The organism is Halodesulfovibrio sp. (genome assembly GCF_025210605.1).
Lineage (GTDB): Bacteria > Desulfobacterota > Desulfovibrionia > Desulfovibrionales > Desulfovibrionaceae > Halodesulfovibrio.
Map to the genome: position 1 here is coordinate 173,015 of NZ_JAOARI010000032.1, position 41,580 is coordinate 214,594.

Below are 41,580 nucleotides of genomic sequence, written 5' to 3' on the forward strand. Positions count from 1 at the left end.
TTTTATAGCACACATTATCGGCTAACGGAATCGGTGTTCCCTTTTTGATACAATAAAACAATATTGCTACTCTTTCCTTCGCTAATTTAAAAGTTTTCTACAAAAAAAGCCCCCATTTCTGGGGGCTAATGTTTCATTTAGCAATGCAGTATTGCTTATTAAGGGTTAGATTGAGGGTTTTTCTCAAAGATACGGAACGTATTGGTTTCTCTTACATACGTACCTTTTGTGTATCTAAAGAGAATATCGGCATAGTGGTTGTTCTGTCCTGGACGCACAATAAATGGAGCATCTGCACCCAAATTAAATGGCTGTGCTTTAAATACAGCCCATACTGTTGGGATAGGTTTACCATTCGCTAATTGACCAAATGTGCCACGAGCCTGAGGAGCAGGGTTAAACGTTGCAAGAGGCACTTCTACGGTATAAGGGCCTGTGCCAAAGCCTGTTTGTACTGGGTTCTGCGGTGGATCTGGATTAACAACAACGGCTGTCCATTCATCAGGGTTAAAGACAAAGTCGTTATCACATGTGCCACCAATCGGATCAATTGTAATCAGTATTCTTGTAGGGGCATTTTCACTTGGACCTGCGCCAGGAGTACCGATTACTCCCTGACCTCTGAGGAAGTCTTCAAAGTTTTCAGGAATTGAGATTGTATCAGGAATACAAGGCTCAGGACCTGATCCTTTAGGGAGAATAACAAAATCACAACCGCAAGAATTTCCATCTGGATCATTATCAGGGTCTTCGTCACCACAACTTGCCTTCAACTCATCATCAAAGTAGATAGATGCTGCAATGTTAGAGCGCTGAACATCCTGAGGATTTTCAGTTGTGCGGAGCATTACCATACCTATTTCTGAATCCTGAATGAGTTCAAGCGGACTCAGATCAGAAACATTTTTATCGGTTTGATAAACAAATGTTGAACTGAAGGTATTACCAGATATAGGAATATCAGTGCGGTTTCTAAACGGCAAAGTAGCGCTGTCTGTGTATTTAAACACAAAGCCTTCAGGGGCAGTCACCTCAACAGTAAGTTCCTGTCCAGCACGTAATACGCCTAACCCGTCAATTTTAAATGTCAGTAATGTCTGAAGCTCAGTATCAATAACTTTTGCATACAGACCATTTACGACTTTAATAACTGTTGGGTTGCTTGTATCAAGAGTTGCACCTTGGCGTACAGGTTCTACAAAGAATTTTGTGTTTTTGCATGCTTCGAAGCGTTCAAATTCAGTAACTACAGATTCACCTCGTTTGAGGTAGCGCGCGCACACAATAAGTGGAGAAACAAAACAACCGTCTTTGGCTTTGAAAGTAAATAAAACTTTCTGACCACATGCATGTTCGTATTCCACGTCATTTAATACATATCTGAAGCGTTCTTCGCCGGTGAACTCATCACCAACTTTTACTTCTTCACCGCGGGCGAACAGTTTGCCTTCTTCAGGAAGCTCAGCAACCACAAACTGTCCTTTTTTGCCAATTTTGTTTGTAATAGGTTTTACTGTGAAGCTAAATACAGGTGGATCGCCGTAGAACGGGATAAAGCAACAATCGTCGCAACGGTTGTTTCTGCACTTTGGTCTAAAGTCTAATGCTTTCAGTTCTAATGTGTATACATTATCACAAATCACATCTTGTCTTGTCAGGCATTCAATTTCTGCTCTGTATTTTGGACCAAGAACAGGAATCATAGCGCCTTTAACTTCTTCTACAGGAATAAATCTGTAGCTTTCAAGATTTTCCCAATTTTTAATGTTGTAAACTGCTCTTCGAAGAGCACGCTGGTAGCGTGGAGAGTTGGTTGCAAGACCTTCTTCGCAGCTACCCATGCCAATTAAGAGAGCCTGTGCAATGTATTCATAGTTCACAAGCTCGCAACAAGCATTTCCAAGAGGATCTGCCATTGTCTTAATAGACATTAAGCAACAAATAAGTTTTTTAACCAAGTTGCGGGCGTCTTCAAGAGTTTCACCACACTTAACAAGGTCATGAACAATGGTGTTTGGAAGTGTTAAATATGCCTTGCATTCACCCGGGGCAAGAACAGCGCGCATTTGACCTTTAAAGCAACAATTGCGTTCACTTGCACCTTTTAATTTTACATCTTTTTCGCAACTGTATGCACAATTAAACCGCACGCCGCCCTTTGAATACAAGAAAATATTCTGACTTCGATCAAGCTTTTTGAAAGCTTCTTCATCCAGAATGATGCAACCATTTTCGTCGGTTACACCAATAAGAATATCTCTGCCTCCGCAATTAATTTTTTCGTTATCTACAACTTTGCATGTACTTTTGGCAAAGACCTGCGCTCCTTTTACTGGTGCTCCAGAAACGCAGCCAAATTTTTTAGTGATTACTTGCGAGCCGCCACCGCTGTCATCACAACTGCTGCTGCCGCTGCTGCCGCAGCCCACCAGAGCAAAAGACAAAGCGATTAACGCCACCATAAACAGTGCTTTTTTCATTGCTAGTCCTTTTGTTAAATTCAATCATTAGTCACTTGGGACTTAAAACACGCCAATTGTCTAAATGATTAATTTTATTAACTAAGAATCAACAATGATAAAGATGTTCCAACATATAATAGTAGGAAATAAACCCGCTAAAAATGCGCTATAAAGTAATTTTATTAATTAAGCTAAATTCAAAAAATAAATTCAAAATAACAAAAACTTATATTTCTATTAAAACATCATCTTAAAAATTTTATTTTATTTTTAATAAAACAAATAACCATCCAATCGTATTGGAATACTATTCAAAAACTACATTAATACTAAAAGCATTAGTAAAAATCGTGATGTCTTATTTTTATTTGAAAACAAAAAAGCCCCCAAAATGGGGGCTTTTTCAATAGTAATGGAAATATATCAGAATTAAACAGTAGTAATCCTTCAATATCACTCCATCACAAGTCTACTTTTATGCATCTTGAAGAACTTTTAATGCAACATCTTCTACAATATCTGAGACAGCGTTAACATATTCAACCATATGGGGGGCTTTTAAGTGTGCCTCAAGCGCTTCAACAGATTCCCACTTTTCAATAATTGTAACTAGTTGATTATCCACTTGCTGACTATCAAGTGAAGTTGCCACATCGACAGTCGGCACATATTCAATGCATCCATCCTCTTCTAATACGCTGGGAATGTTAGCATTAAAAATAGCTAAAAATTCCTGCAACTTTCCTTCTTTAACCTTAACGGACGCAATAACTCGTATCATTTTGTATCTCCTGATAATCTATAGCCTGAAAAACGCTATAGTATAGTAAAAGCATAGACGTCGCCCAAATCAAACAGGCACACGCTAAGCAGTAAAATCTATCTGGCAATCACCCGTAACATTGTTATTTGGGGCAACAAAAAAACATTGTAATGATAATGCGAGCAGATACAAGGGCTATTTTTCTTGTTGTGCTCCTGGTTGCAATGCATGCGAAGTGATCTCATAAATCTGAATTGAAAAATCGTCGAAGTATGCATATTCATTAGCAGACGATGAATCAAACTTCCCAATACCAAGCGTATTCATACCTACATCAATCCCCACCAGTCCCGCGTCTTCTGCAACCGTAGATACTCCGGCATTCGATAAGGCATAAATGTAGTCACCGTCATCATCGGCAGAAGGAAGCGTAATTTTCACTTGTTTCTGCGCTGGGACGCCATACAGCGCGCCTGTAACCGAATCACCAGAAATTAATTCACTTGAGTAGTTCGTAAACCTTCCCTTTGCCTGCCATATCTTTGGAGATTTATTGCGTTCTTCCCATTGTACCTGCCTGAAATAATCTCCATCTTGTGGCCAAAGAAATGACTTTTCAGATTCACGAACTGGATACGCCTTCCGTCCGATAATTTTAATACTCCCATCTGATTCTGCGTTACCATCAGGAGTCGCGAATGCTGCGGAGACAACAGCGACTTTATCTGTGCCAAGGTACTGATGATAATTCCCTTTAACCTCTGTCAGGGTCACTTGGATTGTCGTCCAGTCCTTCATCCAAAATTTATAGCTGTGATTAGCAGAAAGCCGACCGCAGTCACTCTCCGCTTTCGCATGCTCAATATACTGCACAGGTTTGTCGATTGAGAATCCCGCATCAAGAACTGGCTGCCCTGAAGTCGCATTTATCCACATTCCACCCGCATTGATAGCTCCATGCAACGGAGTCCCCTTCAAATACGGTTCGCCGATCTGACTTGCAGTGCCCCCTGCAAATGGTACAGTTACGTGATTCAGAACATTGTAGATGTCATGAATTTCATAGCCTTCATACGAACTGATATACATAGGGAGGTAATGCATAGCAGGAACTTGGATCAACGCTCCCTGAGCATTGACAGCTATCAAGGTGTCTGTTTCGGCTCCTGCAAATGTCCACACATATTCCGCAAGATAGGTACTCTCTAACTCCCAGCCTGTTGCATTGCCTTCCGAAATATAGCTGATAACTTGATTTTCATACTCTGGCTTGCGCTCATAAAAAGCTGAAATCGAACCAACGTGTTTTATATATTGAGGATACTCCACCATTTCGTCGTTTATGCGTTTATATATTGTTAAAACAACGGGCTGTAGTTCGGCTAACGGGTATTTTGCCAGCATATGCGAATCATCAGACATCCCGCTCACTACCGGCAAGGGGCTTGCCTTATCGCCTGCAAACTCATCCTTACTCCAGAGCATAAGGTACGGAACACCGTTAAACATACTTTTATCTTTCCAGAACCTGTCATCTGCCACATCATCCACGTTATGATCTTTAGCTATTTTATTTTCACCATGCTGCTGAAGAAACGTGTCTGTTATCCCATCCCAGTATAAATCAGGGCGCTTTCCACTGAAGGCTCGTGTGCTCTGCTCCGCCCCTCTATATGAGCAGATAAAGTTAAGCCTCAATGAATTTGAAGTACTGTTACCTTTTTTATTATCAGCGATGTCGAATGAAACCCCTGTTGCCCACGACCCCCAAGTAAACGACGGCGGAATGGGTTGACCAAGCATAGTAGTGTGCACCTGATCGTCATCTCGATTGAATTTTATTTTCGCTTGCATGTCATAAACAACAATATGCTCTGCGGAATCCCATTTCTCTCGAGCTTTCAATGCCTTTTTTACGCCAGCATCCTTTTTCTTTAATGAAACATTTCCCTTCGGCTCCAAGCCTTTTTTTCCTGCAACGGCTACCGTATCCAGCACCACTGCGCCTGTAACTTTCAAAGACTCATCACCATTTTCGTGGCTACCGTCTTCATCTTTAAAATCATCATCAGATGATGGATCAGAAAAATCTGAACTGAACGCTGAATGAAGGATAGAATCTATTTTCATCAATGGCTGGTTGAATACTATTGTCCTGACAACAGGTGCGTACCCCGTCTCTATCATTCCTTTTGATGTAACTTCGATGTGCGGCTGTAAAATAATATCGGTTCCGCTTCCCAGTTCAAGACCACCCGCACCAAAGTCTTCTTTTCCTGCTACAGGCTCCAAACCCGAAAGCGTGCCGGTTTTATAGTCCGCAGTGCGATATGCCACATACCGCGAAATTTTCCCAACTTTTGCAAGCACAACTCCATTCGGAGGGAAAAATTCAATCGCCCGCCCAATAGAAAAAGTCGCATTTTCTTTTCCAAGCCTTGTTATATTGTGCGTTTTAGCTGCAAATAGCAGTTGGTCTTTAGCTGCATATTGCTGTGGTGTTTGAAAATACATCACGAGCCCGCCATCTGGGGTAACACTTACGTTGCCTACTGGCGCAACTACTTCACTGCTCGGGATATACAGCGCAACGTTCCCGGACAGCAAAGCCCCCTGCGTTTTTCTTTCAGGTGGATTCCCTGACGCCGAAGGTAAAAACGATGCAGAAAATGGCGAGATTAAGCCCGAAGGGGTAAACCAGTATTTCCGGACGGAAAGCTCAAATATATTTGAGGACAACGTATCGTCAGCATTTTTAAATTTGAATTTTTTATTATGAATTTGTTCAACGGCAACATCTACCTCGTCATCACCATTGTATACTCGTGCGGCATACACATGCCCTGCATAGCGGATACCGGATTCTGCTAAAAAATATGCTTTAGGAGATAAGGTAAGAGCAAGCGTTGAAAGCGAAGCGCTATTTTGCAGCGGAACCATTCCACTCATAAGCGTCGCCACAAAAACCATTACGCCAATAATACTTACCAAAGCGCTACCTGAAGAGTTTGTGAGAACTTTTGTAGAAACAGAACGGACGATGCGGTTCGCAATAAATGCCAGAAAAGGAATAATCACCAATAACGCAGGGTTCACAGTCCAAAGGAACATGAAACCTGCAAAAGGATACAAAAGCATCTGTGCGCCAAGACATAACAGCGTATTATTGTGAATTGCTGACGCTGCTATTGGACCATAGCGATAATACCAAGTAACAAGCTGACGCCCCCATCCCCAAGGCATCAAACAAGTGTCACGAAATTTTTTCAGTAATAGAACTACGGGAGCCGTGCTATCACCAAAAGCTGCCGTGGCAACAAAACAATTTCCTCCGGTATTTTCTGAATTTTCTACACCAGACAATAGACCTTCAGCAGAAAATTGACCCGCAACGTAGGTGTTTCTAGGGACAAAAGCATTGGTGAATGTAATTGTACTGTCACCCGCTTCCATTTCCAGCGAAACAACAACTCGTGCCAAATCTTCGATAGGCGAAGCAGAACTCCACTCTGCGCCATCCCCCTGTTTGTATGCGACATTAAAGGCAGCTAAATCATCCTGAACGGGAAATCTTCCCGTAGCGAACGTACCGTCGCCAGAGGTTGTTATTGTTGTCCAAAGTTTTTTTTCTTTTGCTGAGTATGCAAGACTCTCAGTCACAATATCGCTGTCTCGCCTATATGTAACACTGAGTTCAGTTGCAGAGGCTTTTTCAAGGGTAGTCAAATTTGTAAGCATCTTGCTTAACCGTGCCATCGTCATTTGCCCTTTAAGCGTCGATGTGGCTACGTCATGAGTAAAAAAATAGCCCCGCATGGCATCAGACAGCCCGACGCCTACAACTGACGCCAGAAACCCCATTAGTGCCAGAGTTAAAATTATTTCAATCAGAGTAAAGCCATGTTGTTTTTTCATGTATGTCCTCTCACTACAGACTAGGGAGCTGCAAATAATGATCGCAGCTGTACATGGCTATTGCTGTCATACGGAAAAAGAACAACTTCCAGCAACGCAACGTCGGTACTTGACGGATGCCCGTTGCAAGATGTCAGTGGTACTTCTGTAGGAACCAGAGAAAAATAAGTACCTCCAAATGCAGGCTTCACAAATCTGACGGACGATCGATACGCACCATAATTCGTTTCAGCATCCGCATCTTCAGGGAGAATACGCACAGCAAGCTCGCAAAGAGGATTTTTTTCTTCCAGAGCCAAAGAAGCGTAGTCGAGCGTTATGTTTTCCATAACCTGACGTAACATATACATTTGCTGCGTTTGAATCACAGGAGACATACTGCTTTCCACCATTCTGCTACCAAATAAAGCCAGCATTGACCCCATAAATCCTAGAATTACCAACGTCAGCACAGCTTCAACCAACGTAAAGCCGCCTTCTTTTTTTGTATTGAGTCGAAAAAGAGAATAGCCCTTGCGTTCCAAACACATTTTTTCCCTCATTCTATAAACCCCGTTGCGGCATTAATAACAACTTTCCGGCTCTCTTCTGAATCACTCAACGTAATGGTGAACGCTGATGTAAGCGGAGAGTCCTGCCCTTCTCCCTTGTAAGGCGTCCCCCAACTATCGAAGGAAATAGAAAAGGGGGTGACGGTTATAGATTCATCAAGGAGGTATGGCATTCCCCCACCGGGAAGAGGAAGTGTCGATGCAGAAGAGGTGCGAAACATTACATAGGAGTGCCGTGAATCACTGCGAATACCGTACTGTTCACCATAGGAAAGCGAACGCATCTGTGCATAACGGATATGGCTCCGTAAAATTGAATAAGCGCTGTACAACTGCTGATGATTGGACTGTATGCGAGGGGCTGCTGTAAAAGCCAGAATTCCTATGAGAAAAAGGACAACAACAACCTCCAGCAAAGAAAATGCGCGCATCGGTTGCTCCTGTTTTTTAGACTGGATAATTGATACTGTTCAAAGCTCAAAAAAAATCTGTAACGATGCTCCCGCATTACACGGGAGCGTCGTTACAGATATACCATTACTTATTCGCTAAAAACATGATTAGCGTAATGCGCGACTAGTTACCGGAATTACCGCCACCAGAGGCATTAGTGGTGTCTTGACCTGCAAGCTCGGAAATAGTCAATTCTTTGGAAACTGGCTCTTCATTACCGTCTTTATCACGTCCAACAATTGCGGTAGAAGCGTTGCAGTTTGTGGTGCCATCTTCACAAGCGTAAACCGTGATATCGTCACCAGCAACTTTATAGCCTACTACGTAATCACCAAGATCATGACTCTTAGCCAAACCTGTTAAATCTTTTGCTGCAGGCACGTCACCTGCATTACGCAACATGTACGCCATTACTTCATGTTGTGCCATACTAACACCAGAAGCCACAGCTGCTCGTGCAGCAGAAGTTTTAGCATCTTCAGTTAAGTTCATGAATTTTGGAATCGCATATGCAGACATAATTGCTATTACAATCATTACTGCAATAAGTTCAACCATTGTAAAACCACCTTCACGAGAACCATTCTTTGCTAATATCATACTATACTCTCCCAATTTACTGCACATTCATCTTTAAACAAAATTAAGCATGTATGTAGACCATAACGCACAATTTTGTAGATAAACTATACAGCTTATATTAGTTCTGTATCATACAAACACAAGTCACATTGTAGCATGACAAACGGAAAATGAATATTTCTTTTCAAAAGAAACGTTAAAAATATATTTACCGCGAAAAGAAAGAATTAATCCAGTTCCATATTGACCATCTACGACTTGATCTATTACCATTTTCTCGTGAGTTACTTTCTGAATCGTCATTTATAGAGTCTTCTGAATCTTCTATAACAGTGTTACTACCTTCATCAGTTAAAAAGTCACTCTCACCGTAGCCAGCAAGTTCAGAAATTGTCATTTCTTTTATAGCAAATTCCGCAAGCCTCTCTGGGGTCCGATCAACAATCGCGTTGGTGTAATCACAACGGGGGACATCCTCCTCACACGCATATATAATGACGAAGTCATCTTCGACATCAAAGCCGACAATATAGTTTCCGATGTCGTGATAATCTGTAAGTCCTGATAAATCTTCAGCTGTAGGCAGCGCACCGCCATTTCGTAGCATGTGCCCCATAACTTCGTGATGTGCCATAGTGATGCCTGAAGCAATCGCCATTTTTGCCGCAGCAAATCGTGCATCATTGGTAAGGTTCATAAACTTAGGGATGGCATATGCCGATAGTACACTTACAACAATCATCACCGCTATAAGTTCAATCATCGTAAAGCCTAACTCATACTTCTTCAGAGTTATCTTTTTCATAGTGTCTCCCGCAAGTTACTGCGCCCCCATAACGGTATTCATTTCCCACATCGGAAGGAACACCGCCATGGCGAAAAAGCCGATCATACCAGCCATACATGCAATCAAAAATGGACCTAATAATTCAGTCATTCGGGAAATAGCATGGGCTACTTCATAGTCATAATGTGCTGTTATTTCATTTAACATTTTGCCGAGCTGACCTGTTTCCTCACCAATGCTAATCATGTTGACCACCATCGGAGTAAAAAATTTTGATTGTCGCAACGGCGCTGAAAGCCCACTACCCTGCTGCAATCGTTCCTTAACAATCTTTAATTCATGCGAAACCACAGCGTTATCGACAGCTTCTTCTAAAATATCTATTGCTTGCAAAACAGTTACTCCGCTGGACTGGAGAATCGCAAATATCGATGTAAATCGAGCCATTAGGTTTTTTTTGATAACAACGCCAATTGCCGGAATATGTAGCAAAAGCCAGTCCTTACAATACTGTCCATGTGCTGTGCGCAGCCACGCATACACAACCACAAAAGTACCTAACAATAAGGCTCCAACAATATACCACCATGTGGTAATCAAATGATGCAGCGTCATGCAAAATTGAGTCTGCCAAGGCAAATCGATTTTGCTTTTTTCAAACATGGATGCAAACTGCGGAATAATAAATGTTACCAGCGAAAAGAATGCTACGACCAGCGAACTGAATACAATTACAGGGTAACTGAGTGCAGATTTAACATCCTTCTTCACCTTCCCTTCATGCACAAGCACCTGCACCAACCGATCAAAAACTTCATCGAGATTACCGCTAACTTCTCCGGCATTCACCATAGATATGTACAAGCTGCTAAACATATTCGAATGCTTTGCCATCGCTGCACTTAGGGCAGCTCCTCCTCGAACATCTTCCGCCATTTGAAGAATTATTTTTTTTAACTTCTTCGATTCTGTTTGCTGCTCAAGAATTTCCAGTGACCGTAAAATAGGAATTCCTGCGCTGAACATCGTTCTGAACTGTTTTGAAAACAACACAAGCTCAGTCAGCTTAACCTTGCCCAAACGTTTTTCAACGGAGGCAATAAATACAGCAAACCCGCTTTCCGCAGGTAGCACAGAACTAACAAGCACTTTACCCTGATCGTAAATAATCGCTTGAGCTTCATCGACAGATGCAGCTGAAAGTGTCTCAGTAATTTGCTCTCCTGCTTTAGTCATGGCGGTGTATCGATAAACGGGCATAACCGACTCCAACACTTCTACAATGTTACATTAAAACTGCGAAAGCAGCCTCTTCGAGGGAGGTTATTCCGCTGCAAACTTTTTCAAAGACATCTACTTTCATTGTTCTATGTCCCATACTGGAAATCGCCATTTTTATTATATCCAGGGAGGTTCCGCCGCTCATAATAATCTCTCGAATGGGGTCGGTTATTTCAAGAACCTCAAAAAAGCCTACACGCCCTGCGTATCCCGAATGAAAACAATCTGGACATCCGACTGCTTTTTTGAAAACTGCGTCTTCGGGAACATCAAGCCCCCATCGTTCTAGAACATTTTGCGAAGGAATATATTGCTCTGCACATTTACAAAGCCTACGGGCAAGGCGTTGTCCGATGCATACTTGCAATACCGATGAAACCAAGAAAGGCTCCACTCCCATATCAACAAATCGTGTCGGAACCCCTGCGGCATCGTTGGTATGGACAGTTGAAAATACAAGGTGACCAGTTAATGCTGCCTGCATTGCGATGGAAGCAGTTTCACCATCCCTGATTTCACCAACCAGCACAGTATCAGGGTCTTGTCTCAAAATAGATCGCAGACCACTGGCAAATGTCATCCCAGCCTTTGTATTCAGCTGAATCTGGCGCAAGCCCGGTACACGATATTCAATAGGGTCTTCTAGTGTAATAATATTTGTATCGGGAGTATTAAGGATGCGAAGCATAGAATAGAGACTTGTTGACTTACCGCTACCCGTAGGTCCCGAAGATAGCACCATCCCGTATGGTAATTTGAGCAAACGTTCTATTTTAGCAAGTTCGGAAGCGGCAAAACCAAGCTGCTGTAATGTTATTCCTCCTGTGCTTTGATCGAGCAGGCGCATAACAATATTTTCACCGTAAATAGTTGGCAGAGTTGATACGCGAATACTTACTTCGCGTTCGCCCACGCGTATGGAAAACCTTCCATCCTGTGGAACAAGGCTTGAGGAAATATCCAGCCCTGCCATAATTTTTATTCGGGAAACAATAAGACCAAAGACATTCCGTGGAGGTGGTGGGACTTCACGCAATTTGCCATCAACACGAAACCGGAGCTGTATGTAATTTTTCTCCGGTCCTATGTGAATATCACTGGCTTTTTCCTGAACAGCACGAACTAAAATAGAGTTTACAAGATGGACAATCGGCGCTTCATCAGATTCTTCAACATTAAAGTTATCGGACGATTCTGCTGAAGATTCTTCCGGTTTCTCTTCATCATCAACAACCACTTCTTCAGTTAATTCCTGAATGTCTGAGGATGCCCCGTTTCCATAGTACACAGCAGAAAAAAGCTTTCTGTACTCTTCCGTACTACAAAGCACAGGTTCGACCCTGAAGCCACTGCTCAACTCCAGTGAGTCGAATTTTTCATACAACCACGGCGTGGTAGTTGCGACTGTAAGAATTCGGTGCATGTGCTGAATTTGAATTGGGACGACATTGAGAGTCTTACTCTGTTCAGAGTTAATGGTATCAGTCACTTCAATGTCTATGACATGCTTTTGCGGATTGTACCGAGGGATGGAAAATTTTTGGGAAATAAGAGCGAGAAAAGCCTCTTCGTCTATCACTTTGTCTTTAATAAGCTGATCGGATAATGGAAGATTTGTTGATTCCTGCTTTTCAATAGCAGAATCAATATCTTTCTGTGTCACAAACCCTGTCTGCACTAATGCTTTACTAAGACGTTTATCGCCTGACGACATATGCACCTCTAAACCGGTTTAAGATACCCAGTTTAGCAGGTACTAAGAGGTTATAGTATATTAGTGTAAATATTTTCTGAATTCGGGGCAGGAATAATAAACAGCTCACGCTGCAATGTGTTGGATACCTTATTCATCGCCTGCTGAGCAGCAGCGCGGGTTGGATACAATGATTGCATTGCTACGCAAAATTGCAATCCAGACTCCGAACTCCATTGGTAATACAATCTGAACTCTGGGGCTTTGTGTTTAATCTTTTTTAAAACATCCAATGCATTTTGGAGAACGACCTCTTCCGCAGCCACCACAATAAATTGTAAGGCTTCCTGTGAAGGGGGCAGTAAGTTGCGAACCGGAAATTTTATGCGAGTCCCTGCTGGAATATTGTTCGGGTCAAATAACTGAGGGTTTGCATCGAGCACGTCATGCAGCAGTTTTGCTGAATAGTCCCCATACACCAATCTAATTAAATACGAAATTGAAGCATGACGAGGAACGCTTGCCTCCCCCAATAAGGCTGGACGTTGTTTTTCAGCACTCTGCTTTTGAACATCATTCGCTATACTCTTGGCGGCGGTATGGGGAGTAATTTCAACAGGTAAAGGATTCTCGATTTTTGCGCGATATCCGAGCACAACCTCGGAAGATTTTTTTTCATCTGCCGCCAATACAGTATGTTTTTGAGAAGATACAATTATCTCAGGCGTGTTGCCGACCATTTTCGTTCTCGCAATATGTAAAATATCTTCAGAAACTTCTGAGACAAGCCTTAACCCTTTTTCTTTATATTGCTGTATTACTCCAGTAGAGAAAGCGATAGGAAATATAATAAGGAGAGAGGCGCAAGCAGCTGTAGCACTTCGCCGATTGAAAATAGACGTTATTCGCTGCCCCAAAACAGCCCGTAGCCCTTTTCTATTTTTACCTATAGCTTCGATGACTGTAGCTTTAGACACCTTCATTTCTTTTGTTATGGCGAGAAATAGCATTACCTCATGACAGATCGCTATAATTCTTCGAGGGTAGCCTTTTGAGAGCCTATGTATATAGCTTGTTGCAGCGGGTGAAAACTGTGGGTACGCTGCCGAAGAGGCTACTTTCCGCAACCTGAAATGGATACATTTATCCGTATCTTTTTTAGAAAATGGGGTTAACACGAATGCCTTATTGATCCTGTCACGCAAATTAGGCATTGAATCTAGCGTTGCTGAAAACTCAGGCTGTCCAAATAAAACAATTTGTAAAAGCTTTTTGTCATTTGTTTCATAATTCAAAAGCTCTCGCAGTACTTCTAGCTGGTCTTTGCTTAACTTCTGTGCTTCATCAATCACCAATACTAAGTTTTTATTTTCATTGATTGCTTTTGAAAACACATATCGTTTTAAAATCTCTTTCAGCTTGCGATCATCTAAAGAAGCATTTGGTTCATTGCCTATAAAAAGAACATACAACTCTCGTAGAAAGCTAGTAACGGAATCAAAACCGGGGTCAAGCATCAAGTAACTAATGATATCGGATCTACTATTTAACCCATTAAGCAACGCACGGCATAAAATAGTTTTCCCGACTCCAATACCGCCTGTCACAACATGCAAGCCACGTTGTAAGCGCACGCCTATTTGCAACCACCGCAAACAATTTTTTACTTGAGCGGAAGGGTACAGCATCCTGTGATCTGGAGATGTCGAAAAAGGCTCTGCACCAAGCTGTAACAACCGATAATATTCCATTTACAATCTCCTTAGCTCTACATCTGCCAAGTCATCCCCACCATAACAGTTCTGCAATATCATTTTTTTAGTGCTTCATCCCGCGCCCGAAGTTTCTCTTCAATCTCTTCAAGAGTTACCTGTTCTTCGCACGGGCACCACTGCGGCAGGATTGTCGGACGAATAAATATTAAATATTCTTCCATATGATCTAGATCGTCCTGACCGGCAAAAACCCGCCCAAGTCCCGGAACTTGATTCAGGTACGGGATACTTTGTCTTCTTCGCCCTTCCTTACTCTTAGAAAGACCTGTAATAACAACAGTTTCACCATTACGAACGATAAGAGTAGTTTCAGTGTGTTTACGAATAATAAACGGATTTCCGCGTACTGTTCGTGTTGTATCTACTTCGTCTTTTTTTATAAAAATTTGCAGACGCAATGTTTGGTCATCAATAATATGGGGAGTAATCTCAAGACGCAGTACCGCATCTTGGAATTGTACATTAATCCCCTCGTTTGCAGATGACGATTCATACGGTACTCGCTCACCGCTTTCGGTAAAGGCGAGCTGGTTATCCAGTGTTGTAATTGACGGACTTGATATGATGTTAATTTTACGATTGTCTTCCAGCGCCTTGAGCTGCATTTCAAGATAGTTTCCGGCAATATTACCACCAATGACAGCCAGCGATGTGTTCGGCTGTGAACTAAAGAAGCTTGTCATATCCGTAATCAGCCCTCTTCCTCCAACCCCGCGACCAAGATCAGGTTGTAATGGAGAGCCACCGCCGCCAATTTGCACATCTTTGTCCAGATAAAAACCACCCCACTGCGTACCTAATTCGCGGGCTGTATCTTTTGTTGCTTCAATAATATGTGCTTGGAGTCGTACCTGCTTGCGTGGTCTATCCAGCACATCAACAAGCTTTCTAACTCGGTCGAGATCGGAACTGATTCCCCGAACGAGCACAGTATTGGTATGCTCATTTATCTCGACAGTTCCACGACTTTTTCCGTCTTCTTCCTCTGTTAATAAGTTTTCTAAATTTTCTTTTAAATCAATCGCATTTGCGTATTTAATATGCAAAACACTTGTCTGAAGCGGCTCAACAAGCAATTCTTGCAGCGATTCTTCTCTACTTTTATTTTTGAGCGTTTTTATTGTAACGCTTTTTTGCATATCGTCGAGTGTAACAACGCGTAAAATCTTACCTTCCCATGCATAGGAAAGTGCGTTATTTTTAAGTAACCCTTTAAATACCTGATCCCAGCGTTGATTTACCACATCTACGCTGGATGTGCCCTTCACTGCTGGACTAAGAAGTATTGGTTGATTCACACTCCGCCCAAGCGCGTCGAGCACTCCGGTTATCGGAGCATTATACAGCTTAAGGGTGATTCGCTCACACGGTAGCGCCCGCATTTGTTCGCGATGCATTTCCTCCAGCCGGTGCTCTTTAAAAACTTTCTCTTTTCTTCGAGGGTGACGTTCGACAGGTGTGGCAGAGTGCCCTTCATTTTCTTCTGCCAATATTTGCCACTTCTCCATAAACCGGTCTATCTCACCCAGTTCATCTTTAGGGGCGCATCCGGTCACAGCAACAATCATGCACAATAAAAGTAAAATTTGCCGCATAGCACTCCCTTTATGGTTCCTGAGGAGCTATATCATTTGACGTCATCACCGCTTCGCTCTGTATTGGAATAACAATTACCCCGTCTGACTCTATGTATGGATTTATATTTCTAAGTGAAACACTCACAGGACTACATGCAACTATTTGTAATGTTGTACCATCCACAATTTCACCCTTTACATACTGTCTTCCGTTGAGAACTACATAGAGTCTATTCTTCTTCTGAATGTAGCCGTAGTAGACAACATCAACCTTTGGTAGCTCCTTATGACCTTGTTCTTTTTTTGTCTTAGGCTGCAATAGCACAGGGTTCAGAAATGGATTACGTTCCCAAGGAGTTAGTGCGCCTTTTATATGCCATATAAGAGCATCTGGAAGCTTGCCTTGCTTTAATGATTCATTAATTGTTTTTATAGCTTTTTCGGTTTTCACATGAGGCATTGCTGTCATGTCTTGTTGCATGAAATAATAATCGCTTCCCATCAATAGTAATAGAAGCGCAATAGTCAGCCAAAATATATGTTTTTTAGTCAACTTCATTTATTCACCAACAGTAAAACGAAGCTTTAACGTACAGGAAACACCTTTTTCCAACGAAACCACATCCATTTCATCAACACCGTATAGAGTTGAAAGCGTTCCTATCTTCAATAAAAAAGGCTGAAGCTGAATGTAGGTTCCTAGCACGGTACATCCGATAGCAAAGGTATCGCCACCACGACGAAATGAATCTGGGAAAGGGGTCACCTTTATATCCTCTAGTCCAGTTTGTTGTCCCATTGCGTCAAGCTGTTCAACAAGTTCCAACACATTAATTGTTTTCTTTCGTGACAATTTAGGTAGAGGGGTTCCTTTCGGCGCAATATTTTGCTTCTCTAGAATTATTTCTTTAAATACAGGCTGCAACAGCTCCTGCTCGACAACCTCATACTCCAATTTTTTATATTGAGCGGCTACACCGTCATGCTCAAACCACATTGGTAGATTGCCTAGCCCCATGATAGTGGCGAGAGCTGTAATCAGCGCAATAAAAATTATTCGTTTATGTGTAAGAATGCCGAATATAATTTTTTTCACGCTTCTTCGCCCTCGCCCACATGAAACTGCAACGTAAACCGCAAAATTCTTCGCTGCTGGTCGATCTCTTTAATTTCCTTGCTCGTCACTGCGGGCATAGAAAAAACACTGCTTTGCCCTATCTTAGCAACAAACATAGACAACGCGGCATTAAACTGAAATTCATCGCCAAGCACGACGCCTTCAACTATAACCGTACCCTCCGGTACTGGAGCTTTTATGCGCTCTTCATCTGCCTGTTTGGTATGCAAGGCTCCTTCAGGACATATGTAGTGCACCCGTATCAACTTAATATTATCTGCCGGAAGCTTATTGAGCGAAGTCAGTAGCGCTGCTGGCATGAGTGTATATCCAAGCCGCTTAGCATGCTTACGGATGGAAAGAAGGTCTTCTGTTAAGTACTCCACCATCGCTAACGAGACAGAAGGTGAATATGTACTGTATTGCGCTTCTAGCTTTTGTATCTCTTGCTCCATCTGGTACGTATCTGCATACTGCCAGCTAACCACAACCAGTTGAATGAACAGCAAACATGTAACCAACAGCATTGTGCCTAGAGAAAAAATATCTGCTACATATTGTTTATCGCGCGCTGCAAAATCATATAGCAGGTTAACATCATGCTTCTTTATACTCAGCACAGCACCAAAGTGTGACGCAAAGGCAGCATCATGCCGTGTAGCATCCATACTGCTTGTCGGAAGAAACTCAGGAGGAAGGGCAACCAGAGGCAGCACCGTGCTTCCTGTTTTTTCAGACAGGAACTTCAAAAAATGCTGATCCCAGCTATAGTCTCCTGAAATATATACACGTTGTGGAATTGAAATATTCAAATCATCAAGGAGCACTATGGCGCGTTCAATTTGTCCTTCAAATCGGGAAGCCACAGGCGAAACAGCAGAAAAAATTTCTTTTTCATATCCTGCATATGCGCTGACAAGCTCCGGCATGAATACCGTATTACCCTCGTTTTCAAATTGTGTTCCTGACAGTTCGTCAACAAAATTCTGTGATCCAATTTTTAAAATACGGCTAAAGCAAACTTCTCGATTCTCGAACCCCAGCACAACAGAATATTTTTTTTCAATATGCACCAGAAGCAAACTGCTCAGTGATTCACTATCCTGCTCAGGAACAGCAGAAATAAGGTTGGAAAGACAGGTAGAAGCAAGCACGACGCCCTGAAGTTTTATGCCTGTTGCTGCGTACCATTCTGTCCACAATTCGATGTCAGATCTAGGGACTACGGTCACGAGTACCGAGAGTTGATTTCCAGGAGCTGAAACTCGCTTTCGCACCCGAAAATCAATAAAATGTGTTTCTTCATCAACGTCTTTAAGCTCTTTTTTCAGCGTCCAAAACACAGCAGTTGAAAGCTGGCTATGACGTAACTTAGGAACCGTTAGTACGGTTTGATATACCGAATCAGAACGAACCAGCCCAACAAGTTCAACCTTCCGGCATACGGCGGTGCTTTGTCGTATTATATCGCGCAGGACAGCAGGAAAGTCCTCTGTCTCTTCTGCTGGCTGAGACAAAGGTACTGTGACATATTCATATCTGCCCATATGAACATATTTTTCACGTGCTAATATGGTGATGGTTGCATCGCGAACATCAACGTACAATGTCGCATTCGTAAAGGATATCGAAGACACCTGACGACCTTGCGACAGTTTGTCATCTCCACGCTCCCATGCAGCACTTTCCGTTTTTTTTCGCAACAAATTTAGCAACAAATCTGTAGACGACTTGCTCTCATCAGGCATTCAGTTCTTCCCCTGTCCTTTCCTCCCCCGAAAAGAACATAACTTGCTATAAGTATAGAACAACTGAAGCATCATAATATTATATTGATACTTATTTTACCTGACGTTTACTCCCACCTTGGACTACAACGCTATTCAGAAGAAGTGCCTCTTTCAAAAAAAGTGTGCCGACAACAAATCAACAATGTACCATTATAAAAACAAAAAAAACACTCAATTAGGGTTAACATGGCACGGTATCAGTCCTATAATCCCTGCCTCCAAGGAGGAGTTATTATGAATATTCAATCACTCAAACTCGCGTGCTTTTCCCCTACCGGAACATCATTATCAATTCTCGAAGCGATCAAGCAGGGAATGCATATTGAAAAAACTGAAATCATCAATGCGACGCGAAGCGATCAAAGAAAGCAATCATTACTGGCAGCCTCAAACGATCTGCTTGTTATCGCAATGCCTGTATACAGTGGGCGACTCCCTGTTGTAGCAGAACAATGGCTTCAGCAAATGTCGCTTGATAATACGCCGACAGTTTGCGTTGTTGTATACGGAAACCGTGAATATGATGACGCACTTCTCGAGCTTAAAAATATTGTACAGCAACGCGGCGGTGTCCCTGTTGCAGGAGCAACATTTATCGGTGAGCATTCTTTTTCAACAGACAGCACCCCGATTGCAGTTTCACGCCCTGACTCAACAGACTTAGGACAAGCGCGTGCTTTTGGTGAACAAATACAATCAATTATCGATTCATTCGACGCTGTACCAGTAGATAAAAAGCTCAATGTACCGGGAAATCTTCCATACAAGGCAATCGGTAAAGGGGGTGCACTAGATTTCATCGATATCAGCACTGCCTGTACCCTGTGCGGTCAATGCGCCTCTGTATGTCCTGTAGATGCAATCACCATCTCTGATTCCGTAACAATGGACTTAGAAAACTGTATTCACTGCTGCGCTTGCATTAAAGCATGCCCAGTACATGCCAGAACAATGAAAGAAGGTGCTCTTATGGATGCAGCAAAACGATTAAGCACCATGTGCAATGAACCGAAAAAGCCTACATTCTTTTTTGCATAGTCTTGCTTTACTGTGAGATACAATAAGGCTCTCAAAATGTACTGAGAGCCTTTCTTTATGCAAATGGACTACCTTTTTCATATTCAGAAAAACAATAACTACCTTCAAAAATTCACAATTACCCTCCAAAACTACAGTAAACTTACATTTGACAATATATAAAGAGAGAAGATAATCAGCCGATCTTATATCTACCATTATCACAATATTTTGCTAATTCTTTCTCTCAGGATTGTTCGACATGGTTATCCACACGCCCCGCTCTACCTTATTCTTCACAGTAGCTCTTTTCTTTCTTCTCGCTTTTACGCTACCTGCCACAACTACCGCTTCTAACAATGCATCGCGATTTGATGTGAAAATTATAGGAAATGGTCCTTTAGTTCCTCGCAGCGCCAATCAAGCAATTCCTATTACCTTTAAGAATCTAGAAGCAGTCGATATAGAGATTTTAAAAGTAACGAATCCCCGTGCCTTTTTGAAAAGCTACTATCTATCCGACGCGTTGAGAGAATATTCACTTGATTACATGCAGAATAATTTCGAAAGTGTATTTTCTGACCGTTATCACCTTCCTGAAGGAAAAAAAGATCAAATAACCCCAGCACAACTCCCCATTCCCAAAAGCCTTGCTTCTGGGTGGTACATTGTGGTGATAAAAGCACCGGGTACTTTCACTAAAGCTGAAATACGACATATGCTGTTAACAGACATAGGCATTCAGCTTAGAAGTTACAAAGAACAAACAGGCGTATACGTAACTCGACTTTCTACAGGCGAAGCGCTGCCAAATATGAACGTTACTGTGGCACGCGAGTCAGCCCCCCTTACTGCTGTAACAGATGAAGATGGTTGGGCTATGGTGTCTGATAAAATTGAACAATACGATGTTGTTATTGTTCAATCCGCTGACGAATCTGAATATGCCATCTTACCAAAGCGAGAAATCCCTCTCGATTTGTCAGAATATTCAATCGGCGGAAGAAAATACCAAGCATATGAAGCATATATTTACAGCAACCGCGATCTGCTAAGACCGGGCGGCTCACTTCCCATTAACATTCTTCTTAGGAATGAAGACGGATGCGCCATTGCGGATACATCAGCATCGTTGCAAATTTTGAATCCATACGGGGATGTTGTTTCAACTAAAAAGCTTTCTTCTGATCGTGCCGGTTATTGTGCAACCACGGTCAATACAGCTGCCGATTGGCTTACTGGGCGCTACACTGCTCGGCTCTCTTTATTTGAAGGTGAGGTAATTGCTGGTGAAATGAAATTTCAGGTAGAAGAATTTGTGCCTGAAAGAATGGATTTAGTTATTACTGACAACAAAAAATGGGTTCCGGTCGGTGAAGAAAATATTTTCAACCTCACAGGACGGTACCTTTTCGGGTCACCCGCAGCAGGAAATGAGCTGTCAACAACAGTAGTAACAACCCCTGTTCGTCATTTTTCCGTTGGTGCATATAAAGACTACTATGTAGGCGAACCGTTCTCCCTTTCTAACGCACAGAGGCTTTCAGAGTTTAACCGCAAGCTTTCGGAGCAAGGCGAGTTGGCATTCCCTGTCGCTAGCCCCAAAGCAACCGAAGTGGAGTACAAAAGTCCGGTTAACGTTACAGTTAATTTTAGTCTCAAAGAATCTGGTGGGGCTGCGGTACAAAGGAACCGGTCATTTAACAGTTGGAAAAAACAAAATATTCCTGCAATCCTACCTGCCGCAAAAACTTTTTCCTATAACAGCATGGCAGAATTCGATATTGCTTTGCTTTCTCCAAATGGTCAGCAGCTTGAAAAAGGCGAGTTGGATGTCGAACTGTTTTACGACGACGGCCCTTACTACTGGACATACGAAGAAGGTATTGGCTGGAAACGTCAAGCTCAAGAAAGATGGAAATCTGTAGCAAAACAATTAATGACTATTACGGAAAAGCCCGAGCGATTGGCTCTCCCTGTACGTTGGGGGGACTATCGTCTTGTTGTTACTGATAAAAAAACCGGCATAAGCTCGTCTTGCTCATTTTATGCAGGATGGAATCAAAATAGCTCACGCCTTAAAACTAAGCCTGACTTCCTGACTATCACTCCTGATAAGAAAAGTTATATGGCAGGCGAGCCACTCAAGGTAGCAGTTGCATCGCCACTCAAGGGGACACTGCTGCTTACTGTTGAAACAAGTGACAAGGTTCTCTGGAAGCATTCCCAGTCTGTTGCAAAAGAAAATGTTGCAGTAGAGATACCGCTTTCTATGGACAAACTCTCCCGCCACGACATTTATATAACAGGTACAATAACAGGCGTAAAAGATACAACGCCACGTCGCTATTTTGGAGTTCAGCATGTAAAGCTGGACCGTTCAGAAAAACAACTCGGCATCTCAATAAGCCTACCTGAACGAATAGAGCCTATGACCAAATTAACCCTCCCGGTCAGCGTATCTGGCGTGGAGAAGGCTCAATTAAAAAACACATGGGTAACAGCATCTATTGTAGACAAGGGGATCATCAACCTGAGCCGATTTAAGCCGCAAGACCCGCATGCATTTTTATTCGGTCAACGCCGCTACATGACAGATATTCAGGACTTATTTTCAAGGCAGTACGATAACCGCCCCAACCCGTTCGCACGCTCTCGCTTCGGTAGTGACAACAACATGTTGACTCAAAATAAAAATGACAACCTTGTTGAAAGCAAGACCGTTATCTTAATGTCAAAAGCCGTTCAATTAATTGATGGCAAAGCGCAAATAGAGTTCGACATTCCTGACTATAACGGTGAAGGGCAGATAATTGTTACTGCGTACAACGGAACACAAGTCGGTCAGCTTGTAACAGATTCGACCATCACTTCACCAGTCGTTGTTGAATTAAGCATGCCACGCTTTTTTGTTCCAACCGATACCTCTACAGTTACTATCGATTTATTCAATAACAGTGGCAAAAAACAACTCTGCAATCTTAACCTACACTCAAGCTCTAACCTTACGTTAGAAACAAATCTATTACCTGAAAAACTGGAACTCAACGATGGTGAGCACTGGACAAAAAGTATTCCTGTGCATGTCCATAATGAGATGACATCAAAGTCATCATCACTTTCCGTCCAGCTTTCTACTGAAGAGTTTTCATTTGATCGTTCTTGGCGAGTTCCTGTGAAGGCACTTGAACCCCCGATCACTAAAAGCGTAACAGGCTACCTGCTTGAAGGCGATAGTTACAGTGTTCCTGCAAGCCTTTGGAGGGGGCTAAAAAAAGCGACAGAACGAGAAGGGACTATTCACATCAGCACTACGCCAACGTTAAGCATAAAAGAACATGCTGAACATTTATTTCGCTACCCTTACGGATGTGCAGAACAAACAACCAGTAAAGCATGGCCATTTTTATTGCAGCACAGTGTTCTTGAGCCACTTAAACAAAAGGTAATTGCTGAAAAACATGGGGTAAAAGATTCGCGTGATGTAATCGCTGCTGCAATCGCACGGCTGAGCACTATGCAAAAAACAAATGGCGGCTTTGGTCTTTGGGATAGCGAAAGCTCAGAAGCCCCTTGGCTTACTGCCTATGTTAGTGACTTTTTACTTGAAGCGGACAAATTATACCCAAACACTGTGCCGGAACCTATGCTTCGTAAGGCTCTAAATAGATTACAAGATTATGTTGCAGACAGTAGCGTCGTTAGAAATCTGGAGCACCATGCAGATGATTCAGCAGTCGCAACTGCATATGCTGCCTATGTTTTGAGTCAACAAGGAAAAATCCGTTACAGCGCACTACAGCAGCTTAGGTCTAACTATCCTACGGCGTTATCAAAACTTCATTACGCATATGCCTGTGTTAAAGTGGGCGAATCTTCTGAAACAATACAGAAGCTCTTTAGCGAGTTCTTAGAGCGCCCGATTCGCCCTAAAGAGTATATTCATGACTATGGCTCTGACATTCGCGACCTTGCTTGCGCTGTTCGTATTATGAACAACTTCGAAAGCTATCCTCAACTTACGAGGCAAGCATCGTTGTTACAAAAAGAATTATTATCGCAGTTGCAAAGAAAATTACTTTCACGACGCTGGTTCAGCACACAAGAACAGGTTACTTTATTGCAAGCCGCAATTATCAGCAAAAATGAACAGCAAAAACAAAACATCAATATTGTCATCAACGGAACTCCAGTAAACAAACAGGGGAATATCACGATACCGCTGTCTGAAGACCTCAATATTGAAAACACATCAGATGAAGCATTGTATCTGCAAGTAATGGCGAAAGGATATCTTGATATCGCTCCTTCTTCTAAGCTCAACATTACTCGCTATAACACCATCAACCTTCAATCACTGCGGCATTTTTCAGCAAAGCTGAATAGTTCTTCAACAGAGCAACGGTTGTCAGAATGGTTGGATGGCAAAGATTTGGAGCAGGAACCTCTAAACAACTCGTTTAACGTTGGAGATCGTGTTCTCGTTGTTCTGGAAACAACATTAGGTGAAGAGATACTAAAAGATGCACTGTTAGTGAGTGGCATTCCGGCTGGATTCGTTTTAGAAAATCCAAACCTGAACCAAGGAATTCCATTGCAGGACAATTTGCCTAAAGAAATTATTAAACGACTCTCTCAACCAAATCACGTTGAATATCGTAATGATCGATTTGTCGTATCTGATACAATGCAAGGTTATGCTTACAGATACGCATACGTACTACGAGCAGAAGTGCCGGGAAAATATGCTGTGCCGCCTGTTTTCTTGGAATCTATGTACAATCCGGAAAGACGTTATCTGCAATGGCAACAGCCAACGCGAGTCACAATTAAAAAATAAATACCAGTTACGGATTATTCTTTGAATCTACACCATAAACGCATCAGTGCAGTCGTATTGTCAACGGCTGTGCTGATGCTTCTTTGCATTGCCGTTCTTAATGCTGTCTGCCCGCTTCCAAAAATTTACAAAGATGGTCCTTCAACGGTTGTCACATCCAACGACGGACGCATTCTGCGATCTTTTGGAAACGCCAAAGGTGTCCATCGCTACCAAACCGCAGTGAGCAATGTCTCTCCTTTTTATATTACGGCGTTGCTAGACTATGAAGATCGATATTTTTACTACCACCCTGGAATCAATATCTTTTCTTTACTGCGTGCTGGCTACCAGTGGGCTATCAATGGCAAGATTATTTCTGGCGGTTCAACAATTACAATGCAAGTTGCGCGGCTCATTGAACCGCATCCACGTACTATTCTTGGAAAATTACGGCAAATCTGGCGGGCTGTTCAACTTGAATGGTATTTTTCAAAGAATGAAATTCTCACAATGTATCTCAACTTAGCCCCCTTTGGAGGAAATATAGAAGGGGTCGAGGCAGCAGCACGACATTTGTTTAGCAAGCCAGCAAAGTCTTTGAACAAAAATGAAGCTGCCCTGCTCGTGGTACTTCCTCAAAAGCCATCAGCCTATCGACCGGATCGACACCCCACCCTCGCTAAAAAAATGCGAAATAAAGTACTCCGCCGTCTTAATGCACGGCGCATCCTTAGTACCCAAGAAACTAACCTGCTAACAGATGAAGATATCTTTCTTGCACAGCCTTCTGGCAAGGCTCTCGCTCCTTTGCTTAGCCGCTTGCTTAAACATCAATTTCCTGAACACCATGTTATCCAAACAACAATTGACTATGACCTTCAATTGCGACTGACAAAGTTGCTTTCGCGCACGGCGGATAAGCTTCCTCCCAAAACATCCGCTGCTGCCCTTGTTATAAATAACAAACAAGGCAATGTGCTTGCCTATCAGGGCGCTATTGATTTTTTCGACGCTGACCGTTTTGGGCATGTAGATATGGTACGAGCAATCCGCTCTCCCGGCTCTACGTTAAAGCCGTTCATATATGGTCTTGGCTTCGATCAAGGAGTTATCCATACCGAAAGCTTGTTAAGCGACATTCCTACATCGTTTGGAGATTATAAACCACAAAACCTGAATCGGCGCTTTATCGGAGCAGTCAGCGCAAGCACAGCGCTCAAAAAATCACTCAATGTGCCCGCAATTCAAGTGCTTAACAGTATTACACCTGAGGCTTTTGACACTCGTCTCAAAGAAGCCAACATTCACTTACGGCATAAAAAATCCAACCTTTCAGTTGGACTTGGCGGTACCGGAACCTCCCTGTGGGAATTGGCAAAAATGTATCGCTCATTGGCGGCAACAGGAAATGTTAGCGATTTACATGTTATTCCATCATCAACCGAACAAGCTACACGTCCGCTTCTTTCAGAACAAAGCAGCTGGATGGTTTTTTCTATTCTTAGCTCCATTAGCGCACCGGATAGAATTATACCCTCAACACGTCGTAAAATTGCGTGGAAAACAGGTACCAGCTATGGCTACCGAGATTTTTGGTCAATCGGCGTCAGTCCAGATTACACAGTAGCTGTTTGGGTTGGCAGACCGGACGCCACCCCATTGATTGGCTTTTTAGGAGCAACGCTAGCTGCGCCAGTCATGTTTGATATTTTTGACTTGCTACCACGAGATACCCATAACCTTCGAATGCCTGACGGTGTAGAAAAAACACGTATATGCTGGCCTGGAGGACGCGCATTTTCAGCAACAGCGCCTAGCCTCTGCCAAACACAAAAATACGCCTATACCATTCGAGGCATCACTCCACCTACCCTGCAAAGCTCTGGATATTTTGTCACAACAGATTCACTTCCGGATTTATTAAGGGAGTGGCAAAGACAACAACAGATAGTAACAGCACATGATAATGCGCCTTCTAAATTAGCGATAATAGGCATACGAACTGGGCAGCACTATTTTCAGGATCAAATTACCAGCATCTCGCTATCTACCAATCAACATTCGCAACCCGTCAAATGGTACGTGAATTATGCACCAATCCACAATGCCACATTTGATATAAACAAATACTTAGGGGAAACAGCAGTCACAGCTTGCATCAAAGATACATGTGTTACTGAAACGGTTTATATACATTAGTCTACCCAAAAGGACAGAAGCGCAGGACGCACACTCAACTCCGCTGCAACATATCTCACCCAATAGCAACAGTTGATTTTTGCAACTCGCGCTTGCTGTTCCCCCTGTCAGTTGTGTTACACTTTTACGATTTCGATTGTAACATCATTACTCACACCGCTAAGGTTGAGATTCTAGCGAGGTAGACATGCTAACAGCGGCTTTGCTTGCAATGGGCTTTCTGCTCTCCCCCAGAGCCTTTATGATTTCTGGAAGTGGCATAGGGCTGGCTGGGAACTGGTATTTTTTAATCGTCGCGCTTCTTTTCACAACTCACCTCGTCACCATTCCACAGCAAACAGTCAGCAATGAAAAACAATATTCTGATGCACTGAAATCGTTTGGATATAGCGTGCGCTTTTTTACGTTAGCATTTTTTGCCTGTTCGATACTGGGAATAGCTGGCTATGCATTTAACGAAGTTTTCGTATATTGGTTTCCCAACTTTCTTTTCAGCTTTATCATACTGGCATGCTCGTTTTTAACCGCTATTCTTCCTGCCAGCAAAGCGCAAAAGCTCCAACTAGCCTCAATCATTCTAGTGCTAATAGGAATCACGGTGCTATCTCTTGCAGCACTGTGGGCTACACCTCCGAACGCGAACTCGCCCGACTTTTTTGCACCGTATGGAGCCTCCCCCTTCTCAGATGGACTTTTGTTAATGGCGCCCCTCTTGATTGGCTATGAACTCTATACGCCACCGTCTAGCAGCAACCGAACATCTCGAAAATCCTATACGTTAGCCTTAGGACTGACGGTAGTGTTTCTCTCCATATTTTCTTACGCCTCACTGTGTGTTTCTGGTACAGAAAAATTAGCAGACTCGACTGTGCCGTATATGATCGGGGCAAGAAAGATTTTAGGTCAAACTGGACGATACGTTATGGGAGCCATCATAATTTTGGGGAGTTACGCCGCATTTACGAGTACTTTGCTATTTCTTAAAAAACCTTTCGATAAATTCATAGATTCCTCACCTTCAACTAAAAAAGCCAATAACCGTCTCAGTAAAAAAATTATTGCAGCTGCTATTCCCACCCTTACAGTCAGTGTGCTGCTACTCCGAGGATATGCTGGGGAGCCGATTACTGAATCATATATTGCCGGAGGGTTCTCGCTTTGGTTTCTGTTCTATGGGTTGTCAGCAGCAGGCTCCATAAGAAATACACATTCTCTCTTACAAAAAGTAGGAACGTCTTTCGGCATACTTTCGTGCTTCTACCTTGCCTACGTCGTTTTGCAGTTACCTGAATCTCCAGTAAAAGGGCTCAGTGCGGCAATTGGCTTCACCCTTGCCATCGCAGTCTTGACATTCTGTGGCAGGAAAAGGTTGTTACCCTAAAAAAATATGGTACAATTACTCCAAAATATTCATGGAGAATGTACTATGAAACCAATTAAACTAATCACTTTGGTCATGATGCTCTTGGCACTAGCAGCCACGGCATTTGCTGCAGACGTTCAAAGCATAAGCAAGGACACGTTAAAGGCAAATATGGGTTCCTACATCATTGTCGATGTTCGCACTGGCTCTGATTGGAAAGGAAGTGAATTTAAAATACGAGGAGCAGTTCGTCCTAGCGGCGATATTGTAAGTTTTGCCAAAAGCCAAGGCTGGGCAAAAAATGCAAAGATAGTCTTGTATTGCGCTTGACCTAACGAATTTACAAGCGTCCGTGAGGCGCAAAAATTGGTCAATGCAGGCTACATGAATGTTTTTGCTCTAAAAGGCGGCTGGAAGGACTGGTCTAGAAGCCGATACCCTACTCAAGAGAAGTAGAGTTCCTCTATAAAATATGACGAAAAGCGATAGGCATGTGCCTATCGCTTTTCTTTTACCTTTCTTGTCCATACTCTTTGCTCATTTTTTCAAGGCAACATTTAGTAACTATCTTGAATGTAGGCTACAGTTACTCGAACTAATCAAAAAATTATGCCGACTGAAGCATAAAAAATAACTCTATATTAGACAATAAATGATTCTATTTTGATAGCAATAATAAGTTACAGCGAAGACTAAAAACGTCAAGCGAACGAAGATTTATCACAAATGAAGCTCTTGGCATTTTAATCTGACTCTTATTTTTTTTTTTACCAAAAAGCTTTTCCTTTTTTACAGTAAGCACACACTAACAATATTGTATTCATAAATTAAACCTTATCATTCTTTAATCTCTTACTTGAAAACAAAAAAAAACTATCATTCTTCCTATGTTATCAATCGGATTTGCCAAAAAATAGAAATTTGGCATATATGTCGCCAGAACATATTTATAAAAGGAGACTGTTATGGGCTATCATCTATACCCTAGACACTTGTTAGAAAATTTTTCAATCGAAGTATACAACCCCAATAGAGATCCAGACAACCCCAAGGGAAACATTGGGGACTTCCGTATGATAGAGCACCTTTCAGAAAAAACGCATGAAGTTTTTGATAACAATCCTGCAACTAGTCAGCATCATGGAGCATCGATTATAGAGGGGGACACTCCTGGATACAATTTTACAAACTCATTACCCGATAAAGTATATCCAAATGACGGAGGACTTGTTGATAGAATCACATTACCGTGGGGGCAAGTTGTTGAATTACACTGGCCTTCGACAGGGGCTCCGCGACCTGCTTATTCAGAAATGCTCGCTGCATTCGGTCTGGACTTTGACCCGTCAATCAACCTTGGCCCCGTCATTTACGATAAACAGTATGGCTCCTCTAATAAACGCTCTACTGTAGACATCCTGCATGGTGGGGTCGGCAATGACATGCTGTACGGAAGAACTAATGATGATTTTCTTTATGGCGATGAAGACATGGACTACCTAAATGGTGGAACCGGTAACGACCACCTTTATGGAGGCTCCGGACACGACAAGCTCGAAGGTGGTGCAGGCGCAGACGTCATAGACGGTGGTGAAGGAAGTGACACTGTTTCATATGCTTCTTCAAGCGCAGCAGTAATAGTAGATCTATCTACTGGAACTGCAACAGGTGGAGATGCTACAGGCGACACTCTCGTCAGCATTGAACATGTTGAAGGTGCAATGGGCGGAAGCACTATCACTGGCGACGATGGGAGCAATATTCTTTCCGGTGCTAAACGTAGTGACCTGTATGAAGGTTCATTCTACTCTGAATTTTATGAAGCGCTGTTTACGGACCTCACAAGGGAGCAATTCTACAAATTACCCGATGATCATATATTCAAAAAAAATGCAATCGCTAATGCAATCGCTAAAATCGACAACTACTACATCAGAGACAGTACATTTGCTGATGTAATGTACGGTGGCAAAGGCGCTGACATCCTCAACGGATACGACGGGAACGACAAACTCTATGGCGGCGAGGGTGAGGACGTCCTCAACGGCGGCATCGGTGCAGACATTCTTGACGGCGGCGCTGATCGCGATGGTGTAACTTACAAAGAATCTGCTGGAGCAGTTCTGGTTAACCTGCAAGATAATATCGGCAAGGGCTTCGACGCAGAAGGTGACACATTTACCAGCATCGAAGACATTGAGGGCTCCGCGCACAATGACCAGCTTATCGGTAACGATGTCAGCAACCGACTTTTCGGCCGTGACGGCAATGACGTCATCTTCGGTGGGGGCGGAAACGATTACCTCATAGGTGACAACGGTGATGATCTTCTCATCGGGGGCACTGGTGCAGACTATTTTGACGGTGGCGCAGACAAAGACGCTGTATCGTATAAAAATGCCACTGGGGGCGTCGTTGTGAACCTGCAAAGTAAAACAGGCCAGCAGAATGATGCCCAAGGCGATACCTATACTAATATTGAAAATGCTGAAGGTTCCAACTTTGCAGATACTCTTATTGGTGACGCTGGGGCCAACACCCTTGTCGGCTTAAATGGAAATGATTTCTTGGATGGCGGGCAAGGCGAAAACAAATTGTTTGGTGGTCTTGGCGACGATGCCTACTTTATCCGTTCGGGATATCAGTACAACTTTGTTTATGAAAACGCCGGAGAGGGCAACGATGATGCTCGTTTCCTTGACAGAACCACCAGTGAGATCAGTTTGCTTGCAAAGTACAATGGTGACGACCTGATTGTTGGCTTTAATAACAACACAGAACTGGTTCACTTTGTAGATTGGTATGCTTCCGACGGTTCTTACACTGTTGAAAAATTCTACTTCAACGACGGCTCTGGAAACTATGTAACAGCAACTGCAGAAGCATTGGCTGCTGCTGCAACAGAAATTACTACATCTGCATAATAACCTTATACAACCTCCCGCTGCTTTTGAACTGCGGGAGGTTTAATAAAAGCACCACGATGACAGCACAATCTAATTCCGCTCAAGTTCCGACAGATCGTAATCGACCACTGCACTCCGGTTTAAAATGCCTGGCTTTTATTGCGCAATTTCACCGCATTCCTGCTACCTATACGTCTTTGCTGCATGAACATGGCACAGCAAAAGCCGAGCACAGTGACTATGAAATTGCTCGAGCAGCTAAGAGCTCGAAATTAAAAGCTAAAATAAAAAAGCTAACACCATCACTTGATGGTCTTGAAAAGCTACCTAAACCAGCAATGCTAAAATGTTGCGATGGCAAATGGGTAGTTTTTGGCGGGGTAAAAGAAAAAGGGTTACTTATACTTAATCCAGATAATAGTCAGCCAGAGGTGGTACAATTTGAAAATTTTTCGAAAGATTGGTCCGGAACTGTAATTTTGCTCGCAAGGAAAAGTTGCATTCCGGAAAGCCTGCAGCAATTTAACATCAGCTGGTTCATTCCATCACTCAAGAAATACAAAAAACTTTTTGGTGAAGTTCTACTTGCATCATTTTTTATCCAATTATTCGGCTTGGTTACCCCGCTATTCTTTCAGGTAGTCGTGGACAAAGTGCTGGTGCACAAGGGCATAACAACACTTGATGTTATTGCCATCGGCTTTTTAGGTATTTCTATTTTTGAAGTGGTACTTGGCGGGCTACGAACATGGCTTTTTTCCCACACAGCATATCGGGCAGATGTGGTGCTTGGGGCAAGATTATTTAATCACCTAATAAAACTACCTGCTTCATATTTTAATTCACGTAGAGTCGGTGATTCTGTTGCGCGCATTCGCGAACTTGAAACAATCCGAAGATTCCTGACTGGTTCAAGTCTTACACTTGTAATGGACTTATTCTTCACCGTTATCTTTTTTTTTGTAATGTATTCCTATTCCCCACTGCTTACGGGAGTTGTTGCAGGCATTATCCCGTTTTACATTATACTCTCCGCAATCGTTACCCCTCTGCTCCGTAAATTACTGGATGAAAAATTTTTACGGGGAGCAGAAAATCAGGCATTTCTAGTTGAATCCATAACAGGCATACAGGCAGTAAAATCTATGGCTGTTGAGCCACAATTTCAAAACAACTGGGAAGAAAAACTCGCCATTTATGTCCGTTCTGCCTTCAAAGCAGACAATTTAGGAAACATTACCGTGCAGTTGACCCAATTTCTATCCAAACTGACAACTCTTTTAATTATCTGGGTTGGCGCCCATAGTGTAATATCAAACACTATTTCAGTAGGCCAACTTGTAGCCTTTAACATGATGGCAGGCAGAATCACAGCTCCTATTTTAAGACTCGCCCAACTTTGGCAAGATTTTCAACAGGCTGGAATTTCGCTTAAGCGACTCGGCGACATCTTGAATATTCCAACTGAAGAATGTGGTAAATCTTCATATATCCCCCCGGAAATCCAGGGAAGTGTGCGTTTTGACAACGTATCTTTCCGTTATAGAGGCGATACGCCATTCGTTCTGAAAAAATTAAATCTCAAGGTGAAAAAAAATGAATCTATCGGAATAGTAGGCAGATCAGGTTCCGGCAAAAGCACACTTACCAACCTCCTCCAACGGCTCCATCTTCCCGAAGAAGGAAGAATTTTTGTCGATGGGCATGATATCAATCACGTAAACACTTCATGGCTCCGGCGACAAATCGGGGTTGTTCTACAAGAAAACATTCTCTTCAACCGTACTGTTTACGAGAACATTGCGCTTTGCGACCCTGCTGCACCAATCCAGCATGTTATTCAAGCTGCGAAACTTGCCGGGGCACATGAATTTATTGGCACCCTACCTGAAGGATACGAGACGGTAGTCGGAGAACAAGGCTGCACCCTTTCTGGTGGTCAACGGCAACGTATCGCCATTGCGCGGGCACTGTTGACAAAACCACGAATATTAATTCTGGATGAAGCCACAAGCGCGCTGGACTATGAATCTGAACATATTATTCAGAAAAACATGAACGCAATTGGGCATGGCAGGACAGTTTTTGTCATTGCACACAGGCTCAGCACTGTTATGAACTGCGACCGCGTTATTGTAATTGATAAAGGAAACATTATTGAAGAAGGCACGCATACGTCTTTGCTGCAATCTGGCGGATACTATGCAAAGCTATGGGCATATCAGAGCAGCAATCATAATGATCAAAGACAAGTGCAAGAGGTGGTAAATGCATAACTTTCCATTTTCACTATTTAAAAAATCTAACTCAAAAAGCGACCTTGATTTCCTCCCTGCAGCTCTTGAGGTTATTGAAACACCAGCCTCCCCTATAGGCCGAGCGCTGTTGTGGACCATCATGCTTTGTGTCTGCTTCATAACCTGCTGGGCATGTATCGGCAAAACCAATGTTGTAGCAGTTGCCGTAGGTAAGGTTATTCCTGTGGATCAAGTAAAAACCATTAACCTGTTAGAAGATGGTGTCATAAAAAGAATTTTTGTTAAAGAAGGACAAATTGTTGAAAAAGGCACGCCACTTATTGAGATAGATAGTACGTTAGCCCAACTGGACATAGAAACTCTGGGGCAGGATCAGCTCAACTTACAGTTTGAACTTGCAAAAGCGCAGTGCCTTTTAAAATGGATATCAGATCTGAAAAAAAAACCAGCCTTCATTCCGCCACAAAATACCGCTGCATCCACCTCTAAATTAATTGAAATATATGCAAATCAAACAAAAAAAGAAGCAAATAGCCTTCGTTTTCAACTTAAAAGACTCACGAGCAGGAAAGAGAAGCTTATTGCTCAACACAAAGCAGAAGAACACCGACTGGCGAAGCTGGAACAAACCTTATCCATAGCAACCAAGTGGTCAAAAACTATGAAAACTCTTTATAGTCAAGGCCTTGGTTCTGAATACGACTGGCTTCAAAAAGAACAGCAGCGCATCATCAATTACGAAGATTTAAACTCATGTATGCAAAAATTAAAAGAAATCACTGCAAGTCTACAGGAAGTTGCTGCACAAAGAAAACAACTTGTAACTGATTTTACAAAAAATTTATTGGCTACTGAAACTGCAATTCTGTCTAAGATTGATGATATCTCTACTCAAACACAAAAAGCAGAAAAAATTAAAACATTCCAGAGCATAACCGCACCAGTATCTGGTAAAATTCAGCAACTTGCAGTACACACCGTAGGAGGGGTCATTCTCTCCGGCGCACCTATCATGATCATAGTCCCGAGCAATCCGAAACTTGAGATAGAAGCATTTATCAATAACAGCGATATAGGCTTTGTCCATGAAGGGCAGTCAGCAGAAATTAAACTGGAAGCATTCCCCTACAACGAGTTTGGCACACTACACGGGGAAGTTCGGTCTATTTCAGAAAATGCTATTGAAGAACCTAACAAAGGGTTCAGATACGCTACACGTATCAAATTGAACAAAAAGTACTTAACCGCTGGCTCTAAAAAATTAAAACTCATGCCAGGCATGGTAGCAACCGCTGAAGTGAATTTACGGGAACGAAGACTGATTCAATATTTTTTATCACCTTTGCTCAAATATAAACACGAAAGTTTTAAAGAAAAGTAGATAGCATTCGAAACAATTTATAAGCCAGCAACAATTTGTACTTTTGACACTTTAGTTAGCTAGAGGCCCTCACTATGCAAATCCTAAACTTAGATTATGATACAGCCACTCAAATATTTTTAGCGAAAAAATCATCTTTTACCATAACTGAAAAGGCTTCTGCCAACTAGATTTTAATTCAACAGAAATAATTGAAGACAATGTAGCGATTTCTGAAGAGGGCTACACGCTTAAGTGTAAGAGTTCTGACTTGATCTGACATTTCCTCTTGAAAAATAAGAGGTTCTCCCTTTTGATGAATAATCAGAAGACCTTCAAAAACTGGAAAACACGCCCAAAAGGGACCTGTAAATCTCACTTGATTAGTTCCACCCGTAAGTAGAGATTTGGTAGGGAGAGTGGGCTTCAAGGTATTCGGCAGGAGTAAGGTTGCCGAGGGACTCATGAGGCCGTTCTGCATTGTATTCTTTCAGCCACTGTTCCGTTTGCTCTTTTACTTCGGTCAAAGTTGAAAACAAGTAAAAATCAAGAACCTCAGTGCGATAGGTTCGGTTGAACCGTTCGATGTACGAATTTTGAGTCGGCTTTCCAGGTTGAATGTGTTCAAGATGTATCCCTTTCTGTTCTGCCCAATTGATCATTGCCATAGACACTAGTTCTGGCCCGTTGTCCATTCTGATCTTTTCAGGGAGTCCTCTCCACGCAACAATGCGATCCAGCACCCGTAATACTCTGGCCGTAGGCATGTTGGTATCGACTTCAGTGGCTAAGCATTACGACTAAAGTCATCGATGATGTTGAAAGTCCGGAACCTCTGCCCACTCATTAACGCGTCGTACATAAAATCTACAGACCAACAACAGTTCGCTTCAGGTAGCACAGCAAGGCGTTCAGGGTTGCGGGAGGGTAGGCGTTTCTTGCCTTTCCTTCGTAGATTCATTTTCAACATGCAGTACACACGATAAACGCGCTTATGATTCCAACGATGTCCCTTTCGGCGCACATGCTGAAATAATTTGGGGAAACCATAAATCGGATATCGTTCAGCCAGTTGAAGCAGCAACTCAATGACAGCCGAATCGTCTCTCGGGTTTGCTTTATAGGCGTAGACAGAACGGCTTTGCTTCAATGCTGCACATGAACGTCGAATGCTTAGGCCGTGGGCCTGATGCATAAACGTGATCAATTCACGCTTCTCAGCTGGCTCTAAAGCTTTTTTGCAAGACATCCTTGAGTGCCTCGTTTTCAAGGCTCAAATCAGCAAACATTCGCTTCAAGCGTGTGTTCTCAGCTTCTAGGTCACGCAATCGGCGAATGTCAGACGCTTCCATCCCGCCATATTTTGATTTCCATTTGTAGTAGGTGGCTTGGCTTGCAGAGTGTTCGAGACAAACTTCAGCTACCTTTCTGCCGCCTTCAACTTCTTTAAGAATCCGAATTATCTGACTTTCAGTGAATCTAGATTTCCGCATCGGTTCTATCTCCTTGATAAGATGAAGATTAACGAAAATCTCTACTTTCGGCTGATTTAATTTTACGGGAGATTTACATTTTCAAAACATCCCCGCTCTTCATTCCATTTCTTGCGGTAATGACGCAGCGCTTTAAGTCCTTCCGCACAGTTAGATTTGTCAAACACGCAGGAAGGCAAAATATTTCGTACTGACTGAATCCCGTCTTCAACAGAAACAGACGGGCAAATGGTGAACTTGATACCCAGCTCCAGCGCAGACTCGTAACGAGACTTTGCCTTGTTGCCGATCTCACGTACACGAATGTCATGTGGTGCTATGTGCTGGTCGTAGCGGTAACCGTACTTTTCGGAGAACTCCTCAAGCACTTTGGCGTAGTGGTCCAAACCTTCACCGCTGTTCTCGTAGTAGTTGATGTACCTGCGTTGTCCTTGCGGGCTGTACTGGAAGAACCAGAGAGGCGTGGTATCGCCCACACCCAAGTCCCACGAGGTATGCACTTTCAAAAGTGGTTCAAACGGCACATCGCATACACGCCCTTGCGCCTCTGCCTGCGCCATATGCTTGCCGTAGTACGCACCCTCTACTGTCTGTGCGAACGCTTCTTCCGGTGTGGTCGGGTACTCGCGCTTCATGTCTTCTTTTAAATTATTTTCCATCACGGAGTACCAAGCCTTCTGTTCCGGCGAAAACCTGAAACCGAGCTTGCCTTCCATCTCCGTAAAATAAGCGTGCTGTTCTGCTGTCAGCGTTACAGACTTTGCAGGCAACACGTAATCAGCACGTTGATACCAGGGGAAAAAATGAAACTTGAAATCTAGGTTGGTCAGCGCATCACCCATACGCTCTTTACGTTGCGCCTCGTCGCAGGTATCGAAAAACAAACCGTGATCGCCTTCCGCTGTTGACTCAAAGATAACAATGCCATCAACCGGCACAGTCGGCAGCGCACCTGTTTTGACTTCCTTGGCACGCTGCGGAAAACGGGCAGCAATAGAAGAGTTGTTGTTAAGCAACAATTCCTGTGCATTCTCAGCCTGCGGTTGTAACCCCGGAACCGTGAGCAAGGAGGAAGGAAGATGCTTGTACGCATACAGAACTTTGTCGCGATAAATTTTTTTTACGTCATCTAGAGTTTGCGCGATGATACCCGCACGGGTGTTGGAGTTGAACAGGCATAGATCAAGCGCAAAGATACAAGCAAAGGTTGTCATACCAAGCTGGCGCGCTTTTAAAATGACGTTGCGATAGTGCATGTGGCTCACAAACCAAGTTTGCTCTGCATTCAATTGAAACCGCACGCTGTCACCGTTCTTGTCGATAATTCTGTACAGGTTATTTAGCCGCCAGATACGGTTGCTAAGGTTCCGCTTCATGTCGTGGTAGATTACGCTTGGCATGAAGACTCCTCAGGCTCAGAAAACAGTTCGCTTGATGCCAGCTTCCTGCTGTTACCGTCCAGATTAGCGATAAGATCGGAGAGTTCACCACCGCCCTGCTGCTGTGTGCGTCCTTGTCTGCGTTCTGCCAGTTCAACAATAAGCTTTGCCGCACTAGGGCTAGACTGCACATGCTTACGGACGCGCTTGGTTTCCTGCATGACAATTTGTCCCGTCTTTGAATCCTTCACCGCCTCCTGTGTGACTTCCGTGTAACTGTAGCCTTTTACCAGCTTGGTAAGTGCCTTATGTGCTTCAGTTACAGCGTACTCTTCATATCCACCCCGGCATGCCTCGTCGAATTCAGGATACTTTTGCCGCCATTCCCACACAGTAGTTTTGCTTACGCCAAACAGCTTACCCAGCTTACCATTTGAAAAGCCTCCTATGGCGCAGGCTTCCCTAGCCTGTTTCACATAGCTCTTGCGATATGCGGTCTTGCGGCCTGCCATTACTTTTCCTTTTTTGTGGTGAGAATACGGTAGATGTCGTCAATGCGCTTGTTCTGGTACTTCACAGCTTCCTCGATGCGCACAACAGAACTCACCTTCCGGCTGATAGCTTTAATCTCTTGAGCGTTGGCACTAGCCTGCGCCTCCACTTCTACAATGCGGCTGTAGAACGCGAAGGCACAGACTGCGACCACAGCCAAGCTTTTCAAGATAGTAAGGATTGTCGGAACATTGATGGTTTTATCAATGCACCAAGAGGAGGACGAACATTCTTTCATTTAGCTACCCAATTATTTGGTGGTTCTCTGTTCATCCTTGCGGAACGAACCAAGAGAAGAGCCAAGGTAGTAATTCACAACAGCACCAACAGGACCACCTAAAACTGTACCGAGAATAGGCGCAGCTTTTGCGACTATCGAGCCAACATCTTTCCAATCCATACACATACCCCACTGATAAAATTCCTTTGTTCAGAATGACAGACACCAAGAAGGAGAAATGCCGTCATTCTGAAAAAGAGCGGGTGTTGTCCGGTGTTGAAAAGCATGGAGGTCAGAACAGACCCAAAAACAACAGTTCCAACCGCCCGACAATCACACGGACAATCACCCCGAATGAGTAGCCATTATAGCATGGGGTTTTGAGGATGTTCAGTCAGGGGCGGGTGAGAAAGGCTAGGGAAGGGTGTGGAGTAGTTGACAGGTTTTTCAAATAAAAACGCCTTGGTGGGGACCCAAGGCGAAAAAATAAATAACTCTCGCGCAGAGTTCTGGTGATAAAGGGATTTGCTAAAATCTTACATAGCTAGTGAACGCCGATTTACAATATCAAAACTTAATAATAGATACAGGCAATTGCGTTACAACTAACTTTGGAGTTCACAATGTATACTGCTGCGACACTGATTACCGATGAAACTGATACCCTGAGAATTACAGATTTAGCAGACCAACTCGAAAAACTAGCTAAAGAATACACAATCGGTTCAGAAACCACTGACCTCGTCATCGTAGAGCTCATGAGCAAATCGCTACGTTCTGATAGTGGTAAAAAAGTCTATACGCCACTAGAGACCCCTTTAAACTTCCTCTTCATAGAGCTAGCAAACCACATAGCAGCGCTCACCAACCTTAGTTTCGGAGAAAAGCGTAAAGCCGAATCTAAAGTCAATCACCTTGCTATAAAATGCTTGCTTTTATTCCGTGCTCGAATGTTTTTTGATGTGACAGAGCTGGATGAATCCGAAAAAGCCCTTCTCCCTTACTCTATGAAGCTTCCCGATAACCTCACAGATAACGACCTACTGCTTTGGTTCACAATAGAAACAACAATCACAGAACTCAAACATCAAGATCTTACTAAAGAAATTCAGCTTACAGCTAGCGAAGCAAAAGAAACATTACGCACTATCCATGAAGAAAGAGAAAAATTTCTCGATATAGCTGGGAGCCACACACAAAAGTTTAGCAGAATGCTTGATAAGCATACTCAAAGTATTGGAGACGAATTTGAAGACTACAAAAAGCAAAAGAAAAAGGAGCAATATATTGCTTTTATTTGCTGTTTCATGAGCATTTCTGGACTTTTGTTCTTTGGAAATAAAGCAATGATTTCTCATTACGATCTAATTAGTAAACTAATAAAGAATAATAAAGAAATTACCTACACAATGATATTAGCTAGTAACTGGGTAAATATTTTTGTTGAATTTCTCTTGTTCTATGTCTTTCGTATCACTCTACAAAACTACTATGCAGCAAGAGATGAAGCTTTACAGCTAGGTTTAAGAGAAACAGTTTGTAGATTTTTACCTATCTATAGAGAATTTGTTAAAGATAAAAATTGTGACTTTAATGATTTTTCAAAGCTCATATTTAGTCCATTAAGCTCAAGATTAGGTACCACTCCAAAAATTACTGACCCAATAACAGAACTTGCTTCTGCTATTTCTTCGTTCAAAAATAAGAATAAATAATATTAAGTAAAAATATCGTATCTCTGATTAATGCATATAAGGGGAATGAAAAATGGATTGGAATATTTTCTTCAGTACTGTTAGCCAAACGTCCGGTGCTATTATCGGTATTTTTGCAGCATTTTTAATTACGCGAATTATAGCAAGCCAAACAGAATTTAATCAACATAAAGAAAGACTTGTCGAACTACTTCAGGACTCCAAAAAACTCGCAAATGAAGTCAATGCACGAAGTTTTTCATGGTACAATAAAGTAGTTGCAAAAGATCAGCTCGAAGAACTTATAGAAGAGCTTTACGAATATGGCAGCAACATGGTTGCTACAGACTACTATGATAAACTGAATTTTTCGCCCTTCCAAAATAAACAAGATGCTCTTCAGCAAATTGAGGATGCTCTCTCAAAAGAAAACGAAAAACGTCAAAGAGAGCTTGAAGCGCAAGCTGCTTTAAAAAAAAGAGAGCTTGAAGCGCAAGCTGCTTTAAAAAAGAGTCACATTAACGTTGGCGACATGCTGGAGTATGGCCTAGCCATGCATGGACAAGCTATTCTTGCTCAACCAGTCATTACCCCCCATAGGATTAAGTCATTAAACAAATTACTTGATAACAGAGACACAGAGCTATCACGCATACATAAACTTTTTATCCCTCTATCCCACCAGGTTGATAAGAATTCTGATTTCCTGAAATCTATAAAAAAGGGGAATGAAACGTCTGTTCTCATTAATGCGTCATTACTAGCTATTACACTTTTATTTTTTGTAGGCGTTGTATACCCACTTAGCCTCTTACCTTACCATGAAACTACTAGTGTTACCTTTAACTTAACATCTTTTTGGGCAACGCTAGCTTCATCAAAGGGAGCAATTCTTTTTCTCATCTCACTTATCTTCACGGGATTAATGAGTATTTTTTTCTACACTAATCTCACTCTAAAATACGATGCTACGCAAATAAAGAAACTAGAAAAGTACTCCACCCAATCAGGCTATTCAGAGTACTTAGAAAATTACTATAACAATATGAAAGATAGCGCTGAGCAACAATCAGCTTCTGAACCAGATAGTTTCGAGAAGGCATCATAGCCTGCCAGTTTTCGATAACTTTTATTTCTGCCTTACCAGCCACCCCGTCAAAGAATTTACTTCAGCCCCGTAGGTGCGCCTGTCCTTGTAGATCGGCGCACCTTGTTCATGCCATTTCTTCACTGTCCTGCGACTCCGACCAAACTCTTTGCATATCTGCTCTAAGCTCTTCAAAACCTTTGGCGCTACTACCGTCATCCTCTACCCCTCCACACCTAGTACTTCTCGCTCGTCTAAAAACTTTTCCAATGCCGCCTGCCGGATGCGATACATAGGCTTTGCAGCAGTACCGATATTACTTGCGCGTAGCTCCCCCCTGCGAATAAGCCTGCGAACCACTTCTACCTGAATTCCTAAAACAGCAGCTACGTCTTTCACGGTCAGCGTTGTAGTTACACTCATGCTCTCTCTCCTATGCTGAAGCTGCGAACCGCCCCGCGTAAATGTTCATTCCTGAATGAAA

At 42.7% G+C, this 41,580-nt stretch carries 29 protein-coding genes and 1 pseudogene; 10 read left to right on the forward strand and 20 right to left on the reverse strand.

Annotation, left to right across the window (positions count from 1 at the left end):
• Positions 1-158: 158 nt before the first annotated feature.
• From N4A56_RS13025 to N4A56_RS13090, 14 genes are all read right to left on the reverse strand, one after another.
• Entirely contained in the window at positions 159-2,480 is a 2,322-nt protein-coding gene (locus N4A56_RS13025) for a hypothetical protein (protein WP_295547860.1), read from the reverse strand.
• A gap of 457 nt (positions 2,481-2,937) precedes the next feature.
• Positions 2,938-3,243, reverse strand: coding sequence for a putative quinol monooxygenase (locus N4A56_RS13030; protein WP_295547862.1), 306 nt, complete (start codon positions 3,241-3,243; stop codon positions 2,938-2,940).
• Between the two features lie 177 nt (positions 3,244-3,420).
• Positions 3,421-7,140 carry a type II secretion system protein gene (locus N4A56_RS13035; protein ID WP_295547865.1) on the reverse strand — a complete coding sequence of 1,240 codons (3,720 nt, stop codon included), beginning with the start codon at positions 7,138-7,140 and terminating at the stop codon, positions 3,421-3,423.
• Positions 7,141-7,160: 20 nt separating this feature from the next.
• Complete coding sequence (locus N4A56_RS13040) at positions 7,161-7,682, reverse strand: type II secretion system protein (RefSeq protein WP_295547868.1); 522 nt, start codon at positions 7,680-7,682, stop codon at positions 7,161-7,163.
• Complete coding sequence (locus N4A56_RS13045; protein WP_293669410.1) at positions 7,679-8,122, reverse strand: GspH/FimT family protein; 444 nt, start codon at positions 8,120-8,122, stop codon at positions 7,679-7,681. Before N4A56_RS13045 ends, N4A56_RS13040 begins: the two co-directional genes overlap by 4 nt.
• 145 nt (positions 8,123-8,267) lie before the next feature.
• On the reverse strand, positions 8,268-8,744 hold the full coding sequence (locus N4A56_RS13050) for a type II secretion system protein (RefSeq protein ID WP_295547872.1): 477 nt from the start codon (positions 8,742-8,744) through the stop codon (positions 8,268-8,270).
• 190 nt (positions 8,745-8,934) lie between these two features.
• Complete coding sequence (locus tag N4A56_RS13055) at positions 8,935-9,531, reverse strand: type II secretion system protein (protein ID WP_295547874.1); 597 nt, start codon at positions 9,529-9,531, stop codon at positions 8,935-8,937.
• Positions 9,532-9,546: 15 nt separating this feature from the next.
• Positions 9,547-10,773 carry a type II secretion system F family protein gene (locus N4A56_RS13060; protein ID WP_295547876.1) on the reverse strand — a complete coding sequence of 409 codons (1,227 nt, stop codon included), beginning with the start codon at positions 10,771-10,773 and terminating at the stop codon, positions 9,547-9,549.
• Between the two features lie 25 nt (positions 10,774-10,798).
• Positions 10,799-12,508 carry an ATPase, T2SS/T4P/T4SS family gene (locus tag N4A56_RS13065; RefSeq protein ID WP_295547880.1) on the reverse strand — a complete coding sequence of 570 codons (1,710 nt, stop codon included), beginning with the start codon at positions 12,506-12,508 and terminating at the stop codon, positions 10,799-10,801.
• A 50-nt stretch (positions 12,509-12,558) separates the two neighbouring features.
• Positions 12,559-14,223, reverse strand: coding sequence for an AAA family ATPase (locus tag N4A56_RS13070; RefSeq protein WP_295547883.1), 1,665 nt, complete (start codon positions 14,221-14,223; stop codon positions 12,559-12,561).
• Positions 14,224-14,297: 74 nt separating this feature from the next.
• Entirely contained in the window at positions 14,298-15,857 is a 1,560-nt protein-coding gene (locus N4A56_RS13075) for a secretin N-terminal domain-containing protein (RefSeq protein WP_293669404.1), read from the reverse strand.
• 10 nt (positions 15,858-15,867) lie between these two features.
• Positions 15,868-16,398 carry a hypothetical protein gene (locus N4A56_RS13080; RefSeq protein WP_295547888.1) on the reverse strand — a complete coding sequence of 177 codons (531 nt, stop codon included), beginning with the start codon at positions 16,396-16,398 and terminating at the stop codon, positions 15,868-15,870.
• Positions 16,399-16,935, reverse strand: a complete 537-nt coding sequence (locus N4A56_RS13085) for a hypothetical protein (protein ID WP_295547891.1) — start codon at positions 16,933-16,935, stop codon at positions 16,399-16,401.
• On the reverse strand, positions 16,932-18,704 hold the full coding sequence (locus tag N4A56_RS13090; protein WP_295547894.1) for a hypothetical protein: 1,773 nt from the start codon (positions 18,702-18,704) through the stop codon (positions 16,932-16,934). The genes N4A56_RS13085 and N4A56_RS13090 overlap by 4 nt, the downstream gene beginning before the upstream one ends.
• A 276-nt stretch (positions 18,705-18,980) precedes the next feature.
• Between N4A56_RS13090 and N4A56_RS13095 the strand changes: the two genes are divergently transcribed.
• The 8 genes from N4A56_RS13095 to N4A56_RS13130 all read left to right on the forward strand — a co-directional run bounded on the left by N4A56_RS13095 (position 18,981) and on the right by N4A56_RS13130 (position 34,692).
• Positions 18,981-19,784, forward strand: a complete 804-nt coding sequence (locus tag N4A56_RS13095) for an EFR1 family ferrodoxin (RefSeq protein WP_295547896.1) — start codon at positions 18,981-18,983, stop codon at positions 19,782-19,784.
• Positions 19,785-20,025: 241 nt separating this feature from the next.
• Positions 20,026-24,603, forward strand: a complete 4,578-nt coding sequence (locus tag N4A56_RS13100; RefSeq protein ID WP_295547898.1) for an MG2 domain-containing protein — start codon at positions 20,026-20,028, stop codon at positions 24,601-24,603.
• 21 nt (positions 24,604-24,624) lie between these two features.
• Positions 24,625-26,784, forward strand: coding sequence for a penicillin-binding protein 1C (gene pbpC, locus N4A56_RS13105; RefSeq protein WP_295547901.1), 2,160 nt, complete (start codon positions 24,625-24,627; stop codon positions 26,782-26,784).
• A gap of 187 nt (positions 26,785-26,971) precedes the next feature.
• The gene (locus N4A56_RS13110; protein WP_295547903.1) at positions 26,972-28,165 is read left to right on the forward strand and encodes a hypothetical protein; all 1,194 of its coding nucleotides are present in this window, start codon (positions 26,972-26,974) and stop codon (positions 28,163-28,165) included.
• 45 nt (positions 28,166-28,210) lie between these two features.
• Complete coding sequence (locus tag N4A56_RS13115; RefSeq protein WP_293667722.1) at positions 28,211-28,603, forward strand: rhodanese-related (seleno)protein; 393 nt, start codon at positions 28,211-28,213, stop codon at positions 28,601-28,603.
• Positions 28,604-29,112: 509 nt separating this feature from the next.
• Entirely contained in the window at positions 29,113-31,071 is a 1,959-nt protein-coding gene (locus tag N4A56_RS13120) for a hypothetical protein (RefSeq protein WP_295547905.1), read from the forward strand.
• Positions 31,072-31,130: 59 nt separating this feature from the next.
• Complete coding sequence (locus N4A56_RS13125) at positions 31,131-33,329, forward strand: type I secretion system permease/ATPase (protein WP_295547907.1); 2,199 nt, start codon at positions 31,131-31,133, stop codon at positions 33,327-33,329.
• A complete protein-coding gene (locus tag N4A56_RS13130) occupies positions 33,322-34,692 on the forward strand; it encodes an HlyD family type I secretion periplasmic adaptor subunit (RefSeq protein WP_295547909.1) in 1,371 nt (456 codons plus the stop codon). The genes N4A56_RS13125 and N4A56_RS13130 overlap by 8 nt, the downstream gene beginning before the upstream one ends.
• 362 nt (positions 34,693-35,054) lie before the next feature.
• Here the strand turns inward: N4A56_RS13130 and N4A56_RS13135 are convergent.
• The 5 genes and pseudogenes from N4A56_RS13135 to N4A56_RS13155 all read right to left on the reverse strand — a co-directional run bounded on the left by N4A56_RS13135 (position 35,055) and on the right by N4A56_RS13155 (position 38,495).
• Positions 35,055-36,164, reverse strand: a pseudogene (locus N4A56_RS13135) (IS3 family transposase).
• A gap of 62 nt (positions 36,165-36,226) precedes the next feature.
• The gene (locus N4A56_RS13140; protein WP_295547912.1) at positions 36,227-37,564 is read right to left on the reverse strand and encodes a hypothetical protein; all 1,338 of its coding nucleotides are present in this window, start codon (positions 37,562-37,564) and stop codon (positions 36,227-36,229) included.
• A complete protein-coding gene (locus N4A56_RS13145) occupies positions 37,552-38,055 on the reverse strand; it encodes a hypothetical protein (RefSeq protein WP_295547914.1) in 504 nt (167 codons plus the stop codon). Before N4A56_RS13145 ends, N4A56_RS13140 begins: the two co-directional genes overlap by 13 nt.
• On the reverse strand, positions 38,055-38,333 hold the full coding sequence (locus N4A56_RS13150) for a hypothetical protein (protein WP_295547915.1): 279 nt from the start codon (positions 38,331-38,333) through the stop codon (positions 38,055-38,057). Before N4A56_RS13150 ends, N4A56_RS13145 begins: the two co-directional genes overlap by 1 nt.
• A 12-nt stretch (positions 38,334-38,345) precedes the next feature.
• Positions 38,346-38,495, reverse strand: coding sequence for a hypothetical protein (locus N4A56_RS13155; protein ID WP_295547917.1), 150 nt, complete (start codon positions 38,493-38,495; stop codon positions 38,346-38,348).
• Between the two features lie 443 nt (positions 38,496-38,938).
• Between N4A56_RS13155 and N4A56_RS13160 the strand changes: the two genes are divergently transcribed.
• Together N4A56_RS13160 and N4A56_RS13165 are read left to right on the forward strand one after the other, a co-directional pair.
• The gene (locus tag N4A56_RS13160; RefSeq protein WP_295547918.1) at positions 38,939-40,030 is read left to right on the forward strand and encodes a hypothetical protein; all 1,092 of its coding nucleotides are present in this window, start codon (positions 38,939-38,941) and stop codon (positions 40,028-40,030) included.
• Between the two features lie 52 nt (positions 40,031-40,082).
• Positions 40,083-41,117 (forward strand): hypothetical protein, encoded by a 1,035-nt coding sequence (locus N4A56_RS13165; protein WP_295547919.1) that lies wholly within the window; start codon positions 40,083-40,085, stop codon positions 41,115-41,117.
• 201 nt (positions 41,118-41,318) lie between these two features.
• On the opposite strand, the gene N4A56_RS13170 is transcribed toward N4A56_RS13165, so the two are convergent.
• Entirely contained in the window at positions 41,319-41,519 is a 201-nt protein-coding gene (locus tag N4A56_RS13170; protein WP_295546476.1) for a helix-turn-helix domain-containing protein, read from the reverse strand.
• Positions 41,520-41,580 lie beyond the last annotated feature (61 nt).

Excerpts from the sequence above, each read along its gene's own strand:
- N4A56_RS13025 (WP_295547860.1), bottom strand. The coding sequence starts at position 2,480 with ATGAAAAAAGCACTGTTTATGGTGGCGTTAATCGCTTTGTCTTTTGCT.
- N4A56_RS13030 (WP_295547862.1), bottom strand. The coding sequence starts at position 3,243 with ATGATACGAGTTATTGCGTCCGTTAAGGTTAAAGAAGGAAAGTTGCAG.
- N4A56_RS13035 (WP_295547865.1), bottom strand. The coding sequence starts at position 7,140 with ATGAAAAAACAACATGGCTTTACTCTGATTGAAATAATTTTAACTCTG.
- N4A56_RS13040 (WP_295547868.1), bottom strand. The coding sequence starts at position 7,682 with ATGAGGGAAAAAATGTGTTTGGAACGCAAGGGCTATTCTCTTTTTCGA.
- N4A56_RS13045 (WP_293669410.1), bottom strand. The coding sequence starts at position 8,122 with ATGCGCGCATTTTCTTTGCTGGAGGTTGTTGTTGTCCTTTTTCTCATA.
- N4A56_RS13050 (WP_295547872.1), bottom strand. The coding sequence starts at position 8,744 with ATGATATTAGCAAAGAATGGTTCTCGTGAAGGTGGTTTTACAATGGTT.
- N4A56_RS13055 (WP_295547874.1), bottom strand. The coding sequence starts at position 9,531 with ATGAAAAAGATAACTCTGAAGAAGTATGAGTTAGGCTTTACGATGATT.
- N4A56_RS13060 (WP_295547876.1), bottom strand. The coding sequence starts at position 10,773 with ATGCCCGTTTATCGATACACCGCCATGACTAAAGCAGGAGAGCAAATT.
- N4A56_RS13065 (WP_295547880.1), bottom strand. The coding sequence starts at position 12,508 with ATGTCGTCAGGCGATAAACGTCTTAGTAAAGCATTAGTGCAGACAGGG.
- N4A56_RS13075 (WP_293669404.1), bottom strand. The coding sequence starts at position 15,857 with ATGCGGCAAATTTTACTTTTATTGTGCATGATTGTTGCTGTGACCGGA.
- N4A56_RS13080 (WP_295547888.1), bottom strand. The coding sequence starts at position 16,398 with ATGAAGTTGACTAAAAAACATATATTTTGGCTGACTATTGCGCTTCTA.
- N4A56_RS13090 (WP_295547894.1), bottom strand. The coding sequence starts at position 18,704 with ATGCCTGATGAGAGCAAGTCGTCTACAGATTTGTTGCTAAATTTGTTG.
- N4A56_RS13095 (WP_295547896.1), top strand. The coding sequence starts at position 18,981 with ATGAATATTCAATCACTCAAACTCGCGTGCTTTTCCCCTACCGGAACA.
- N4A56_RS13100 (WP_295547898.1), top strand. The coding sequence starts at position 20,026 with ATGGTTATCCACACGCCCCGCTCTACCTTATTCTTCACAGTAGCTCTT.
- N4A56_RS13110 (WP_295547903.1), top strand. The coding sequence starts at position 26,972 with ATGCTAACAGCGGCTTTGCTTGCAATGGGCTTTCTGCTCTCCCCCAGA.
- N4A56_RS13120 (WP_295547905.1), top strand. The coding sequence starts at position 29,113 with ATGGGCTATCATCTATACCCTAGACACTTGTTAGAAAATTTTTCAATC.
- N4A56_RS13125 (WP_295547907.1), top strand. The coding sequence starts at position 31,131 with ATGACAGCACAATCTAATTCCGCTCAAGTTCCGACAGATCGTAATCGA.
- N4A56_RS13130 (WP_295547909.1), top strand. The coding sequence starts at position 33,322 with ATGCATAACTTTCCATTTTCACTATTTAAAAAATCTAACTCAAAAAGC.
- N4A56_RS13140 (WP_295547912.1), bottom strand. The coding sequence starts at position 37,564 with ATGCCAAGCGTAATCTACCACGACATGAAGCGGAACCTTAGCAACCGT.
- N4A56_RS13145 (WP_295547914.1), bottom strand. The coding sequence starts at position 38,055 with ATGGCAGGCCGCAAGACCGCATATCGCAAGAGCTATGTGAAACAGGCT.
- N4A56_RS13150 (WP_295547915.1), bottom strand. The coding sequence starts at position 38,333 with ATGAAAGAATGTTCGTCCTCCTCTTGGTGCATTGATAAAACCATCAAT.
- N4A56_RS13155 (WP_295547917.1), bottom strand. The coding sequence starts at position 38,495 with ATGGATTGGAAAGATGTTGGCTCGATAGTCGCAAAAGCTGCGCCTATT.
- N4A56_RS13160 (WP_295547918.1), top strand. The coding sequence starts at position 38,939 with ATGTATACTGCTGCGACACTGATTACCGATGAAACTGATACCCTGAGA.
- N4A56_RS13165 (WP_295547919.1), top strand. The coding sequence starts at position 40,083 with ATGGATTGGAATATTTTCTTCAGTACTGTTAGCCAAACGTCCGGTGCT.
- N4A56_RS13170 (WP_295546476.1), bottom strand. The coding sequence starts at position 41,519 with ATGAGTGTAACTACAACGCTGACCGTGAAAGACGTAGCTGCTGTTTTA.